The organism is Flagellimonas okinawensis, from assembly GCF_029194005.1.
Lineage (GTDB): Bacteria > Bacteroidota > Bacteroidia > Flavobacteriales > Flavobacteriaceae > Flagellimonas > Flagellimonas okinawensis.
The window spans coordinates 1-57,671 of the sequence record NZ_JARFVA010000010.1 but is presented as its reverse complement, the minus strand read 5'-3'; the positions used below and the strand labels follow the sequence as shown (position 1 = coordinate 57,671).

Genomic DNA, 57,671 nt, shown 5'->3' with positions numbered 1-57,671 from the left:
CATCAATGGATTCGTTATCCAATAGATTGGCATGTGTATCCCAATCCAAAAATCGCAACGATATGGATTCTTCGTTCGCAGCACATAGAACGGTCGAGCAATCCAACTCTGAATCATTACAAGAAAAAACAATCAAAAGTATTGCTAAGGTGAATATCCTTTTCATGGAAGTAGAGCTTTTTTAGGTAGATACGAAATGATGAATTGGTTGCTTGTCAAATCGTTAAGAGATAAGCGATTACCAGCCTCCCGAGGCACCGCCACCACCAAAACCTCCGCCGCCGAAGCCGCCACTAAAGCCACCTCCTCCACCAAAGCTTCCACCGCCAAATCCGCCTGAAGATCCCGAACTACGTCCCATATTGCTCAAAATAATCATGTCCCAAATATCAAGGCCACGTCCTCTACGGCCACCACGACCGCCACCTCCCTTGTTTTTGCGGCTCCACAGAATAATGATGATAACGATAAAAATGATGAGGGGGAAAATGGCATCAATGGGAAACTGTTTGCCATTTCCAAAGGAGCGTTCCTCGGAAAACTCTCCCGTTAATACCCTAAAAATGGCATCGGAGCCTTTATCCAGACCACCATAATAATCCCCTTTTTTAAATTCGGGGATAATAACAGTTTCAATAATGCGCCTGGACATGAGATCAGTGAGACTCCCTTCTACACCATAGCCTGTGTTGATGGCAATCCTGCGGTCATCCCTAGCCAATAATATGAGCACACCATTGTCCTTGTCTGCTTGTCCAATCCCCCACTTTTGGCCCCATTGAGCACCTAGATAGTTGATGTTTTCTCCTTCTGTGGAACTGATTATGGCCACTACAATCTGAGTGGAGGTGCTATCGGAATACCGAATCAATTTTTCCTCCAAAGCATTGCCCTGAGAGGGCGACAACAAGTTCACATAATCGTAAACGCTTGTTTCTTTCTGCGGTTTTTCGGGTATGTTGAATTGTCCCCAAGCTAGGGAGACACATAAAAAAAACAGTAAAAAACTAGCCTTTGGATATTGCATCGTTCAGTTCATTGGTGTCATTTTGATTCCATGGAAAATGTGATTGAAGTTCTTTGCCCGCCATGAGAACACCTTCAATGATACCTTGTTTGAAATTTCCTTTTTTAAAGTGTGAAGCGATTACATCTTTGGTAGTGTCCCAAAATCCCTTGGGAACTGCTCTATCGATGCCTTGGCCACCGTAGATAACAAATTTTCTATCATCGACGGCCACATACAAGAGAACCCCATTGCCTTCTTTGGTATTGTCCATTTTAAGGAAATGAAATAGTTGTTGTGCCCTGCTAAAATGGTCTATTTTAGAAGATGATTCAATATGTACCCTAATCTCGCCAGAAGTATTGCTTTCCGCCTCAACAATGGCTTTAACTATATCATTTTCTTCCTCTGCGGTCAAAAATTCTTCTACCTGCGACATAATTTTAGTTGAATTCGAAGTTCACATCAGGTGCGTTTTCTGAGCCCGGATCTGCTTGATATCTTGGCATATCTTCGAAACCAAACCACCCAGCTAGTATTGTTCCTGGGAATTTAGAGATATGAATATCATAAATATTCACTTTTTCATTATATCTATCCCTAGCTACATTGATGCGATTCTCTGTGCCTTCCAATTGGGATTGAAGTTCCAAGAAGTTTTGATTGGCTTTTAAATCGGGGTAGCGCTCAACGGTAACCAATAATCTGGATAGTGCCGAGGACAATCCTGTCTGTGCCTGTTGAAACTCCGCCAATTGTTCCGGAGTAATATTGTTTGCATCAATATTGGTAGATGTTGCCTTGGCACGGGCTTCGATAACATCCGTCAAAGTTCCTCTTTCAAAATCCGCGGCACCTTGTACGGTCTTTACTAAATTTCCGATGAGGTCGTTTCTACGTTGATAAGAACTCTCAACATTGGCCCAAGCTGTTTTGGCATCAGCTTCGTATTGTACGGCTGTGTTGTTAAAGCCCACTGCCCATCGGTACAAGGCGAAGACAATGACAACGACAATAATCAAGGGGATTAACCATTTTTTCATTTTGATATGGTATTAGTGTTTATAGTTGATCTTTGATCTTGAGCAATTCTGCTTTTACTTTCTGCAGTTTTTGAATCACCTCGAAATTGGAGAGTGCTTTCTGTTTTTCCTCTTTTAAATGGATTTTAGCTCCATCTAAGGTAAATCCACGTTCCTTGACCAAGTGATAGATCAATTGTAGGTTTTGAATATCCTGTGGTGTGAACTTACGGTTGCCCTTGGCATTTTTTTTGGGTTGGAGCACATCAAACTCTTTTTCCCAAAAACGGATCAAAGAAGTGTTTACTCCAAAGGCCTTGGCCACTTCGCCAATGCCATAATATCGTTTTTCGGGCAGATCTACGTGCATTAATCCAGTGATTGGTTCTCTTGGTTTGCCAACCTGAGCATATTCTCAAATTCTTCTGCAGATAAACTTCCGTAGTAGAAGTTGATCGGGTTGATTCGCTCTCCGTCCTTGAACACTTCGTAGTGTACGTGTGGTGCTTGGGAACGCCCAGTACTGCCCACAAAGCCGATAAGGTCGCCTCGTTTGACTTTTTGACCTACGGTTACATTGTATTTGCTCATGTGTCCGTACAGGGAAATATAGCCGTAACCATGATCTATCCGAACGTGTTTTCCGTAGCCAGAAGATCTATTATCAGCTCGAACCACTTTTCCATCACCTGACGCATAGATCGGAGTACCGCGCGGAGCGGTAAAGTCCATGCCCCAGTGCATTTTACGGGCTTTGGTAAATGGATCGGAACGCCATCCATAACCGGAGGCCATTCGGGTAAGGTCTTCATTGCTTACCGGTTGAATAGCTGGAATGGACGCCAATAATTTTTCTTTCTCTTCTGCCAGTTTGGCAATTTCATCCAAGGACTTGGATTGTATCACCATTTCTTTTTGAATGATGTCCAACCGTTTGGTGGCATCTATAATAATTTCGGAATTGTTGAAGCCTTCCAAGTCTTTGTATCGATTTACCCCTCCAAAACCAGCTCTTCGCTGTTCTTCGGGTATCGGGTTCGCTTCAAAATATAATCTGTAGATGTTATTGTCCCTTTCTTCGATATTGCCCAAGACCTGCTCCATTTGGTCCATTTTTCTGTTGAGGATATCAAATTGTAGTTCATAATTACGAACTTCCCTCTCCAAAGAGAGTTCTTTGGGCGTGTTTACCCAGCGGGTGTTCAAAAGGATGATCAGTCCAAGGAAACCGAACAATGCGGAGCCCATCAAGAACAAGAAAATATTCCTGTATCTTTTGGATTTCTTCGGCTCGATCTTTCTATAAGAAAGAGTATCCGGATCGTAATAGTACTTTACTTTAGACATGAATGGATTTTATCCTATTTTTGCTCACTCATTTTAAACAGAACAAACAAATATAAAAATTGTTTTGCTTAAACTGTTAAATTTAAGAAAACCCTAGGAATTCAATGACATCCCAAGAAGTTAGAAACCAGTTTTTAAACTTTTTCAAAGAAAAGAACCACAAGATTGTACCATCAGCACCCATGGTGATGAAGGACGACCCTACCTTGATGTTCACCAATGCAGGTATGAACCAGTTCAAGGAGTACTTTTTGGGGAATTCCGTTCCAAAGAGCAAGCGCTTAACGGATACCCAAAAATGTTTAAGGGTAAGTGGAAAGCACAACGACCTTGAAGAGGTGGGGAAAGATACCTATCACCACACCATGTTTGAAATGTTGGGGAACTGGAGTATCGGGGATTATTTTAAAAAGGAAGCCATTGCGTGGGCTTGGGAACTGCTCACCGAGATTTACAAAATAGACAAGGACAGTTTGTATGTTTCTGTTTTTGAAGGTAGCGAAGATGATAACCTTCCGCTGGACCAAGAAGCATACGATTTATGGAAGGCGATTGTACCCGAGAACAGAATCATCAAAGGGAACAAAAAGGACAACTTTTGGGAAATGGGAGATCAAGGTCCCTGTGGACCCTGTTCCGAAATCCATGTGGATATCCGCTCCAAAGAAGAAAAGGCAAAAGTTGATGGGGCTTCCTTGGTGAACCAGGACCACCCACAAGTGGTGGAGATATGGAACTTGGTTTTTATGCAGTTCAACCGTAAGGCCAATGGTAGTTTGGAACCACTTCCAGAAAAGCATATAGATACCGGAATGGGCTTTGAGCGCCTTTGTATGGTGCTTCAAGGCAAGCAATCCAATTACGATACCGATGTTTTTACGCCACTCATTCGAGAAGTTGAAATCATCACCGGAAAAAAATACGGAACCGATGAACAGACCGATATTGCCATACGCGTTATTTCGGACCACGTTCGGGCTGTGGCTTTTTCCATTGCAGATGGGCAGTTGCCGAGCAACACTGGAGCAGGTTATGTGATACGAAGGATATTACGCCGCGCCATTCGTTATGGGTTTACCTTTTTGGATACCAACAAACCATTTATCTATCGATTGGTAAAAGTGCTGAGCGAGCAAATGGGCAAAGCTTTCCCAGAATTGAAGGAGCAATACCAGTTGATTGAAAACGTGATCAAAGAGGAGGAAAGCTCTTTCTTGAGCACTTTGGAGCAAGGCTTGGTGTTGTTGGACTCTGTAATAAAGTCATCCAAAGATAAAACCATAGCAGGCGATAAGGCTTTTGAACTTTATGACACCTTTGGTTTTCCAATAGATTTGACCGCACTGATTTTAGAAGAGAAAGGCTATCAATTGGATACGGAAGGCTTTGAAAAAGCATTGAAAGCACAGAAAGATCGTTCCAGAGCCGCCTCCGAGGTGTCCAAGGACGATTGGAATATATTGATGACCGATACCGAACAGGAATTTATAGGTTATGATAGTTTGGAAGCCAATGTAAAGTTGGTAAAATACAGAAAGGTCACCAGCAAAAAAGATGGTGATCAGTTCCAATTGGTGTTCAATTTGACCCCGTTCTACGCCGAAGGTGGTGGCCAGGTAGGGGATAAGGGATATTTGGAAGCTCCAAATGGCGATGTTACCTATATCGTGGATACCAAAAGGGAAAACAATGAAATCGTTCATTTTGCAAAGTCGTTGCCGAAAGAAGTTTCCGGAACATTTAAAGCAGTGGTGGACGAAAAACAGCGAAGAAGAACGGAGAGCAACCATACCGCTACACACTTATTGCACCAAGCATTACGGGAGGTTTTGGGAACTCATGTGGAACAGAAAGGTTCTGCTGTACATTCCAAATACCTGCGATTTGATTTCTCACACTTTTCCAAATTGACCACAGAAGAACTACGGGAAGTGGAAAATTTTGTGAATGCACGTATCGATGGACATCTTCCTTTGGAAGAAAGCCGAAATGTTCCCATGAAAGAAGCTATGGACCAAGGGGCCATGGCACTCTTTGGAGAAAAATATGGAGATACGGTGCGAACTATCCGTTTCGGGCAATCTATAGAACTTTGTGGAGGTACCCATGTAAAGAATACAGCTGATATCTGGCATTTTAAAATCGTTTCAGAAGGCGCTGTTGCTGCTGGAATTCGTAGAATCGAAGCCATTACTTCTGATGCCGTTAAAGAATTCTACTTCAACAATAACCGGATGCTTTTTGAGATCAAGGATATGTTGAAGAATGCTCAGGACCCGGTGAAATCCGTGGCCAGCTTGCAAGAGGAAAATGCTGCCCTTAAAAAACAGGTGGAGCAACTGTTGAAAGATAAGGCCAAGGGGCTCAAAAACGAACTGATTGCCGAATTGGAAGATTTGGGCGGTGCTAAATTTTTGGCCAAAAAAGTGGATTTGGATGCAGGTGGGATCAAGAATCTTGCCTTTGAAATGGGAGGTCAGGTAGATAAGCTATTCCTGTTTCTAGCTTCGGAAAAAGATGGGAAAGCCATATTGTCCTGCTATATTTCCAAAGATTTGGTAGCAGAAAAAGACCTAAATGCGGGGACAATTGTCCGCGAACTGGGCAAATACATCCAAGGAGGTGGCGGTGGACAACCGTTCTTCGCAACCGCTGGGGGTAAGAACCCTGATGGAATCCCTGAAGCGCTTGATAAAGTGCAGGAGTATCTAAAATAGTTTACTGAGAATACATTTGTCACATCGAGCGCAGTCGAGATGTGGTGCCATGTTGTTCTCGACTGCGCTCGAACTGACATTTTAATAAATCAAATGGAGCTACAAACCAAGTTGCCTTTAACACCTAGCGATAATCCCATCGATTATCAAAGTAAGTTGGTGCTATTTGGGTCTTGTTTTGTGGAAAATATAGGAGCGAAGCTAGATTATTTTCAGTTCCAACAATTACAAAACCCCTTTGGGATATTGTTTCATCCGTTGGCCATTGAAAATTTGGTGCAAAGAGCGATTCAAGGAAAACCCTATCAACAAGAAGAAATCTTTGAGCAGGAGGGTATTTGGCGTTGTTTTGATGCGCATTCCGATTTGCGTTCCGATAATCCTGAAAACTTATTGAATTTACTCAACCAAAGGTTGGAGGAAACCAAGGAAAATCTGGGGATCGCATCCCACATCATCATTACCTTGGGGACGTCGTGGGTGTACGAGCATCATTCTTTAGATAAAATAGTGGCCAATTGCCACAAGGTTCCCCAAAAGCAATTCACTAAAAAGTTATTGAGCGTAGAGGAAATTAAGTTGAGTCTTCGGAATATAATTGACTTGATTCAAAGAGTGAACTCCAAGGCTCAAATTATATGTACGATTTCACCTGTTCGTCATATCAAAGATGGTTTTGTGGAGAACCAGCGAAGCAAGGCACACTTAATTACAGCCATTCACTCCCTTTTGTCATCTCGAGCGCAGTCGAGAGAGCTTGCTTACTTTCCATCTTATGAAATTATGATGGACGAGCTGCGCGATTATCGATTTTATGGGACGGATATGGTTCATCCCAATCAGTTAGCAGTAGATTACATTTGGGAAAAATTTAAATCTGTCTGGATTTCTTCAAAATCATATGCTGTGATGGATGAGGTGGATGCCGTTCAAAAAGGGTTGTTGCACCGTCCATTCAATCCCGACTCCGAAGCACATCAAAAGTTCAAAACATCGCTCCGTGCAAAAATTACGTATCTTCAAGAAAGGTATCCTTTCATGAAATTTTAATAAATGAAGAAAGTACTAGTAGGGGCGGTAATAGCATTGGCCTCGGTTTTGGTCTATAAATCGTGTTCTGATGACCATGAACAGAAATCCATTTTAGAGGAAAACTCCATGCTAATTCAGCAAGAATTACGCAATGTTTCCAAATTGGTGGTCACCGAAGGGCATTTTGCGGAAGTGTATAATTACAAGGACTCCAAAGAGTTGTTCGGTCCGTTGGTCACAGCCCATAAAAAAGCATTGGTAGTGGTCAATGCAGATGTATCCATTGCATACGATATGTCCAAAATTGATTATAAAGTGGACGAAGAACAAAAAGTACTTACCATTGCCCAGATTCCAGAACCGGAAATAAAAATCAGTCCCGATTTTGAGTACTACGATGTTACCGCAGATTATCTGAACCCATTTAATGCAGGGGATTACAATGCCATTAAACGAAACGTAAATGCTTCTTTAATGAAGAAGGTTGAGCAATCTGCCTTGCGTTCCAATGCAGAAAATCGTTTGGTGAGCGAACTTTCACGAATATTGGTGCTGACCAACACCATGGGCTGGACCCTAGTGTTCGAGAATGCTCCCGTGGAAAATTCTGAGCAATTAAAAACTTTTTTGGAATAAGCTGTCACATTTCCGTATTTGATGCGTCTATTAGGTACATCAATCAATTAATACCATGTTTAAAAGAGTACTACTAACCGCCCTTTTAGCCACTTTTTTATTTTCCTGTCAACAAGAGCCCGAAACCGATATCAGCTATGTGATTGCCCCGGTAATGGTTGACAGTATTCCGCAACTTAAAATTAAAATGACCTTGGAAGCCAACGCTGATGGCACAACGGCCTTATCTTTTCCTGATAATGCGTGGGGTGAAGAGGGGTTGTACAATTCCTTGGGAAAAATGGAGCTGTTGAATGTTGAAGGTGCCGTTGAAAAGGATGCAGATAGTGGACGAATTGTGTTGATGCATCCCAAAGGAGTGGATAAACTGGAATTCCAGTATTTTCTGAAACAGGACTTCGAGGGAAATGTCACCACTCGTGAAACGTATCGCCCCATCATCAACCAAGATTATTTTCATTTGTTTTCGCACAATATGTTTATGGTGCCCGAAAACGCTGAAAGCAGTCAGGATATACTCCTAGACTGGTCTGCTTTTCCCGAGCAATATGTTGTTCACAATAGTTTTGGCAGTAAGGAAAAGGTTCAATTTTTGAACGACCAGGATATGGATTTGTTTGGAAGCGCCATTTTTGTTGGTGGTGATTTTAGGGTGTTCAATGGTGAGATACAGGGCAACCAAATCAGTTTGGCAACCCGAGGTGAATGGATTCCATTTAAAGATGAAGAAGTTTTTAAGGTGCTAAAGGAAACGTTGACCCATCAGCGTAATTTTTGGAACGATCATTCCCAAGATTATTTTACGGTGACCCTACAACCATTTCCACAGGAGAACGGCAGTAGTTTTCAAGGTACCGGACTTACCAATTCCTTTGCAACATCGGTTTCCAACAACGATCAAACCGATATTGGGCAGATGGTGTATCTCTTTAATCATGAGCTAATGCACAATTGGATCGGGCACACCATTAATACCGATAACGAGGAGGAGCAATATTGGTTCAGCGAAGGATTTACGGAGTATTATACCTTCAAAAATATCGCTAAGAACAAGATCAATGGTTTGGACGGCACTTTTTTTATTGATGAGTTTAATAGGACCATTCGTGACCTTTATGCTTCATCGGTAGCGGAAGCTCCAAATTCAGAGATCAACTATGAAAATTTTTGGACCAACTATGAATATTCCAAACTGCCATATTGGAGAGGGGCGATTTTTGCCTTTTATCTTGATCTTAAAATTCAACAAACCAGTAACGGAAAACAAAGTCTGGATGATGTAATGCATCAAATTTATGCTGATGCCACTTCCAAAGACCAAAAACTTGCCCATGATTATTTTATTGAGGTGATGGGTGAATTTTGGGATGGAGATTTTCAAACGGTCTTTCAAAAGCATATTGAAGAAGGTCAAAAAGTGGATTTGCCCAAACTGTTTGATGAATTGGAGTTGGAATACAGTCCTGAAAGTGATATTTACGAACTCGGATTCGAATTTTCGGAGGACAGGAAGGAAATAGCCAGTGTTGTTGAAGGCAGCAAGGCTTGGGAGGCTGGAGTTAGAGCAGGTGATGAGGTGTTCTCCCGAAGTATTTGGCAGGGCAGCATTGACCATGAGGTTGAATTGGGTCTCCGAAGAAATGGTAAAGAATATAACCTATCCTATTACCCGGTGACCAAGGCAGCGGTGCCCCAATTGAAACGCACTAGCGATAATATTGAAAAACTTGGGTTTTAGCTTACCAATGAAGTGTCTACCAATTGCAGGCCATCATCAATTAAATGCCCCACTTTTGGGTTGTCCCGTTTAATATGTTCCAAGTGATCTAAAATCTCTTGCTGAAATTCTTTGTTGTTATCCTGTTTGGCCAGCTCATACAATTCCACAGGAAGTAGCCAGTCTTTTGGGTGGTCATTTTTCAGGGCCTGGAAGACTTTGTTACGGGAAACCGTGGTGTTCGTACCTTCTCTAAAGTGCCTTATTTGTTCGTAGAATCGTTCCAATTCCAATCTTTTGGCATCTTTTTTAGATTTGATCGTACTTTCCGTGATTTGATGCGTGATCAAGTCGAAACTGTTCAAATCTGCAGGACCATTATAGGCCGACACAATGTTTTGGCCAACTGCCATATGGTATAAACCCCATTCGGGTTGGAAAAGTACGTTGTCTTTGTGGGTAACTGTACAATTTTCGAACGTGATCAATATAATTTTGCCCATCAGGTTGCGTGTTCCTGTAATAATGGTTCCTTCCACTTTAATACCACCTTCAAACTCGAGCGCGATTTGCTCGCCCTCGTAAATTTTGTAAGCTTTAAGGTCACGAGGTCCCATGTCCTCAATGGCAATATTGATGCCTTTTAGTTTTCCGATAGGGGAACCAAAGCCTTCGGCATGGTGTGCTGTACTGTGTCCTACCAACTCTTTTTCACGATAGGCCAATGCTGTTCCGCCTGTGGTTTGGATGTAAATAGGCTTGCCATCATCTTCAATAACATTGCTGAACTCACCCGAAATTTGCAATCCTGTGCTCAATTCTATGGTGCCAAGTGCTTTGGAGCCGATAAGTTTTTTTACCCCGGACAGGCCTCCGGTACGCACGGCCATGGTATTGGCAAAATCTTCCAATACCTGACTCAGAAAAGCAAAATCAGGGGTTACGAATAGTTGTGGTTGAGGTTTGGTAATGTCAAACTCCGTGCGGGCCGCTTCAATCGAATACGGGATTTTTTTGACTTTATCCGTCATGCACCAGGCACTTTCCCCGATGGAGGAAAGCAATCCCGCTCCATAAATTTTTGGTTGGTCCACCGTACCGATCAATCCATATTCGACCGTCCACCAATGCAAATTTCGAATAAGTGCCATTTCACTGGGAACTCCCATATTTTCTTGGAGGTACTCAATGTGTTTTTCTGCTTCTTCAATTTCACTTTGGGGTGTGCCGTTGGCTTCCTTGATAATGGATAGGTGTCGCACCGCATTGTACAATTCATAATCCTTGGCGCTGGATATGGCCTTGCAGCCAATTTCACCGAACCTGCGCAAGTATTCCGCATATTCCGGATTGGCGATTATAGGGGCATGTCCTGCTCCTTCATGTATGATGTCGGGAGCCGGCGTATATTCAATATTTTCAAGCTGACGAATGTCCGAAGCGATTACTAGTACGTTATATGCCTGGAATTCCATAAAAGCGGAAGGGGGGATAAAGCCGTCCACAGCCACCGCTGCCCATCCAATTTCCTTTAAAATACGGTTCATGCCGTACATATTGGGAATATGGTCAATGGAAATCCCTGTCTTTTGTAAACCGTCCACATACGATTTATGGGCCACTTTACTGAGATAGTCCACATTCTTGCGCATCACATAGCGCCAAACCGCTTGGTCGATAGCGGTGTACTCGTCATAATTCTGTGGTTTTATGAATTGTTTAAGGTGCTTCGGTAATTTATCAAGAATGGGATTCGATTCGTAGCTCATAAGTGTTTTTTAAGCGACTTAAAGATACAAAATAGGAAATGGAAATTGTCTTAAGGAAAGTTAAGGGAGGTAAAAATGAAAGTTGTCTAAACAAGTTTTTACTGTCAATTCGAGCGCAGTCGAGAATTTAAGCATTGTGCCTTAAAAAGGTTTCAACTGCGCTCAACCTGACATTTTTCATTTAGACAACTTCCCAATATATTTAGTTGGAGGCCACGGCCATTTGCGGTGGGTACTCCTCAAGGATCTGCGAAACAAATTCTTTGATGCGCTGTTCCTTTTTCTCTATGTTTTTGGTATTGTTCAATGTTCCTACACCACGACCTTGCCATACCAATTCTTTTTTATTGGCATCGATTACATCAATGTATAGTGAACCTTCTGTGCGGGTGCTCACATTGTTGCCGCCCCAGCCCCAGCCCCAACCGGGACCCCAGGCCCAAGGACTGTAGAAGCCGCCCCAGCCCCAACCGTAGTTGTTGTAAACATCAACACGCTCGCGCTCTTTGGTAAAAATGCTGATCAATACATCGGGATTGTCGGATTTAACGAAACCGCGAGAACCCAATTCGGCCTCAATGGCCCTTAAAATTCTTTTTTTGTCCAAATCTGAGATTTGTGCCTTGTCGATACCAGTTTTATAAAATGCATAGCTTTTATAGGTATTGAAATCGGCTTTTTGATCGTAATCCGAAACTACACGAACGGAAGTACAAGAAGCCAATAATCCAAAGGAAAAAACGATGAGTGCAAGATGTTTTAAACTTTTCATAGTACTTTTTTTAAATTCTTGAGATGTAATTAAATAAGTCACAAATATTATGCCGAAACCTTAATTTTGAGTATTGGTTTTTGCATTATATCCGTAAGGGCAATGGCGACAGCCACTCTCACAACAGTACCCACGTTTTAGAAGGTATTTTTCTGTAAACACCCTGTATCCTTGTTCCGATAGGTAGTAATCTCCCTCTTCCAAGGGTATCCGCTCTTTCATTTATGGCTACTGATTTACTATATAAAATTATGGCTTTTGTGGGAAAATAAGTAAGTATTTAAGATTTTGAAAACATGGTTGTTCACCGAAAATGTTGATCAATTTATGGTAAGTGCCCAATTTTGAGGCCTTTTTGCTGTTATATTTGTTATACCAACTAATGATAGCGAACAGGTGATACTTGTCTTTAAACATTTCTTTTATAAAAATTATGTGGGGCTTTCGCTATGGCCTTTCATTATTTTAAAGGAAGGGTCTTTAAAATCGGACGAGGTCCTCATCAACCACGAACGCATTCACCTAAAGCAGCAGCGCGAGTTGTTGATTCTTCCGTTTTACCTTCTTTACATATCCGAATGGTTGTTCCGTACCATACTTTATTTGGATAGTTACCGGGCCTATCAGAATATCAGTTTTGAGCGTGAGGCCTATGCCAATGAAAACGATATGCAGTATCTTTCCAAACGTAAGACCTTTGGATTTTTAAAGTATCTGACCCGTTAATAATTAGGATTGAACATTCCCAATGAGCATATAGATATGCCTCTTCTCACTGAAAAGGGCATTCAACTCTACATAAAAAGAGAGGATACGATACATCCTTTTATTTCTGGAAACAAATACCGTAAACTAAAATACAACCTGCTCGAAGCCAAAAAACAAGGCAAAAATACCTTGCTCACCTTTGGTGGTGCCTTTTCCAACCACATAGCCGCCACAGCTTATGCAGGTAAAGAGCAGGGATTAAAAACCATTGGCGTAATTCGCGGTGAAGAATTGGCGTTCAAATGGCAGGACAATCCCACTTTACAACTGGCGCATCGGCATGGGATGGAATTTTATTTTGTATCGCGAAGCGATTACCGACTTAAAAGTGAGCCGGCCTTTTTGCAACAAATAAGGGAAAGGTTTGGCGATGTTTATCTCTTGCCCGAAGGCGGAACCAATGCATTGGCCGTAAAAGGGTGTACCGAAATTTTGACCGATGCAGATGCCAAGTTCGATTACATCTGCAGTGCTGCCGGTACAGGTGGTACGGTGGCCGGACTCATCAATGCTTCCTTGCCTCATCAGACCGTTTTGGGGTTCCCTGCCCTTAAAGGTGATTTTTTAATCGAGGAGATTCGTACATTTGTTCAGAATAAGCGTTGGCAACTTGTAACCGACTATCATTTTGGAGGTTACGCAAAAGTAGATCAACAGCTGGTAGCTTTCATCAACCTCTTTAAAAGCAAAACGGGGATACCCTTAGATCCCATTTATACAGGAAAAATGCTTTTTGGTATTTTTGATCTCATTAAAAGGGATGTTTTTCAACCTGGAACCCAAATTTTGGCCATCCATACAGGAGGGTTGCAGGGCATAGAGGGGATGAACCATATACTGAAAAAGAAAAATTTACCGTTATTGGACGTATGATCAGGCGAATAGGATATGTATTGATTGCGGCACTTCTGCTCTCTAGTTGTGGGGCCAAAAAAAGAAGGACAACACAAAAAAAAGGAGCTCCCGTAGTGGTAAATACGGAACGCCCCACCGCTAAAACCACCAAAGACCTCGACACCGAGGAAGCTCGGGATTTGTATCCCATGCCCGAGGATACTGGACGTTTTGAACGTTTTCCGATTTCTGATACCGAAGATTATATTGAAAATTTTGCCGAAATAGCGCAATATGAAATGCGTGCTTTTGGTATTCCTGCCAGCATTACCCTGGCGCAGGGTATTTTGGAAAGTGGCTCTGGTCGTGGAGAACTTACGCTGAAGACCAACAACCATTTCGGGATTAAATGCCATACCGGTTGGGAAGGCGAATTCGATTTTCATGATGATGATGCCAAAGGGGAGTGTTTTAGAAAGTACAACCACCCTATGTATTCTTTCCGAGATCATAGTATTTTCTTGTCTACCCGTTCCCGTTATGCCTTTTTGTTCAATTACAAGCGGGACGATTACAAAAAATGGGCGCATGGCTTACGACAGGCCGGCTATGCGACAGACCGCAAGTATCCACAAAAATTGATAGCCCTGATCGAGCGCTATGATCTTCATAAATTTGATGAGGCCGTAGTGGCGAATGGATTGCCCACTGTTCGTGAAACGCGACAATATGAGGTGTTTACCCATACCGTTAAAAAGGGGGATACGCTCTATGCCATTTCCAAACGCTACGATATTTCGGTGGACGAACTTCGACGTCTTAACAATCTCAACGATAACATTATTTCCATTGGGCAAGTGCTCAATATTCGGGTGGCGCAGTAGTCATTGAATTTTTTTGGATGGTTCGATTTCTGGATGGTTCGATCATTGGATTGTTCGATGATTCGATGATACGATGTTTGGATAGTTCGACGGTTGAATCATAGGATTTTTGGCTAGTAGCTCAACTTACTTTTTACTTTAAGTTATAAAAGGAGCGCTTAATTGTCATCCCGAGCCAAGCTGAGAGGTGCTTAAGTCGGTTTTTGTATTGTCGTTCTCGACTGCGCTCGAACTGACAAACGTCAACCTGAACTTGTTTCAGGTTCTCATTTGGAGCAAGCTGATTGGATATGATTCGGGTTTGTATGTCATTCTGAGCAGTGCGAAGAATCTCATTTCCGACCATTTTCCATTTCCCAAAAAGTTTTATCCTCATTACCTTTGCTGAAAGCAGGACGAATTCTATAGGGCTTGTCACATCGAGCGCAGTCGAGATGTGGTGCCGTTTAGTTCTCGACTGCGCTCGAACTGACAAAAGTCAACCTGAACTTGTTTCAGGTTCTCATGGGAGAAAGTCCAATGATGATGGGATGCTGAAATAAATTCAGCATGACGATTTTAATAAAAACATAGCATGATCTACCAACGAAGCAGCGCCTTGTTCGCAGAGGCCAAAAAATATATCCCTGGAGGCGTAAACTCACCTGTAAGAGCATTTAAAGCGGTAGGGGGCGACCCTATTTTTATCAAGGAGGCCAAAGGTGCCTACCTGTACGATGAAGACGGCAACCAACTTATCGACTACATTGCTTCGTGGGGTCCGCTTATTTTGGGTCATGCTTACGATCCGGTGATCAATGCAGTAATCGAGAAGGCCAAAAAAGGAACTTCCTTTGGAACACCCACCGAAATTGAGACGGAACTTGCTAAGTTGGCGGTATCCATGGTGCCGAACATTGATAAAATCCGTTTTGTGAACAGTGGTACCGAAGCCTGTATGAGTGCGGTGCGCCTCGCGCGCGGGTACACGGGCAAGGACAAGATCATAAAATTTGCGGGTTGTTACCACGGCCATTCCGACTCTTTTTTGATACAAGCGGGGAGCGGTGCCGTTACTTTTGGTAGTCCCAACAGTCCTGGGGTAACGCAGGGCACGGCCAAGGATACGCTGTTGGCAGATTACAACGATTTGGAAGGGGTAAAAGCCTTGGTGGAAGCCAATAAAGGCGAGATTGCTGCCATTATTTTGGAACCCGTTGCGGGGAATATGGGCTGTATTATCCCAAAAGAGGAATTTATAAAAGGCCTACGTGAACTCTGCACCCAAGAAGGCATTTTGTTGCTGTTTGATGAGGTAATGACTGGCTTTCGTCTGGGAAGAGGAGGTGCACAGGAAGCCTTGGGCATTGATGCCGATATTGTGATGTTCGGAAAAGTAATCGGGGGTGGATTGCCTGTTGGGGCGTTTGCGGCCCGAGCTGAAATTATGTCCCATTTGGCACCCGAAGGCCCCGTGTACCAAGCAGGAACTTTGAGCGGAAACCCTTTGGCGATGAGTGCTGGACTGGCCATGTTGACCGCCTTGAACAACCAACCTGAAATTTTTACCAGCTTGGCCGAAAAAACGGAATATCTGCACAAGGGCATTGCCCAAACTTTGACCGAAAAAGGGGTGACCCACCAGATTAACCGATTTGGTAGTATGATCTCCGTGCATTTTACGGACGAGCCTGTGGTGGATTTTGCCAGCTCGGCGAAAGGGAACAACGATACCTTTAAAACATACTTCCACGGAATGTTGGAGAACGGGGTGTACTTACCGCCCTCTGCGTTTGAGAGCTACTTTTTAAACGATGCCCTTAGTTATGCCGATTTGGATAAGACCATTGAAGCGGTGGGGGAGGTGTTTTAATTGGTTTTTAGCCACTGGTCAAATTCATTGAGTTGACTTTCATTTTCTGCAATCCACCTTTTTGAATTTTCATCACCAATTTGGGAAATGTATTTGCAATAGGTTTCTAAGTGCTTGCTATTTGCTATGTCATAGAAAAAAGGAGTGTAAAAAGTCCACCAAATTTCTTTGTCTTTCTTCTTTTTCAGTTCACCAAGAATTTTGAAAAATTTCTCCGTATTCTGGACAAACATTTCATCATCCGTTTTTCCTTCATTTTCTTCCAATGATTTAGAAGCCTCCAGCATTGAAACCATTAACTCTGCCGCTCCAAATTGACTGTCATTGTTTGATGAAAGTAAAATATTTATGGTATTGGCTTTGTTCTCATCTTTAGTTACATTTCCTCCAAAGTTTTTCTGAAGCATAGCATATGCTTCTAAAGCTCTATTGCTGTTAGGTTCTAGAAACAAGAAATAATGCGTAGCGAGTAAAGTTTGAACAGAGTTACCTTTTTGGTTATGGATATGTGCTAACATCAAATGGCTGCTGGAATGATTGGGATTTAGTTCAATAGCTTTTATTACATTTTCTTCCGCAGCATCAAAATCATTTGTTTTAAAATAATTCAAGCCCAAATTATAATGGAGCAGGTAATGTCCATCCACCTTTTTAATGGCTTTTTTAAATAGTTTAATCGATTCTTTGGTTTTACCGAGCATATCCAAAGACGAACCTTTGGTTATATATGCTTGAAGCAGGTAATCCTCATTATGTTTGAGTACTACATCGGAATACTTTACAGCTTCCTTATAATCGCCTTTTGTAAAATAGCTTAACGCAATTTCATAATTAACGAGCGTAGATTTAGGGTCTAGTTTTAATGCTTTTTGATAGGTTTCAATTGCTTTTTCATAATTTCCGCTATCGTGATACTGAATTCCTTCTTGGACAAAGGCTTCGATTTCAGATTGAGCAAAAATAGTTGTAGAGAAAAGGACTATTGCTATTAAAAATCCAGTTTGTATTATTTTCATTGTCTCTTGATAATAGATGTTTAACGGTCTCGGCTATGAACAGTTGCGTGGGTTAGCACTGACTTTTGCAAGTACACGACAAGCTGAAAATTCCTGCGGAATTTTCAGGATAAGCCAGTAATAGCAATTGTTTATAGCCATTGTTGTATGCCGTTTTTATTTTATCCATAAGGTAAAATTCTGTGTAGCCATCTTTTGGCTCCATCAACATCATAATTATCTAAACATTCTTTTACCTTTCCAATATTGTATTTTAAACTGGTTACTTTATCTTTTTTTGTTTGCGAATCGTTCCATTCAGTCGATAGTTGTCCAACTGCGTAGAAAAATCCACGTTCCACATTATCTCCATAAAAGTTCAAGCCTGTGACAAAGAGTTCTAATTTATATGAGTCATATGGATAGCCATTTGTACAATTCCAAGCTTTCATAAGCCTAATAATTGGTCTTACAACTTGATTGTATTTTGTATTTGCTTCTGTAAGTTTAGTTTTTACATCACTCGGGTCGGTTGGTTGCCAACCATAAGCTCCAGGAATGTATAAAGTTGAAGTCCATAAATATGTACTTTCTTCTTTAGCTGGCACAAGGTCATAATGAATATTTCCAAGTCTAATAGTTACCGTTGGAAATGACCTAACCACTTCAGAACCATAGCGGTCTTTATAATATTTATCCCCGAAATTTTTTAGCCATCTACGATAAGTTTCTGGTGTTCTTTCATATTGAGTATGATTGAATACAACCATAATGTCTATGTCAGATTTACTGTCAACTGAACGTGGAAGAATTGTGTCTCTGTCATAAGACCCAAAAACAAATCGCCTCTTAATCAAAACACCTAATTCTTTATCCAGATTTGCTAAAAGATTGTCTTTTGAGGCATTTATTCTAGCGATTTCGGATGAATCTTTTTTTAAATAAAAAGAGTAAGATAAGTTTCTTAAATAAGTGTCTATTGAACTTGCCATATTATAATTCTAATTCGCTTTCAGTATATGATTCTTCTCCTGATTCAATGCCTTTTTTAGCAAGTTCATAATCAGATTTATTCGAAGGGAACGATTCAGCTTCTTTATTTATATCTTCTATTTCGCTTGCAATTTCCTCAACACTTTCGATTAGATGTTTATCCTTTATTGCGTCATCTTCAATATATGCTTGAAGTCTGTCACATCTTTTCATAATGGCTAAATATTTGTTTCCAACTCTTCTATGACCCTCAACCTTTTTTTGAAGATTTAAAAATGTCTGAAATCCACTTAAAAGAGCTGCAACTAAAGCTAAAACTAATGGAATGTATTTAACCCAATTGGTAACGCCATCTGTTAAAACATAAAACAAAATAGAGCCTGTCAGGACATTAATTACAATCAATGGAATTCCTATCCAAAAGTGTTTTTTTCTTTTCGGTCAGCCGCATTAAAATGCTTTTTCTTGCCGTAAAGAGAATCCACTTTTATTCTTTTTATTTTGTCTTTTGTGTTTTTCATCGGTTTTTCGTTCAAATGGCATACAACTTCAATATATACCCATAAAACCTAAGCATATACATCCATAGTGGTAGACTATGGATTAATTTGATCATTCTTATGCAAATCATAGCTACTTGCTGTATAGTTCTAGGGGAAAGGGCTGCATGGCAAACTACTGATTTTTAAACCAATAGTATTACGGAAAAGCATAAAAAAACTGTGGATTTTCTGCAATTTGCAATAAACACTAAACAATGAGCAGTTGGCAATTAGCAATAGGTAGTGGGCGAAGGCAAGGGGATGGTTATCCCAATTTATAGCACTATTAAATATGCTACTTTTCTTTGGGATGAGAGTTTTTTATAATCAATTGGAATTTTAATTATTTATTCGACCACAATAAGGGTTTTGCAATTTTTAATATGGTATGATTTGATTTCGATGGAGTCCCTAATAATTCGAACGGGGGTGACATTGCTCCAACCAATGCTTTTTACAAAATCAACATACGAATAAACACTATCCTTATAGTGAACCTTTGTTCGAGATTTTTCTTTTGAATTTTCCAATTCCCTTAAAACCATAGATTGTTCAGTATTTGGATTCTTGTTGGAAAAATCATCAGTATTACCAATGGTAATGTCACTATAACTTTTTTGGTTTTTGCATGCCTGCAAACTCAACAGGGAAATTAAAACGATACTAAAAAATTTCATATTTCTGGGTTTATGGCATATCCTTCGTTCCAACCTGGACAAACATCATCAAATCCGATGCAATTAATTCCGCAAGCAACAAATAATGAACTACAATCGGTTCCAGTTATTAATGCTCCATAAACAAAACAGGAACCATTATATGCATATCCAACACTAACCGATGCAGAACATTTTGATATTAAACTTGCTTGCCCTTTTATATGTACTTGTTCACTTTTTAATACATAGGCATAAGTTACTTGCCCGTTAAAATCCACGGCTTCAACCTCTGTTAACTCTTTTGAAACCAATTTAGGTAAATTGTTTTCAAAATTGATGCCTGTGGTTACGGAATGTATTGTTGATTTATTTGTCGTCGTGTTGTTCAATTCAAATTTTAAAATAATCTGTTCTTGTGGAATATCAACTTCATTTTCTCTACTACAACCATAACAGAGAATAATTAGCATTAGAATGGAACTCAGTTTCAATAAATTTTTCATTTTAAATTGGTATTTATTTGATTTACTCTTTCGATTTTCGAATACTCGTCCAATTATTTTTGGTGTCTTTTTTTGGCTTTCAAATGTTTTGACGTTGGAGGCCAATCTGCTTGTAACCTCTTAGCAATTTGACTAAAAGGTATAGGGGGTAATCCTATGACATCCGGTCACAGATACAATACGATTTGCATTAAATTAATGGGGGCTGAGCCTGCAAGCTACTAATATTCAAATGAATAGGGCTGTATAAAAACCTTAAAAAAACTAGGGATTTTCTACAGTTTGCAATTAACAATGAACAATTGACAATGTTTAAGGGTTAAGGTAGCATTTTGCCTTTAGCGCTAAAGCTTGGGTTAGAAATTCATTTGGATGTATTCCACAACACCTGTTGTCATGAAAATTAAGAGTTCATCAATGGTCTAAGATAATCAGCCAACATGCTAAAAACACCAGCTAATGCAAATTGAAATATCATAAAAATTAGAAACCCTATCCAAGTCGCTTTAAAAACCCTGCGGTATGCAATCAAGTCATACAGGAACAGTAACAGGAACGGTATAAAATAGATAATGACCAACGAATTGAACATTTCAACGTTCAGAAAACCAAAAAATCGAAGAATACCTGCACCACTTAAAATAATAATGCTCATTAGGTAATACCGTTTATGGTAATGTGTGGAATATCTGTACTTATACCCAAGAACTACATAGATGACCCCCATGAGCATCAGAGCCAACTCACTTCCCATAAAGGCGAATGGAGCAGGCTCAAAAGCAAGAGGTTCACGTAGCAATACCACATATATCCCTGTTATAAAAATGAGTAAAATTATAGGTACCGATATGTTGCCAAGCTTCATGTGCAACTGTCTCTTTTTAAAGACGATGAATACAACCTGTAGAAAGAAAAGCGTATACCAGATAGCGCCTAATGCTCCATGGATGATTGCCCTTACAGGAATCTCCCCTCCATTGGAAACGATTTGTGTTGAAGAGTATCCAAAACCGACGAAGGCCGTAACTAAATAATAAATAGCCATTATCGAGAAAAAGTAATGGTCCGCTTTTTTGGTTGGAATGGTTTTGTTCATCTGAAGAGGTTTATGGTTATAGTGTTTTATTGCCTACATGTTTCGATGTGAACAAGGCATAATCTTTCTCTATAAAATCTTGGGGGAAGCAGTTGTTGATTACAAAATACTAAATATCAGTAAATTGAGGTCTCATGCATCTTGAAAAAATAAAAAGTTTTGTGCAGTTTGCATTATTGTGCCTAAAAGCAGTAAGCTTTTGGTTAAAATGGTAGGTGAGAAAAGGTTAAAAGGTAAAGGGTTAAAGGTAGCAGGTTAAGGGGGCTTTTACTTGTCGTCTTTTTGTTCGTTTGCTTTTTCCTGAACGTTTTTAAACTCGATATCATCATCTACTATGCCTTGAAACGCTTTGATCCAAGCATTTTTAAAAATATTGGTCACGGTAGGCCAAATTTTGGTGTTCACATCGGTTAAGTCACCTTCCAAGGGTACTTTGGTGGCAAGGGTATTTTCTTTGTGGTTCTTGAGGATAAACTTAAAAAAACCGACAAAACCTTCCCAAAGGGTTTCCAAAAAGGCATCGTCCTTACCTATGAGTTTGGCATCCTTGATAATGGGTTTCATATAACCCTGCATATAACCATCGGCAATGGCCATTTCGCTGTAAAGACTGAAATTTCCCTGGTCAAAATCAAGGCCTGCGTAGTGGTCGGTAAAATCATTGAGGGCAACGGCGTTCGCATTTTCCAAGGTCAGCGCCAAATCCATATCGGGAATTTGCTTCACCAAATCCATCTGGCCTTCTAAATGAAGACTGCCTCCACCAAAACTAATGGCATCGGCGGATAGGTTACTGGGCAATTGGGCTTCTTGCCGTACTACATTGCGAAGGTTGGTGGCGTAAAGTTCCAGGCTATCCAAATGCAGGTCTATATTGGGGTCGGCCGTGAGCTGTACAAAAGCCACCTTGCCGTCGTGAATTTCCAGTTTGTTTATATCTATGGGCACAACGTCGGTGAGTGCCTTGGTCCAATCTTCCACATCGGCACTTTCTGGTGATTCCTTTTGCTGATCTTCGAATACATAGATCATTTCGGGACCTGTCATATTGATTTCACTCACTATTCTCCCATTAAAAAGGGAACTCCATTCAATGGCAATATTGGTTTTTTCAAAATGTAAGAACGGAATTTGTGATCCTGCATTCACCTTGTTCAAATAGAGTCGATGTATGGTATAGGCACCCGTAAGCAGGGACAGGTCTATTTCTTCCACTTGGCCATGATAGCCGGGGATATCTGCCAATACCTTGTTCACATAGTTTTTAATGATATAGGGGAGTGCCAATCGTAGCCCGATCAATAGCGCTAAAATTATCAGAGGGATTACATATCGCTTGCGCTTATATATTTTTTTCTTAGCCATAGTTTATTCAATCTCGTTTTTTGCCCCGGCCCGTCATGGTGTGAACCAGCCCTTCTTTTAAATTGATCCACAAATAATTAAAAAAGGACTTGTCCTGTCTGCGTTCCACTTTAAAATCACCGTGCCTAAAACCGTCATCATCGGTTTTGTTGCCATCCTTGGTAAACAGGTTCACCACAGCCGTAAGTAGTTTGTTTACCCCCAAGCGGTCTTTTTTTAACACAGTGAACTCAAAATTGTCGTACTTCATTTTCATATCCCCTTGGGATTCCAGTTCGTTGCCACTTATGGTAAAATACATTTGCTGTATGGTGCCGCTTACCTCGGCATTTAAATTGGTTTTTAAAAAAGGAGTAATGCTTTCGGATTCAAAATTGGTGAGCGAACCTTTGGCCAAAAAGTCGTTTGATTTGCTTTGGGGGTCGAACTCCCACTCGAACTCCAATTGTCCGTTGTCCATGAGTTTGGCATCTGCAGCAATGGTAATATTGCCATTGCCAAGGGTATGTAGATTGTTTATTGTGGCATCAATCTGGGTAAAGCTCAAATTTTCCGGTGCTACATCGGCTTCCAAACGTTCTTCGTAGGTGATCAATCCTTTGGAGATGGTAATGGAATCCACTTGTAGGTCCATTTTTAGGTCACGGAGCGCCTGATTGTATATCTTTTTGTGACTCACATCATCGGGCAATAATTTATCTCGGTATACATGAAAGGACGGTGATTGTAACTGCAATTTCTCCAAATGGAAGAAGGGCAAATTACCTTCAATGCCATAATTCCATTGGTTAAGGGATATTTTTTGAACCGAGAGGTCGTAATGATCATGTTCAAAGGCCAACCTTTTGGAAAGTTCGTCTTTGGAATACTTGGTTTGTAATGTGAATCCTGATATTTCACCATCGTCGGGGGATAGCTGTAACTGTTCAAATTTGATGTGTTCCAATGGTCCCAGGTCGTAGTATCCGTTTTTGGTCTGGAATGAATAATCACCATAGGTGAAGGGTATTTTTTCCGCAGCGGTTTCTTGGTCAAAATGAATATCGCTCAGGGTAAATTCTATTTGTTGAAGTGTGATTATACTATCTGAAGGTGCTTCCAACAGTTTAAAACTACCATTGTGTATTTGAAAGTTGTTGATCGAAATAGATTTGGATGGTCCATTTTTGTCTTTTTTAGAAGTAGTGTCTTTTTCTTTTTTGTGAACGGTGATGCTGGGTGAAGTCATTTCCGCGTTGGACACTATAATGTCACCATGCTGCAAGAGGGGAATATATTGTAAACCGGAAATGGATACCGATGCTGCTTGTACCGCTATATTTTCTTTTGAGTTCTTCCAAGACACTTCGGTAAGTGTAATTTTACCCAAGAGCACATTGGTGCTGAGTTGATCGTAAGAAAGATGAAGCTCTTGAGGTATTTCCTTACCGAGCATCTCTTTTACTTGATGGGTGAAATATAATTGTGCCACAACACCGGCTACCATCAATAATGTAAGGATGGCAATGGTAATTTTAATGTAGCGTGTTCTTGTGCGTTGTGGCATATGTGTTAATGGTGTGTTTAGTATGGAGTTAGGCTAAAGATCAGCTCTCCATAGTTTCTTCCAAAAAGGTCATAATTTCGGAAGGTGTGTCGATTTGCATGGCTTGTTCACCATTGACCAATATCGGCTGGGTCAGTACCTTGGGATTGATTTCCAAGATTTTTAACCAGTCATCATCATTTTTAATGTCCGGATTTTTGCCGTATTCCTCAATAAAGGTCGGATGCTCGGAATTGACCAGTTCTTTGATCGGTTTATCCAGAAGTTGAGCCAGCTTGGCCCATTGTGTGGCTGTTACCTTTGTTTTGGATAGGTCAATATTTAAAACATCCTTTTTACTGGACTTAAGGTAGGCAAAGGTTTGTTGTCCTTTGTTGGTGTCGCCATTGTAAAAAAGTTTTATTTCTCTATCGTCTGTTGATATAACTCCCATGTCTTCCATCATTTAATTTTCGTTTTAGACAAGCTAACCCTTTTTTGAAGCTGTATTTAACGCTATCCATTTTTTTAGTGTCGTAAAAGCAGATAAAAAAAGCGGGAACACTGTCCCGCTTTCACTTAAACTAACTCAATTAAATGCTAAGGGATAAAAGGTTGCCTTGACACTTTACCTTAATGCATCTGATGGCAAAATTAAACAATTTAAAACGATTCTAAATAAATAATTTTAGTTATCTTTGGAAAAGGCATAGTGCAATGCCAAGGGCTTAAGGTCCAAAGTGTTTAAACCAAATAGATTCTTTATTCGGAAGGAAGCCGTCCCTTTGGGACGGTTTCTTTTTTATAGGTTTTGAGCTAAATGTAGGTACAGCATACCCGAGAGAATGGCCAGTCCAAAACTTAAAAGGGTGCCAATAAGCACGTATTCGGTAAGTTTTCTGTTTTTGCCCTTGTTGAGGTCGCCAAACCTGAACACGGATTTGGCCGCGATCAATAACCCTATGGCCGCCCATTGCTGCATTAAAATAAATCCGAATACGAACAAGCGTTCCAACATGCCGATGTAGGTGCCTGCATTCTTTAAGGAACCGCCTTCGCCAGGTTCGTCGTTTTTGGCGATTTCATCAATATAGGGAGCGAGCAACATACGCATAATGATACCCGATACGTAGGTGACAAAAGCCAGAAATGTTATAATGAGCAAGGTGCTTTCGGAATAAATACTGGACAAATCCAGTGTGAAGGGAGACATCCAATACAAGGCAATGGCCAATGCCACCAAATGAAGTACTTGGTCCACAACAAAGAGCCATCTGTAGTTTTTGGGGTTGGTCAAGGACAATTTGCCCAAATCGATTAAAAAGTGCGTTACGACAATGAAGAGAATAGGCCCCAAGTAGTCAAATTGCATGAGCAACAACAGCGCTAAGGCATGAACCCCGATATGTAAATAGAGATATTTGGACCTACCCTTTTTTTCCAGTTTATCGGAAACCCAATGTGCTGGTTGAAGTACAAAATCCCCTAGAAAATGGGCCAGAATCAGTTTTAGGGCTAAGAGCATCATAATTGGGCGAGTTGTGTTCTGTAAAATTGGATCATTTTTTGGACTTCATCAAATCCTGCTCTGATCAATGCCTCGCTTATGGTGCTTTGTGATTTTCCCAACATGGAAGCTAGGTCCTTTTGGGTGGCCTCCGGATGTTCCATGGTGGTTTTTACGACCGTGGCTGTGGCCGGCAACCAATTGTCCATGGTAAGTGCGGCCAACTGTAGCATGGTGTTCACTGCCTCGTTAAAATCTGTGGAAGCGGATTGCAAAGCCAAGGTCTGTTTCTTTAATTGGTCAAAACATTCTCCGGAATGTACAAAGGCCTCTCCGTTCGATTCCGTTATTTTTTTTGCCAAATGGTTCTGATGTCCAATACCGATTGCCACCCTCACATCCATTTGCCGGATTTGTTTAATACTGGCCTTAATGTAAATGGCGGCCTCCAAAGCTATTTCTGGAGCTGTTCGCAATTGAAAGCTGTCTCCTCGGTAAATTTCCCAGTCGATAGGTTCGTTGCCATAGTGCCCAAGAGCCTGTTTTAAAATAGGCAGCCATGTGCTGGCTTCGTGGTCTTTGGAGTTTTTGATGTCTCCGGTGAGTACGGCTATCATTTATCGATTAATTAAGCGATTAATACAAATATCGATAAAAAAACCGATATATAAAAATATCGTTTAAAATAGCGATAAAAAAAGAAACCGCGACCATGGCAGGCGCGGCTTCTTAAAATCAACAAAAAACACTATCGTCTTCGCCCTCTCTCCTCCATTTTCTTTTTGCCGTGCATGGCTTTTCTACTTTTTTGCAGTTCCAACCATGTCTCGTACTGTTCAGGATTCAGTACTTTTTTCATTTTTCCTTGAACTGCGATTTGTCTGTTCAAACGTGCGTTTTCCATTTCAAATCGTTGCTCAGTAGTTGGCCTTTTCCATTCGCCACTTTCTTTTTGGGCCTTTAGTGCATCCCATTTTGCCTGTCTTAACTGGGCATTTTCCAAATTGATCTCATACACCTTATCCTGTTGTGCCTCGGTCAGGTCTAAGGCCAAGGTCATGTGTTTTGTTCTCAAGGTGGCCGTTTGTTCCGCTGTCATGTCCATGTTTGGACCTTTTCTCGCTCTGTGGCCATCGTTTCTTTGTGCGGCCATACCAATACTCATCAGCATAACCAATACTACTGCAAATCGTTTCATAATTCTAACTTTAATGATTTGTTCTTTGGACAAATGGCTGCGCCAAAGGTTTAACCATTAGAGCGATGTTTATGACGCTTTTAACAGTACCAATGTGTTTTTGGGAAATTACTTGAGTTCTTCTTCCAAATCTTCGGTAGTATCATCATCAAACTCGTCGGCATCCTGAAAATTGGTCTCGACGTAGGTTTCTGAATTGAGATGATCTTGAAATTCATCGTGTTTGTCCACTACATAGTAGAGAGTAGCGGCGGCCACGAAACAGAAAAAGTAGATTAAGCTTTTTGTCTTGTAGGTCATGATGTTGAGATTTGGGATTACTAAAGTAATCAAACCGTACGGGAATTTCAGCGCTATGTTGTGAAACAGGCCTAATCAGATGTGTAGGGTAAAAAAAACAAGGTGTAACCGAAAATAATCTCGGTTACACCTTGTCTAATGTATGCTTGATTTTAAATCTGCTTACTTGGCAGGCTCCAAAATAAGGTCTATACGCTCCAATGCATCTTGCAAATGGTAGCGGCTCATTGTATCTGAAATTCTGGACAATCCACCTCTAATATCCCTTTTTAGGTTATTGAGCTCTGCACGGGCCACCGAACGTATGTCCGATTGACTTGTGTTGATCGGAGTGGATTTTCTGTATCCTCCAAAATCTGGTAGTTTTCTTTGACTATCGGCGGTCATTAAGTACTCCAAACGGTCGATATGTGCCTTTTGAAGATTTCTGCGATAGGTATCGATGGTTTTTCCGTTTCGTGTCTCGGACCAGATTCCTCTTCTTAAATCACGCATCATTTCCACCAAACTATAAGCTTCATCACCGTTCAATGTCTCGTTTTCGATAATACGGGCCAATTTGCCCAATTGAAGCATCGTATTCAAGTAACGCTCTTGGGTAGATCGAATTCGTTCCACGGAACCGGAATACTCAATTTTATTGAATATGTTCGGCTCAATCAACCATTCTGGTGTTTCAAAAAGCTGCTCTTGCATAAATTCCATGGCATTTTTTTGGTGTTCTTTGCTCACATGAGTGTAAACGGCTCCTTCTTGGTCCGCTGTTTTGTGATATTCGTAAACACCTCCGATATTGTTGGAAACATGGCCCATATATCTACGGAATTGTGCTACCACATGTCCGTACATAGTTTCTAGGTCATCATAGTTTTCACCTTTTTCGGTGGTCCACTCAATTAAATTTGGAACAATACGCTTTAGGTTTTCGATACCGTACAAGCTCGCTTTGATCGCATCATCTCCCAAATCTTCGGTTTGTGAACTTGGGTCGTGAATATCACCTACTTGCTGATGTCCAAATCGGTACATAGGGTCGCCAGCGTGTTCCAAAATCCAACCGTTCAAGATTGGTTTCTCCTCTTTGGCCGTTTTGTCCAAAATTGGCTTGTATCCCCATTTAATGGCATACTTGTCATAAATCCCGATGTTTGGCATAAGGGCAACACCTTCGTCGCCAGGTTGTGCCACATAGTTGAAACGTGCATAGTCCATAATGGATGGTGCCGTTCCATATTTTTGAGTAAAGGCTTTAGAACGCAATGAATCCACTGGATAGGCAACACTACTTCCCATGTTGTGTGGCAATCCTAAAGTGTGACCTACCTCGTGAGAGGACACAAAACGAATCAAACGTCCCATGATTTCTTCTTCGAACTGCGTTTTTTGTGCAGCTGGATTAATCGCTGCTGTCTGTACAAAATACCAACCACGTAGCAAACTCATTACGTTATGGTACCAGTTAATGTCCGATTCCAAGATTTCTCCACTTCGCGGATCGCTTACGTGGGGACCGTTTGCATTTGGAATGGGTGATGCCAAATAACGTACCACGGAATACCTAACATCCTCTGGGGACCATTCCGGGTCTTCTTCAGGGGATGGAGGGTCTTTTGCGATAATGGCATTTTTGAAACCTGCAGCTTCAAAAGCTACTTGCCAATCCTCGATACCTTGTTTAATATAAGGGACCCACTCCTTAGGGGTGGCACGGTCCACATAATATACAATAGGTTTTTTGGGCTCAACTAGTTCTCCAGCCTTGTATTTTTCTATGTCTTCATCTTTTACTTCTAATCTCCAGCGATCTAGGTAGGTAACCGTTTTACTTTCTTGGGCGTCCAGACCATAATCTACTTGTCCTCTGGCGAACCATCCTACGCGTTCGTCAAAATAACGACGCTTCATGGGTTCTTTGGGTAATAGGATCATGGAATTATTGATCTCCAAAGAAATAGATCCCAAGCTGGAATTGCTCGGTGGATCGTTAGATAGGTATGTTTTAACGTGGCGAGCTTCAATATTTAAAGGATAACTCTTAATGGATTCGATGTAGCTTCGGTCACCATCCAATCGGGTAACTTTAAATCGTTTTCTGTAGCCATCAGGGAAACCAAGCGCTTTTACGTCCTTGGTGAACATCGGGTCGATTTCTATAACGGTGGCTGGGTTCAACGAGTCTTTTTTGTTGATGGCCTCAATATCGAAAGAGAACAGTACCGGTTCAAAATTTGAGTTTACCACCGCTTCGTGAACGGGCAGGGAGTCGGCAGCCACATTTTCGTAAGAGGCTACGCGTACCAATACTTTTTTGTCCTTTTTTTCCCAGCGCAATACCTGGGTGTTGATTTTTCCACCACCAAATCCAATTCCCGTGGCCGTTTTGGAAATTCGGCTGACCATGAGCATCTCACGGTTGAAAAGTGAATCTGGGATTTCGTAAAAACGTTTGTCGCCCACCGTGTGGACATCGAATAGACCTTTGTCGGTCTTTGCTTCTTTGGTGATGACCTTATTATAAGGTTTTATATCACCTGGTTTGCTCTTGTCTTCCTTTTTTTGTTCGGTCTGTTTCTTTTTCTTTTTGAAAAGTTGTGCCTCCGCAGTTTGGAAGGAACCCAACAAAATTAGGACCACAAGTAGTCGAGGTAGTAAATTTTTGATCATTTTTTAAGTCCGTTTGAATAAATAAGAAGCATCAAAGAACCAAAAATTAGACAAAATTATCTGTTAAATAAATATTAACGGTTACTTTTTTAACGTAACCACCTAACCTTTGGGAGTCCTGCGTTTTACTGATAGTTTGGAGTGAATCGCCCTGTATATCTGGGCTCAGCGCCTATTTAATTTTCGTAAAAAAATCCTAAATACTGTAACGTTTTGGGTTTAGAGTAGTCTTATAGGCATATCATCAATCATAAAATTCAATCAAAAAATGAACAAGTTATTATTAATTTATGGAAGTGTATTATTAAGTAGTACCGCCATAGCAAATGACCAACAAAATGCCAAGGTCGTCGAGGTACAAACCGAGAGGCCGGGTAGTTTAGAGAACAGTTTAACTTCATTGCATATTGGTGCAGAGTTGAACAATTCAACTTCAGATATGGCAGATTATGCCTCCTATGAGTTGAATTTAAATGAAATAGTGTATTTAGAGGAAGAGCCAGAGGTCGATTTAGGTTTTAATACGGCCGATTACCTTCCTGAGGGATTTGATCCCTATGAAAGCTATTTTGATTTGAATTCCATCATATATCTCGAAAACAAAGTTGAACCAGCATTGGGCTTTGATACCCAAAAGTATTTGCCGGAAAATTTTGATCCCTATACAGATGTAGTGGATGTACATTCCATAAACTATATGGAGGAAGAGGACATGGATCTTGGTTTTGATACCAAAGATTACCTTCCCAAGGATTTCTCTCCATACGAGGCTTATGTAGATTTAAAGGCTATTCCTTATGTTGAAGAAGAAACAGAATTGGTATTGGGCATTAACAGCAAGTATTTGTTGCCAGCAGATTTTGATCCATATACTGATGTAATCGCAATTACTTCCGTAAACTATATGGAAGACGAAGAAATTGATTTAGGTTTTGATACGAACAAGTATCTACCAGAAAATTTTGATCCCTACAAAAGGGTCAACTAGTAAAATGTTTTAGTTTTTCATTTTACAAATTTTTGAGTTAGTTAGTTAATAAAAGCCCTCTTCGGAGGGCTTTTTGATTGTTAAGAAAAACCTATAAATATCTGGTTAACAAAAATATAACATTGGAAATACGGCGAAGGAATTATTAGCTAAACCGTTTTAAAGGTGCAGATTGTTCAACATTTTAAACGATTGACTGACATTACTGTATTGTTTGTCTGTCAAAGCTGAATCAAGCACGGGTGTCCATTTTACCACACGACGTTAACAAAAAACTAATTACAATAATTTTCACAAAAAAGGGTTATAACTTTGTACCTAACAAAGAGTTACGAACCACTTGCGCAAAAGCGAGTAGCGTTAGTTAAGTTAGTTTCTTACATTTTTTTGAGTTAGTTAGTTTGTGAAAATGCCTTTCCGCCCGGAGAGGCATTTTTAGTTTAAAACAATAGTGGAATGGCAAACTGGAACACCAAGATCAGTAATAATACCGCTATAAGGTTTAAAATAACTCCTACGCGTGCCATTTGGGGAATCTTTACATAGCCGCTTGCGAACACAATAGCGTTCGGAGGAGTGGCCATGGGCAACATAAACGCACAGCTACTGGCTATAGTTACCGGAATCAATAAATGTAGAATTGGAATGTCCAGTCCAATGGCAATACCCGCTACTACTGGGGCCAAAACAGCCACAAGGGCCACATTGCTCATAAGTTCGGTCATAAAAAGCATAAGGAAAATCAATAAGGCAGCTGTAAACAATATGCTGATCTCGCTTTGGGCAATGGCTCCCGCTACCATATCCACTATACCACTGGTAGACATGCCTTGTGCCAAGGCCAAGCCGCCACCGAACAGTACTAAAATTCCCCAAGCAAGTTTCGAAGTATCTTTCCAAGTGATGATAAAATCACCCTTCTTAATATTATAGGGAATGGCGAATAGTGCAATGGCCGCGAAAATACTGATCATGGTGTCCGTAAGGCCTAAATTGGGGAATATACTGTTGATCAAGGTTCTGAAAATCCAAAGGAATACGGTTATTGCAAAAATCACCAATACCATTTTTTCCTTTCCAGACGTTGGTCCAAGTTTTTCCAGTTCCGCATATATTACCTCTTTGGATGCACTAAACTTTAAATCTTTATTGGGGAACATCCATTTCACAAGTACCAGATAACAGATGCCTATCATAATTATTGAAAATGGTAAGCCGATCGTCATCCATTTTAAGAAGGATATTTCGGTGTTGTACTCGTTTTCCAACAAACCGATGAGTACTGAGTTCGGAGGAGTCCCGATAACGGTCGCTATGCCTCCAGCATTTGCTGAAAACGCAATGCCCAGCATCACACAGAGTGCAAAGTTTTGATCACTTTTTGTAAAACCGTCCTCATCGTTGATCAATAAATTGATCACGGAAACGGCGATGGGAAGCATTACCACGGTGCTTGCCGTATTACTGATCCACATGCTCAATGTGGCCGTGGCAATCATAAACCCTAAAATTACTTTGTTGGGCGTAGTCCCGGTAAGCCTTATAATATTTAAGGCAATTCTTCTATGTAAGTTGACTTTTTCCAAGGCCAGGGCCATCACAAATCCACCGAAGAAAAGAAAAACGATAGGACTGCCATAATTGGCACCCACCTCTGCAATGGGAAGTATTTTTAAAATGGGTAATAAAAGAAGTGGTAGCAGTGCAGTGACCGAGATGGATACCGCTTCGGTAATCCACCAGATCAACATCCAAGCTGCAACTGAAATTACAGGGTCTCCTTTTTCCGATACCAGTTCAAAAGGTAGAAGGTTCAATACCAGAAATGCCACCGGTCCAAGGACCAGTCCAATTTTTTTGCTTAGTTCCATTGGGGTCCTAAGCTAGGATTTTTTGTTAAAACATGAAAATAAAGAAGCCCCATCCAGGGGCTTCCGTATTAATTATTTAAAAGTTGATAGTTTTATTTGATTTTGAATGTCAACCTGCCAAACACATAACGTCCATTTTGTCCAAATTGAACGGACCTTCTTGAGTAGATAAATCTTCCACTGGATCGGAAAGCCGGATCATTCTTGTCTGGGTAAACATCCAATAGATTGTTTGCTCCAATCGTTAATGTTGCGCTTTTGGAGAAGCTGTAACCCACGGTTAGGTCGGTAATAACCTTTGCACCAAAAGTATAGTCAATGGTTGGGTCAATTTCGTTGGTTGCTTCCCGAACTTCACCAAAATATCCGTTCCTTAAAAAGAAGTTCCAATTGTCGCCAACTTTTACATTGTGCGAGAGGTTTCCTTTGGTAGTTGGAACAGCGGATTCCAAATAGATTCTACTGGTAGGGTCAAAATACGTGTCACTGAGACCTGCATTGGCAATGGCTTCGGGCACTTTCACTTTCTCCACACTTGTTTCTGAAAAAGTAAAGGCAAGTGTATTGGTCAAGGAAACATTGTCGGATATATGCGCTTTATGATCTACTACAAAATCCAATCCCATGGTTTGGGTATCCACAGAGTTTGCGAAAAAAGCGGCTTGGGTGGCATTGGCCTGCTGAAAAAGATTTGCCAATTCTGCATTGCCATTGTCATCAAACTGCCCAGTTAAAATTACACGGTCATCTATATTGATAAGGTATCCGTCCAAAGTAAATTTTAGGTTTGCACTAGGAACCCTAGCCGTAAAACCTGCAGTTGCCCCGATTGATGTTTCTTCTTTCAATGGTTCAATACCCAAAAGTCTGGCAACTCTGGATGTGTTCGGAAATATACCCACTTCGTTGGGAATTCCGTCCACAAATAGGGTAGAAGTGGAGCTGTAATGGATTTGATGAAGGGATGGCGCTCTAAACCCTGTTTGTCCTCCTCCTCTAAAATTAAAGTTCTCTGAAATTTTGAGACGCGTAGCTAACTTAAAGTTCAATGTTCCTCCAAAGTCGGAGAAGTTTTCGTAACGAACCGCTCCGCTCAATAAAATTGATTCGGTAAAGTCTGCTTCTACATCAAAATAGCCTGCAATGGTATTCCTGAATGCATTGATTTCGTTATCAGGTTTAAAACCGGGAAATACTTGAATGCCTCCTGGTCTGGTACTTCCAAAAAAGTCGGTGGGTACTTCCGAGTTTGGGTCTGTTGGGTCGTGTGGATTTCCCAAATTGTTGTACTGGGTGTATGAAGCTTCTTCACCGGCTACGATGGCATAGTTTTCCACTCGATACTCTGCACCAAAAGCAATATTGAGTCCCGCCATGGTGTCCTCAAAGAAACGACTCATGTCAAAATTGGTGGTGTTTTCACTATAGTTGAATCCACCGGAATTTGCCTCGAAAGGGGTGGAATTCACCAAGGACGCATTGTTGGAATTGGTAACCCGATATAGAAATTCATTTTTTCCATAGGAATTACTGAAGTCTACATTCCAATCTCCCAACATTCCTTTAATTCCCATAGTGGCAGATTTATCCACGATGTTGGAATTGATTTCTGGTAAAAAACCATTAGGGTAGGCGGGAGTGTAGCTTCTGGATTGATTGGGTAAACGATAAAAACCTGCTGCATTACCATTTTTGAAGCTCAACCCTCCAAAACCATAGATTTCCAAGTTTTCATCGAGAGGTATAGAAAGATTAGCGAAGAACTGTGCTCCTCTTAGTTTGGATTGCCCAACTCGCATGTTAAAGTCGCTACGTTCCAATCCTCTGGCCAACAACTCCGATTCGGTTACGTCAGCATTCAAGATTCCTTGGAGCTCTTCTTTACTTTCATCGCCATTCAAGGCAATTCCCGCAGTGGCAGCGTATTCAAAAATATCAGTTAAATCATCGTCCAGTAGTAACGATGTGTCGTAGTTGTCTTCAGCTGCTACCCTTTCTATAGAATTGTAGGCATTAAAAATGGAGCCCTCCCATTCTTGCATGCGATTGGTGTATCCACGATGGCTAAAATTTCCTGTAAAATTGATGAATCCGCCATCTTTTCCAATGGGTAGGCCATAGTTAAGGCCTAAACTTATTTTCTCACCATCGATGGTTTTTTGTGGACTATGCTCACTGGTAAAATTAGCTCCAGTATTGATGTCTACCTGTAGCTCGTTCACACTCTTTTTCAATACAATGTTGATTACCCCTGCAATGGCATCGGAACCATATTGGGCGGCAGCACCATCCCTAAGGATTTCTATGCGAGCAATGGAATTGGAAGGAATGGTGGTCATATCTGTTCCCACACTACCTCTACCAAATGTTCCGTTTACGTTTACCAATCCTGTTTTGTGCCTTCTTTTTCCATTGATGAGCACCAAAACTTGATCGGGGCCCAATCCTCTCAAGGAGGCTGGTGCAATGTGATCGGTACCATCGGAAATGGTCTGTGGATTGGAAGTGAAGGAAGGCGCCGCATAGTTAAGGATTTCTGTGACCGTTACCTGTGGGGCGGATTGTGTCAAGGTAGTTACATCCAGTACATCCACCGGGACAGGGGTGTCCGTAGCTGTTCTGTTGGCATTACGAGATCCTACAACAACCACATTCTCCAACTCCAGACCAGCTTGGAGGGTGACATCTAATGTACTGCCTGTTACGGTTGCTTCTTGGGTGTTGAATCCGACATAGGAAAATACCAAAATGTCTCCTGTGTTGGCTTCGATGGTGTAGTTGCCATCAAAGTCGGTGATGACGCCCGTAGTAGTTCCTTTTACTTGGACCGAGGCACCCGGAAGGGGTACGTTTTGGTCATCATAAACGGTTCCTGTTACCTCTTGTGCTTTGGAAATAAAAGATACCAACAGCACGAAAAGGAATGCTAGTTTCATTCTTTTCATATAAGTAGATTTTAGTAAGATTATTGGGGTAAGCTGCTGGAAATTTCCTTCCGTTTAGGAAGAAAACCGTCGAAAGATAGAACTTTTTTTAAAAAAGAAAACCCCTGAACTTTAATTAAGGTTCAGGGGCTTAGGTTTTATGTAATCAAAAATTCTAGTACTATCCTGTATATTTTACAAGTAGTGCATCTTCCGTTTTTTCTACCTTGATAAGTCCATGTTTCGTAAGACTTTTGGTGCTCTTGTCCCATTTTTTACCACTCAACCCAGCTTTTCCTTTGAGGTCAGCCAAAGGCATTTCGCCTTGTGGTTTAAGAATGTCCACAATCGCTTTTTCTTCTTCAGTAAGCTCTACCTGCTTTTTCTCTGGTCGCATTTGCGGGAAGAACAACACCTCTTGGATAGAGGAATTGTTGGTCATCAACATCACCAAACGATCTATACCGATACCGATTCCCGAGGTTGGTGGCATTCCGTATTCCAGAGCGCGCAAGAAATCCTGATCGATGAACATCGCTTCGTCATCTCCTTTTTCGGAAAGTTTCAACTGATCTTCAAAACGCTCGCGCTGATCAATGGGATCGTTTAGCTCCGAGTAAGCATTAGCCAGCTCCTTGCCGTTCACCATCAACTCAAAACGTTCGGTCAACCTTGGATTGGTTCGGTGCTCTTTGGTCAACGGACTCATTTCCTTGGGGTAATCGATGATAAAGGTTGGTTGTATGTAGTGGTGTTCACATTTTTCACCGAAAATCTCATCGATCAACTTCCCTACGCCCATAGTGTCGTCCACTTCAATACCCAATTTTTTGGCCACTTCGCGAAGTTCATCTTCCTCCATTCCGGCAACATCGTAACCGGTATGTATTTTAATCGCCTCCAAAATCGGAACCCTTGGATAAGGAGCTTTGAACTCTATTTCGTGATCGCCCACTGTTACTTTGGAACTGCCTGTGGCATCAATGGCCACTTTTTCCAATAGTTTTTCGGTGGTATCCATCATCCAGTTGTAGTCCTTATAGGCCACATAGAGTTCCATAACGGTAAACTCTGGATTGTGGGTACGGTCCATTCCCTCGTTACGGAAATCCTTGGCAAATTCGTATACTCCATCAAACCCGCCAACAATCAATCTTTTTAGGTACAACTCGTTGGCGATTCGCAAATACAACGGAATGTTCAATGCATTGTGGTGAGTTAAAAATGGACGTGCCGCAGCTCCACCGGGAATAGGTTGTAGGATAGGGGTCTCTACTTCCAAATATCCTTTTTGGTTATAAAATTCCCGTATACTGTTAGTGATTTTTGTTCTTTTGATGAAAGTGTCCTTTACATGCGGGTTCACTACCAAATCCACATAACGCTGACGGTAACGTAGTTCTGGGTCGTTGAATGCATCGTACACTTTACCTTCGTCATCTACTTTGGGCAATGGCAATGGTCTTAAACTTTTGCTCAACAGTGAAAAGTTTTTCACCATTACTGTTTTTTCACCTACTTGAGTGGTGAAAAGTTCCCCTTCAATACCGATGATATCACCGATGTCCAACAGCTTTTTGTATACATCGTTGTACAAGGTCTTGTCGTCACCTGGACAAATTTCATCCCGGTTAAAATAGACTTGGATGCGACCTTCGCTATCCTGAAGTTCGGCAAACGAGGCTTTTCCTTGAATTCTACGCGACATCAATCTACCTGAAATCACCACCTTTTTCCCTTCTTCAAAATCATTCTTGATGCTCTTTGAAGTGGCATCAACAGGATATAATGCTGCTGGGTATGGGTTGATTCCCATTTCCCTGAGTTTGGTCAATTTTTCCCTTCGAACGATCTCTTGTTCCGATAGTTGCATAGTCTGTAAAAAATTTAAAGCGCAAAATTACACTTTTGCGCTTTAAATCCTTGCCTTGGCCAAACTTAATATGCATAATTGGGCACATAGTCTTTTTCGAATACGATTTGGGTGATGTCTTCTTCCAATGTTTCCAACGGACTTTCAACAATTCTATTGACTTCTTTCCCATCTTTAAAAAAGATGATGGTAGGCACTTTAATTATGTTCATTCCTTTTTCTTCGCCGGTGGGACTGGTCTTGTAATGTCCTTTGCGATAATCCAGAGCAACGATTTCCAGTTGCTCCATGGGATAATCCGCAGCTTCCAATATTTTGATGAATTTGGGGCTTTCCCGCTTACTGTCGCCACACCAAGTGCCCAAAAATAGTTTGATGTTGTATTCCCCTAATTTTTCCTTGAAAAGATTGACCATGGTCTCGTCCGGATGGTAGCTCTCGTATCTGTTTTGGAACCAGTTTCCGTAGGGTTGGGATTGTAAGCCTTCTAAATTGATTTGACCTACCAACAACTGCAAGCCATTTTCGGTAGTGATTTCCTTGTTGAATTGTTGTGCCGATGCACCGATGATGCAAAGCAAAACTAATGATGTGAATACTCGTTTCATGATTTTCCGTGATTTATGGTTTGATGGCCAAATTCACTAAAATCAATGGTCGAAACGATTTTGAAGCGTTGGAAATCGGTACTAGACCGGGGGTTGAAATTTATTTTTTAAAGAGAACGGACATTTCATCCCTAGAGGTGATATCCAGTTTTTTGTACAAATTGTTGATGTGTGTTTTTATGGTGCTGACACTTACAAAAAGCTCGTTGGCAATCTCTTTATTGGTCTTGTTTTCCAGTATCAGGCCAACGATTTTTTGCTCTTGAGGGGTAAGTTTTTCAAGTAAGTGAGAAACGCTGTTCTTTTTTCTTTTGCCGAAGAAAAACAGAACATTCCCTAATAGTGAAACTGCCAAAAGTGCAATGATGGTTCGGTTCCATTTGCTGGATTTCGGGCTGTTGAAGCTGGCCAACTCCTTGTCCGTGGTTATTTCCGCTACATATTGTTGGGTAAATTCAGTCTCTGGGTATGTGGTAATGAGCCGTTCCGATAAGTTCTCGTAGTATTCGTTGTTAGTGAGGTCTTGCAGATAAAACTTAAAGGTTTCATTCCTTTTGTCTGATAAAAAATCGTAGATATAAAGTTCCGCCAAAGGTTCGTTGGTCTCTTCTCCAAAATTGTGAAGGGTTTTGAACCACTTATCCAAATTCAATTTTTTGTTGGCCTCGCTGGGGTAATCTGCAAAGTCGTAGGCCATGTGCTCTTTTAATCCTTCAATTTCCAATAGAAGACCCGATTTAGGATTGGTTGAATTAATGGTACAAAGCGATTGATCTTCGAAAGAAGTCGGGAATTCCAGAGTGTCTTTGTTGTTGGCGATGAAGAGTACGTTTTTGCTGTTGTTGCATTGTCCCAAAAAGTGATTGCCTCCTGTATTGTCCGAACAGCCGTCTAAATGGATGCGATAGATGCGATTTTGATTACTCAGGTTGTTGCCTTCAAAAGAGAAGCGACCCATGGAATCCACCACGGATTTCTGAACAATTTGGTCCAAATATACCCGAGAGGATTTTCGATAGTCTTCCACCAATGATAAGTAAATGGCATTGCCTGCATTTTCTTGGGAAACCTTCCCCGAAAAATGATGCTGCCCAAAAAGAGCATACGAGTTGATGAAAAGTAGGATAAGGACTAAAAACCGCATGTTGTATCCGATTCTGGATAAAAATAGTGGTTTTCTGTAACAAAACTGCCATTTTAACTACCTATAAGTATCATCAATCAAATCATATAATCAATGAGTTTCTGGAGAGTGTTATTGGCCATTTTGTTTCCCCCATTGTCAGTAATCGGCAAGGGATGTGGCTCTATTCTTATCGTTTTTTTATTGACCCTTTGTGGTTGGGTGCCTGGCGTCATTGCTGCTTTGGTCATCTTGAACAACCCCAATTAAATGGGGTTAATCTTCGCGTTCCCAGATTAAGGTGGTTTGGGAAGCATCAAATGTTCGTAAAATCAATTCCGTGCTGGTAAGCTTTAAAATTTCGTAATCGGGATTCATGTAAAAACCGGTATCCCCGGAAATAGAAATGCCTGTTGGATTGGATTGAAACGTATAGGTTACTGTTTTAAGGCCACTAGAGCTGCAGTTCGATTCATACCATTCCGTTAAAATATCTTCTTCATTTAAAAACTCTATAAACGAAAACAGTTGACAGTCTTCCAAATTGACCTCGGACCCATAGGAGGTGGCATTGGTTAAATACCACTTGCCAACAAGCAATTCTTCAGGGGAAAGCTCAGGCTCGGGATTGTTGTCATCGGAGCTACAGGAAGCTAAAAATAGGATGGATAAAACTAAAAGTAGTTTTGAGGTTTTCATGAGGTTGGTGTTTGATTTATAGTGTGTTAGTGAATCAATATAACGTAAAAAAGCCGTTTTTATGATGATGCTCGCACCATTCGTCCAAAATAAGCTTGTCGCGTTGTGGATAAGTACAGATTATGGTACTTTTAACGCCGTTATCTACTATATTAAAATATAGCACACTAACCATAAGCACTACATCATGAAAAAATTACAATTTGCATTCATTGCTGTAATTATATTTTTGGTCGCATCATGTAATTTCACTGAAGAAATCCATTTAAATGAAGATGGGTCTGGAAAGTTGTCCATCAATTTTGATGGTTCCGAGATGATGGACATGGCGGGGGACGAAATGGCCAAAACGAATGAAGAGCCCATAGATTCCATTATATCGTTCAAAGATTTTTTGGAAGAGAAAAAGGACAGTATTTCACAATTACCCCTTGAGGAGCAAGAGAAACTAAAAAAGCTCGAGCCCTTTAATATGAGAATGGTGATGAATCCTGAAGAGAAAACCATGATGTTCAATCTTTTTAGTGAGTTTAAAAACGTCAACGAGGTGAATGATGCTTTTACTGCATTCCAAGATGCCAGTTCCATGGGAGGGAAGGCCAGTCAGCAACAGGGCCCTATGAAGACAGCAGATCAAGCCACCGAGGTGAATTATACCTTTAAAAAAAATAAATTTACCCGTACTGCCAGAATTCTAGATCAAGCTTTGTTTCAACAGCAGTTGGATAGCTTGCAAGGTGCGGAAATGTTTCTTTCTGGGTCAACCTACACGCTGAAATACCACTTTCCAAAAAAGATAAAGTCCACAACAGCAAGTGAAGCAACATTTAGTCAAGATGGTAAATCTTTGATCTATGATGTCGATTTTTTGGAAATGATGAAAAACCCATCAGTACTCGATTTAGAAGTGGAACTGGAGAAATAGTTTCTCATCATTGCGCTTTGTATCTTTGTGGCATGAACAAGAAAGTTGCCCTGCAAGATTTAGGTTTTAAGGATTACAAGGAGACTTGGGACTACCAAGAGGCCTTGTTCAAGGATATTGTGGATACCAAAGTTAAAAACCGACGGGAAGATGCCGGCCTTGAAACTCCCAATCATTTTTTGTTTGTGGAACATCCACATGTGTACACTTTGGGTAAAAGTGGCGATATCAATAATTTATTGGTAGACGAAAAAAAGCTGGCCGAAAAGGGAGCGACTTTTTACAAAATCAATCGTGGCGGTGATATTACCTATCATGGTCCCGGCCAAATTGTGGGTTATCCCATTCTTGATTTGGATAACTTCTTTACCGATATTCACAAATACCTCCGTTTTTTGGAGGAAATGGTCATACTTACATTAGCTGAGTATGGTCTAAAGGCTGAGCGGTCTAAAGGCGAGACCGGGGTTTGGTTGGATGTTGGGACCCCCTTCGCCCGAAAAATATGCGCCATGGGTGTGCGGGCTAGCCGTTGGGTTACCATGCACGGTTTTGCACTTAACGTAAATGCCAACCTAGGTTATTTTGATATGATGATTCCCTGTGGTATCAAGGATAAGGCCGTAACTTCCTTAAATATTGAACTGGGCCAAAAAGAAGTGGATATGTCAGCAGTAAAGGAAAAGCTTCTCAAACATTTTACCGCACTTTTTGAGGCAGAGTTGGTTAAAGAAGGCGCTGGGGTTTAGATTTTCTTCTATTTGGCCAATTCAAATATCCAATGTTCTGTATATATGAAATGTTGAATATATTATTCCTTGGGATATGATGTTGGTGAGAGTAATAATGAATACGATTTTTAAAATACTCCAGAACGATTTGGTCTGATAAAATTGCAGGATTGCGATGGTATACCAAATGCTTATCAACAACCCGATTATTGTGCCAAGTGGACCTAGTAATGAGGGGAAGATTGTAAAGAGCGCTAAGGCCAAAATATAATAAAGCATGGTTTGCCCACTCAAATAAGCGGTCAAAGCCAGATTTTCAACATAATTGGTTTGACGCCTCCGAAAAAACAACCAGATTAGGGAGCCATGGATTGGCCACATTAGCAGTATAAAAATATTAAAGTACTTGAAAGCAAATTGTAAAAGCTCTTTATTATCCGGCTCTATTTTAGAATAATCAAGTGCGACAGTCTCAAACTGCAAAATAAAATATAGTGCTATCGCTACTGTAAGCAGTAAATAGTTGAACGGATTAAAATAGCTCTTTCGCCTACCTGAAACATACTCCCGAGCCACTTTGCCCGGTCTGTACGTCAGATGTTTAATCAAGCGAAGTATTCCTTGATCGGTATTGGTGAGAGAAACCCATAGGTCCTTTAGCAGTTGCTTGAAATTTAATCTACCCAGGCCCATTTTCTGACCACAGTGCGGACAATATGAATGCGTTTCTCCAACAACTTTATTGCAATTTTTACATTTCATCTTGCCATGTAATACTATTTTTTCAGTCTAACGATTAAGTATTACTTCTCTAAGATATGAAATGTCTTCCTTGTTGGCACTTTTGTAATTGGCTTATATTCTTTTCAGAATCTCAAAAAATGAAGGAATTGTTGGGAACAAACAATTTGTTTTCCTTCAGTTGAATTAGTTTGGAGAAATATGCGGGGGCATCCTGCAGCCTCAAATGGGATTGTCCTAAAAATTCTTAACTTACTTCGTACACATATTGGTTGTATTTTGGATCAAATTGGAAATATCATTTTCTTTTGAGTTGATTCCCATCATATGGCCGGTAACTAAATTCAATATACCATGAAACAACTTCTCTTAATTATTGTCTTTGCAGGGGTTTTGATTTCCTGCAAGAATTCGGGTGAAAGCAAAAAAGAACAAGATGGTTCCACTGTTTCTGAAGCCGTAGAGAGCAATACAGCTAATCAAACCGAAACCAATTATGTTACCATTGACTCCGATGAAGCCTTGGTCGCAGCATCTTTAATGGCCGCGCCGGCAGAAAGTAGAGATGGCTGCAAGGTGATCGGCTATAATATGGCAGGTGAGTTTGTTACATTAAGGGAAGGGGATAATGAATTCATTGTCCTTGCCGATAATCCACAACAATCAGGGTTTAATGCAGCTTGCTACCATAAAAGTTTAGAACCTTTTATGGCCAGGGGGAGAGAATTGAGAGCCGAAGGTAAAACTGGTCCGGAGATTTTTGATATTCGTGAAGAAGAGGCGAAATCGGGAAAACTTGATATGGGGAAACCAGGGGCAACCTTGCATATCTATTATGGAGAAAGTGATCAATACAACCCCGAGACCCATGAAGTCGAGGGAGCACATTACCGATATGTGGTTTATCTACCCTTTGCCACAGCAGCTTCTACCGGGCTACCCGAAAAGCCTTTGGGCTCTAATCATCCGTGGATCATGAATCCTGGGACACATAAGGCCCATATTATGATCTCGCCCTTGTTTAAGGACAAGAATGAATAAAAAAACCGAGGTTAGACCTCGGTTTTTATTTAAGTTTTGAAGGGTGAATCATTTACTGAACTGAGTCAACACCATACTTCCCATCAATTTACCTTTTTTGTTGTAGGATTCCTGTTTTACCATTCCAATACCTTCTGCCAACCATGTGCGTGAGGGGAATGTTTGGTTAGCCATCATCATTTTGGTCTTAGTTTCACTATAAATCACATAGCAGTCAAAAGTGCCGGCCGGTGTGGTGACGCTTTCTTGTTTTTCCACCTTACGGTTAATTGTCTCCACGTTGGTGTTCATATTAATGGCTCCTCCCATTTTCATTTTTAATGAGATGTTGGCATCCGGAAGTTCCTGTCCTACGGAAAGGTTGTTGGGCAATTCCACATCGGTCCCAGAGATATCCACTTCCACATCGCCCATTTGGCTGAGCATTTGTTCATTCATTAGGGACTTAAAATCAATTTTCACCACATTGCCGTCGCAGGCGATATCGTAATCGGAAGTGTAGGTGTTGCCTTTTTGGTCCACCATTTCCATCAGCATGGTAGCAGAGGTGCCACTTCCATTATTTTGTACATTGGCGACCTTGTAGTTTATCTGTCCATCTTCCTTCCCTTTTTTATCGTAGTTGGTATATTGTAGACTGGCACCATCGACCAAAGGATAATAGTCGCTACAGTTTGTTTGGGCTTTGGAAACTTGAATTGCCAGCACGGACAAAACAAGTAAAAGGAAATACTTTTTCATGTTTGTGTGTTCTTTTGTTATAGTTTAATGAATTCAACCCTACGGTTTTGTGCTTTGCCTTGCGCAGTATTATTATCGGCCACAGGCTCTGCTTCGCCCTTGCCCGCTGAACTTAGACGTTCTGCGGAAATACCATAAACGGATACCAGTGCTTTTTTAACCGCCTCCGCTCGGTTTTTGGAAAGTGTTATGTTACTTTCATCCGAACCATCGGAATCTGTATGGCCGATGATATTCAGTTTTATGGAACTATCTTGGTTCAGTACTTGGGAAATTTGACGAATAATACCCATGGATTGAGGTAATATATCGGCCGAACCTGAGTTGAAGAGAATACCGTTGGTGGAAATCTTTCCTTCAGACATTAATTTTCTTCTGAGGTCGACACCACCTTCTGCTATTTTTAGGTTGCTAATGAGTACCTGCTCTTGCTTCTTCTGCCTGTCAATACCGTTCACATAGAATTTGATATGGTTGATTAATTCCGGTTTTACGATAAATTGAGGTAGGTCCACAACTTTAACTTCATTCAGCCAGAGACGGTATCTATTTTGGTTAACGGCGATGGATACATGCACCACATCTTTATAAATTTCCCTGAAATCTTGTTGTAAAGTGTTGGCTATAGGGGCAGGGTCACCTCGGAATTCATTTTCCACACGTACGCCAATAGGAATGTATTGGCAAAAATTTAAATTGGCCTTCACATGGTTTTCATTTGTGGTCAACCCACTGGTTTCTGAGAGGTATATGCCCAAGATGGCTCCTGACCCTGTATTTCGTGTCAAGTTTGTGACCTTTAGGTCGAATTCCAGAGTGAAATCATCAGGGAGTGTGTTTCCCAAATTGGGTATGGTAAGGCTTCTATTGGCTACCGAGTACCATTTTCCTGGTATGTCTCCTAGTGTTACAATTTCGCCTGATCCATTGGTATTCCATTTGGAAGGGAAATCACCCATGAAATCATCGTTGAAATCATCGAAAAAGATGGGTTTGTCCCCAGGGACATAGTCGAATTTGCTGTAGACTTCAATGGTCTTGGGACCTGTAGAAACCGGCGTACCAGTTGATGTGTTGCCCTCAGCACCTGGAATGTTTTCGTTTCCTGGAGTATTGCCGGGAACTTGTTTGCCACCCGACCCTGGTTCCAAAATACTATCGAGTGCTTGATCAGTTTTTTTTGTGGTTTCCTTTTCTACACGTCTTTCTACTGTACGTTCAGCTGCCTTTTCGGCTTTTTTGGCCAATTTTTTGAAAAATTGTGCCTCACCGCTATGGCCCAATAATAGGGCAAAGGACAAACAATAGAATAGTTTGCTTGAGGTTTTCATTGTAGAGTGTTTTAGTTTGTTGAAATAGAAATTCTGTTCAAACTACTAAAACATGGCCCTCTTGCCCTTTAAAAATGTATGTATCGTAGCAACTATTGTATATGTAGCGTTGCTGTGCGTTGTTAATTTATCTTATAAACAATCAGTGAGTTGTCTTGGTCTTTGGCAACCAATTCCAGTTTTCTGTCATTGTCCATATCCGTTAGATCGATCAAAGAGCTGCCAAAAACAGGGAAGTTTGGAATTGGCTCTGCTTGACTATCGTACAAATAGATTTTATGGTTTTGGATGTCGGTAACAGCCACATATATTTTATCGTAGATGTAAAATATTTTGGGTTTTGAATACACGCCAAGTTCCAATTCTACCTTTTTGCCTTTAATGCTCAAAATATTGTCATCCATAAAAACCAAGGTATTGCTTGTGGCATAGAATCCATGGTCTGGATTCAGGTTAAAATTGGTTGCTACCAGTTTGCCATTGGTATCAATTTGATGGAGCACCCCGGTTTTATTGGTGACCGAAAATTTATCCTTGTACAAAAAGACTTCGTTGTTCGAAAAGTCAATTTTTTCGGAAACTTTGATTCGGTCGCTGCCCACCCTGTGTAAAATCCGCAAAGTGCTATTGTCCTGTTTAAAGACAAGATAATCCTTATTGCCAACCCTAAAATGTTTGGGTGCTCCCAAAATATTGCCAGGTGCTTTTTTAAACGTAAAGCCATTTACAATTTTAGCTTGGTTGTTGTACATGTATACATTTTGACCCTGGGTTACAACAAAGCGATAGTTCCTACTTCCATCATAATCAAAAACTGCCAATGGGTTAAGGTTGCCGCCCTCATAGTCTATTTTAAATGGAGGTACGTCTTCACCATTGCGATCAAGCACTATAAATTGGTTGTTGGTGGTAAAAGCTAGCTGTAGTTTTCCATTTTTATAAATGTCTACCTGTATAATATCCCCTTGTATCCTGCCTTCCAGTTCTTTTGTCCAAAGTACTTTTCCATCAGTGGAAATTAAATAGAGTACATTGTTTTGGTCCTGAACCACAATTTCATGTTGTTTGGTCCTGTGGTTTTTGACAAACTGGGGGTCGGTGGCAAGATCGGTGTTCAATTCCAATGTAAATAGGGGGGACACCGTATTACGTTCCTGGTTCTTTTCAATTTTTGAGGCCAATAAATTAAAGTGTCCAAAACCGTTGTCCATTACAATCTGTGACGCAAATACTTGGTCTGAGAGGTCTTTTTCTTCGATGTCTTTGGAAACTTCGGCAACCAGTTCTTGTTCCGCTAAAAAATCTATTCCTGATGCCTTGGAGACAAACAGCATGCTGGATTCGTTGGCAAGTGAAGACTCTGCAGTAATAAATCCTTGGTCGGACTCAAAGGAGGATGAACTTTTATGATTACTGATTATGGTCTGTAATGCCTCTTTCTCTTGCGAAAAAATAAAACTGTTTTCCAATAGGGCGCAGTAGTTGGACTCAAAGTTTTTGATCAAAGGAGTAAAGCCTTCCTCTACAAGGTTTTTTTTGTCCAATGTTAGAATTTCACTTCCTTGATATTGTTCTGAAGCAGTTTGGTGGCTATCCAGATAATCATAAATCCCCTCCGTTCCATATGATTTTAGTAAAACCACTTTTTGATTGTTCATGTATATCAGCCCCACTTCTTCAATCGTGTTAAAGAGTGAATCGGTTTTCTTGACACGGTCCAGATAGGTGTTTTGGTTGGCCGCGAATTTTTGGTAATCATCAAAAGTATACGAAAGAATGGCCTGGGCATTCAATGGCGCATAAGATGGCGTTTTGTTGATCAAAGGATTGGTGTCCTTGAATAAATTGATAAAAGATTTGGTGGAATCAGGCGCCATGGCCACACCGTTAAGATTTACCTCGTCCGAATTGGCTGTAAAATCCAATGAAACCCAAGACGAGAAAGGTTCTTGTTCCGTGTTTTCTTCTTTTAGAGCAAGAATGGAAATATTATTGGATGGATTTATAAAAAAAGTAGCGGATTTATCGGATGAACTTGCGTCGTATAGTTTTTTTAAGGTGGGGTCTATCACCGAGTTTTTGCTGGTCCGTATAAGGTTTTCCATGAGCATTATGGATGAACTTAGCAGTACCTCCTTGTTCTTTTGTAAACTATGCACCTCAAGACCATCAAGATTATATTTGGTAATGGTTGCTCCTTCATAGGTTAGTGTTTCCACGGTTTTGTTCGTTACACTGTCCACTGAAAAAAGGCCTGGGCTGTTTTTGGCGACCAAAACATAGTCGTAATTGTCCTTGCCAACTTCATAAAACGCAAGAATACAGGTTTGATCTGTAGACAGGTGATCCAATCCTGCTGTAGTGCTTGAAATGTTGTCAAGATGGGAAAAACCTTCAATACTTTTTAATAGTGAATTGTTCTTTAGTTCACTTTTAAAATTGGTCAGGTTGTTAATTTTAAGAACGAGTGCAGGGTCGGGGGGCAAATGTTCCAAAAGGGAGTCGGTGGTCTTTACCTCTTTTGTACAGGATAGGATAAAAATGGGGAGCAAACAAAAAAGTGCCTTAATTCTCATTCTTGAAGTTTGACACAAAGTTAGGATTTTTAAATATCCAGTGTCAACTGATCGGGCAGTTGTCGAAAGCTTTTTCTATGATATTTGGTAATCCCATATTTTTTTATCGCCTCCCGGTGTTCTTTAGTGGGGTATCCTTTGTTCTTTTTCCAATTGTACATAGGAAACTCCTCATGGATTTTTGCCATATATTCATCTCGATAGGTTTTTGCCAGAACAGATGCTGCGGCGATGCTCATGTATTTACCGTCCCCTTTAATAATGCACTCGTGCTCAATTTCCGGGTAGGGTTTAAATCTGTTCCCGTCCACAATTATAAATTCTGGAGCTGGCTGCAATTGTTCTATTGCCCGGTGCATTGCTAAAAAGGAAGCGTTCAATATGTTTATTTCATCGATTTCGTCCTGAAAAACATGGCAAACAGAAAAAGAAACAGCCTCAATTTCCAATATTGGCCTAAGTAAAGTGCGCTTGGTTTCGGACAATTGTTTTGAGTCGTTCAATATATCGTTGCTGAAACTTTTTGGTAATGTAATCGCCGCTGCCGTAACAGGACCGGCCAAACAACCTCTTCCCGCTTCATCCGTTCCTGCCTCCAAATGTGTTCGATAACATGATTTTAACATACAACCGAAAATTTAACAGATAGGGCATATAAAAAAAACGTAATCATCAATAAAAAGTTAAAAAAATTCCTACATGCCCAATAAATAAGGGTTTGGCGTAAGAATAATGTGTTAAAATTATGAAAAAATCTGACTGTGTTCCGCTTGTTTAGCGACCTGCAAGGTTGTTAATTTTTTTGAATATTAACTTTTTATATTGATTTTTGAGCGGACTAATTCAAAAAATGAAATAAATGAAAGCTAAGTTAGCATGGATGCTGACACCTTTCTTGGTGTTGTGCATGTCTTTCTCTTTTGGACAAGAGAAAACAGTTTCAGGTAACGTGACGGACCAAACGGGTCTGCCTCTTCCTGGTGTTTCCATTGTCGTTGTAGGAACGTCTAATGGTACACAAACAGATTTCGATGGAAACTTCTCCATCTCAGCTTCCGAAGGTCAAACTTTACGTTTCAGCTACCTCGGACAAAAAACAGTAGAAAGATTGGTGGGCTCCTCTTCCACTATTAATGTGCAAATGGAAGATGATGCACAAGCACTAGAAGAGGTAGTGGTTGTTGGTTATGGTACCACAACTAAACAAGCATTTGCCGGTACGGCATCTGTTGTAGAAGCGGAAGCTTTGGAGGTTAAGTCCTTTTCAAACGTTTCTCAGGCATTGGCCGGTGAGGTTGCGGGTGTTACCGTAATCAACACTTCTGGTCAGCCAGGTACTTCTTCAACCATTCGTGTAAGGGGTTACGGTTCCGTTAACGGTAACAGAGATCCTTTATATGTAGTGGATGGTGTTCCTTTTACAGGAAGTATCAACTCTATTAACCCTGCGGACATTAAAACCACAACTGTACTTAAGGATGCTACTGCAACCGCTATTTACGGTTCTCGTGGTGCGAATGGTGTAATCTTGATTACTACCAAGACCGGTTCTGCAACTGAATCTTATGTTGAGGTAGATGTGAAGTCTGGTTTCAACATGCAGTTGATCCCAAGATACGATGTGATCAGGTCTCCTGAAGAGTACATTGGTTATGTATGGGAAGGTATCCGCAACGGTGCGGCATTGGATGGTGCTGAAGACCCTGTTGCTTTTGCCAACGCCAACTTGTTTTCTTTGAATTATGTGCACCCAGGTTACAACATGTGGAACGTTGCTGATGGTGGTGAGTTGATCGACCCAGCTACAAGTACTGTAAGACCAGGGGTAACAAGAAGATATACTCCTCAAAGATATTCTGATTTGGCTTTCGATGCTGCGATCAGAACTGAGACCAACCTTAGAATGGGTGGTGGAGATGAGAAGAGCAAGTATTTTACTTCTATCGGTTACTTGGATGATAACGGATACGCCCTGAACACAGGTTACCAGAGATATACTGCTAGGTTGAACGCTGACTCACAAGTTAAAAAGTGGTTGAAAGTTGGTGTTAACGCTGGTTACGCTTTCTCTAAAAGTAAAAACAACGGTCAGACCAATGGTTCTGAAAACTTGTTTGAATTTGCCGATAAAATGGCTCCTATCTTCCCAGTATTCCTAAGGGATGAAAACTACCAATTGGTTGAAGATCCAATTTTTGGTGGATATCAATACGATTATGGTACAGCTTCTGGATACAGATCTAGACCAAATGCTGACCAGTTGAACCCGATTGCTTCTGCTTTGTACGATTTTGTTGGTACAGACAGACATGAGGTTAACGGAAACTTCTCTTTGGATTTCAATATCGCTAAAGGATTGACTTTTGAAACTCGTTTTGGTGCGCAGTTTGCAACAGAGCGTTACAAGTCGTTTACCAACCCATTCTATGGTGGTGGTATTTCTACTGGTGGTGACCTTTTCCAGAGAGATAGAAACTTCTTGACCACTAACTTCTTGAAGTTGTTGCGTTACCAAACTGAGTTCGGTAACCACTCTTTCGAAGCTCTTGTGGCTCATGAGAACAACCAGTTCGAAAGAGAAGAAAGTGTTGCTTCCAAGAGATTGGCAGTACACCCTAACATTTATGAGTTGAACAACTTTGTTGTGTCTCAAGGACCTCCTTCTGGATTCTCAAGAGGATACAGTATTGAATCATACTTCGGTCAGGTAAACTACGATTACGATAAGAAATATTTCTTGACTGGATCTATCCGTAGAGACGGTTCTTCAAGATTTATCAATGAGAAATGGGGTACCTTCGGATCTATTGGTGCTGCATGGGTTATCACTAACGAAGACTTCATGGCAGGTAACGGTGTTTTTGATTTCTTGAAATTGAAAGCTTCTTACGGTATCACAGGTGACCAAGCTGTGGATGATGATTATTACGTAGCTTATGATACTTACGATATCAACAACTTGAACGATCAGATTTCCCTATCTATTAGAGATAACGGAAACCCAGATTTGACTTGGGAGACTTCTAAAATGTTCCAGACTGGTGTTGAATTTGGATTGGGAAGATATTTGGATGGTGTTGTTGATTTCTACAGCAAAAAGACAGATAACTTGATTTTCTCAAGAAGGGTAGGACCTTCTCAAGGTATTGCGATCGTAACAGTAAACGATGGTGAATTGTTGAACCAAGGTGTTGAATTTAACCTTACAGGTCACATCTTTGACAAAGAAGATTTCAAATTGGACTTGTCTATCAACGGATCACACATCAACAACGAAATTTTGACAATGCCTATCGAGCCTTCAACAGGCGAGCCTAGAATCTTGGATACTTCTTCTTCTCCTTACGGATACTCAGAAGGAAGCTCTATCTACGATTTCTACGTAAGAGAGTGGGCTGGTGTTAACCCAGAAAATGGTGTTGGACAATACTACCAGTACTTCAACGATGCTAACGGAAACGGAACATTGGACGATGGTGAAGATGGTATTGCTGATATGGTGGCTTACTTGGATGAAAATCCAGATGCTAACGTAGCTAGACAAACAACAGAGACTTACGCAGATGCCACTCAGAAATATGTTGGTAAATCTGGTATTCCTGATTTGTTTGGTGCTTTCAGATTGGCAGCTCAAGTTAAAAACTTCGACTTTTCTGCACAGTTCACCTACAGTGTAGGTGGTTGGGCTATGGATAACCAATACTCAGAATTGATGAGTGATAACTTTGGTGCAGCTTCTACTAACTTCCACAAGGATATTGCCCAAAGATGGCAAAACCCTGGTGATGTTACAGATGTACCTCGTTTGGACGATGCTACAGGACAGGACCAAAGGGTTAACTCTACAAGATGGTTGACAAGCACTGATTACATCGCATTCAACAATGCTAAAATCGGATACACCCTTCCACGTAAGGATATCGAGAAAATGGGCTTGAAAAATGTGAACATTTGGTTGGCTGGTGACAACTTGGCCATCAAGACAGCTAGACAAGGTTTCAATCCTTCTGTAAGGGAAAATGGTGCTTCTGCAAGAAGAATCTATGCTCCTTTGACAACGGTAACCTTGGGTGTAAGAGTTAAATTTTAGAAAAAAACGTTATGAAAAACAGTAATATAAAAATTTCGGTTATAGCCTCGCTATTGTTATTGGCGGGCTGTGGTAAGGACTTTTTGGACGAGCAACCGTCCGAGTTCTTGACGCAAGAGCAAGTTGGGGAAGCGGCTGCCGTTAACCCAGCAGTAATTGAAGGAACTATTTCCGGTATCTATTCTACAATGTTCGCCACTCAGAGTGGTGGTACTACAAACCACGATGATTTTGGTCATAAAGGATACGATATCTATGGTGATATGCTTTCTGGTGATATGGCACTTTCTGTAAGTACATATGGTTGGTATAGAGCTGATATTACCGAGTTCCAAGCAACACAGGATTTTACCAGAACTAGAAACTACATGCCTTGGAGGTTTTACTACCGAATTGTGCGTTCAGCTAACTTGGTGATCGATGCATTGGGTGGAAATGATTTTGTTCCTGAATTGGAAGAAAACAGATATTTGATGGGCCAGGCGAAGACACTTCGTGCTCATGCTTATTTCTACTTGACCCAATACTATGCGAACTCTTACGATCCTTCAGCTGAGATATTGCCTATTTACGATAGCCCAGATGATTTGAACGGACCTAAAGTAACTACAGCGGAGATCTATGCTTTAATGGAGAAAGACCTTAATGAGTCTATTTCTTTGTTGGATGGCTTTTCAAGAAGTTCTAAAAGCCAAGTGGATAAAACTGTAGCTCAAGGAGTACTTGCATATGTATTGGCCTCTAAAGGTGACAGCCACCAAGAAGTTATGGATTTAACTGAGGAAGTGATCAATAACGGTGGTTATACACTAATGAACTCTGAAGAAATTCTTGGAGGATTCAACGATTTGAATACTTCTGGATGGATGTGGGGTGTTGACCTTACAGTAGATACAGGACTTGGTCTTGTTTCTTGGTGGGGACAAATGGACCTATTTACATATAGCTATGCATGGGCAGGTGATGCCAAGGCAATGGATTCCGATCTATATGCTGCCATTCCTGCAGATGATGCTCGTAAAGGTCAGTTCGCAGAACCAACTGGTGGGTACACAGATTTGATGCCAATCAACAAGTTCTACGCTCCGGACAGAGTAATCGGTGGGCAGGCAAACATTACAACTGATTATGTGTATTTAAGAGTTGCTGAAATGTACCTATTGCACGCTGAAGCTGCTGCTAAAGCTGGTAACGATGCTGCTGCAAGAACTATTCTTAAGGCATTGTTGGACGAGAGATTGCCTAGCTCTGCTTATGTAGATGGACTTTCTGGACAAGCACTTTTGGATGAGATCTACCTACAGACTCGTATCGAGCTTTGGGGTGAAGGTAAGAGCTACCTTTCTCTAAAGAGAAATCAGGGTACCGTTGTTAGAGGTGCAAACCACCTTTCTAACGTAGGAACACCTATCAGCTACGATGATGAAAGGTTGACTTTTGAGATTCCTCAATCAGAAATTCAGAACAACCCTTCTATTTCAACTCAGAACTAGTCAAGGTTTGTTACTATAATATTTCAATGAAAGCCCCGCCAATTGGCGGGGCTTTTTTGTGTAATAAAGTTTTCACATTTCTTTAGAAACAAAACTTTTACCTTTGCCCAACCAATTTCGTGGAATGAGAATTATACTATTCACCCTTTTCATTTTCTTTGGCCATTCGGTCATGGCACAACAAGATTCCTTGCCGCCTACAAAACAAGTCGATTCTTTGCAGTTGAATAAGAAAGATTCGTTACAGGTAAAATCCAAAGATGCAATCAAAAAGGATTCCGTCAAGACTAAAATAAAGGGGGAAAAACCCGGAAAGTTGAGTGTCAAAGCAAAAGATTCCGTTAGTATCAAGGACTATAAGATAATATCTTACGAAAGGGATACTACTTATTTGGATACTACGCTCACTATAAAAAAGGAGTATAAGTACAATTACCTTAGACGGGATGACTTTGAGTTAATGCCTTTTGCCAATATGGGGCAACCGTACAATGAACTTGGCAAGAGCTTTTCCAGTGGCTCTTATTATCCTAAAATTGGGGCTGCCGCCAAACATCCAGGATATTTTGAAAAGGAAGATATAGACTATTACAACGTTCCCACTCCAGTGACGGAACTAATGTTTAAGACCTCCTTTGAACAAGGTCAATATTTAGATGCGTTGCTAACATTCAATGTTTCCAAACGGTTAAATGCTTCGGTGGCCTATAATGGATTCAGGTCTCTAGGAAAATATAGGTACGAAGAAGCGCAGGATGGAAAGTTTCGGGTCACCTTTAATTATCAGAGCGAGAACGAACGATATTTACTGAGAGGGCATATAGCTGCACAGGAAATGCAAAGTGAAGAAAATGGAGGGTTGCAGGACCGTAGCCAGTTTGAAGATGACCTGCCGGATTTTCAAGATAGGGCAAAGATAGATTTGCTCTATACCAATGCCAATAATAGGATTCTGGGTAAAAGGTATTATTTGGACCATCAGTATAGGTTGGTGCGTCATAAAAAAGATTCAACAGATAACGATCCCACAACTTTGGCATTGGGACACGAGTTCAGTTACGAGAGCAAATTGTACGATTTTGAGCAATCCAATGGTAACGCTTCATTGGGCAGTGACCCGTTTTTAACACCCATCGAGGACCGTGCAAGGCTCAAAACAATGTTGAACCGGGGTTTTGTCGAGTTTTCAAATAGAACGCTGGGCAAGCTGTCGGGAAATGTAAGTTTATATAACTACAACTACTATTTCAATAGTATACTCATTACAGAAGCGGGGACTATCCAAAATAAATTACAAGGAGATGAAATTTCTGTGGGAGGTGCATATGTGAATAATTTTGGACCCTTATATCTCAAGGGTAATGTGAATTATACCATTGTGGGAGACCTCACGGGCAATAATTTTGATGCTATGGCCAGGTATAAGTTGAATGACAACAACAGTGTAACCGGGGCCATACATATTTCATCACGTATGCCGGATTTTAATTATCTGTTGTATCAAAGTGATTATAGAAATTTCAACTGGCAAAATAACGCTGCGTTCGAAAAAGTGAACACTCAGAGTATAAAGTTCGCATTCGACTCCAAAAACTTTGGTCTCTTAGAGGCTGAGTACAGTGCTCTAGATAATTACACCTACTTCGCTTCTACTGCAACCGAGGACCAAATAGTATCAGGTCTGGAAAACGCATTTGTAAGGCCTTTTCAAGAATCGGGAACCATAAATCATTTAAAGGTTAAGTATCAAAAAGAGCTCAAGTGGAGAAAATGGGCGCTCATGAATACCGTAATGTATCAAAATGTCACCCAGGATAATCAAGTGCTCAATTTGCCAGAAGTGGTTACTCGGAATAGTTTGTATTTTTCCAGCGATGTGTTTAAAAAGGCCATGTTTCTGCAAACAGGTGTTACCTTCAAATATTTCACTTCATATAATATGAATGCCTACAACCCTTTATTGGGCGAATTCTATATTCAGAATAATGAAGAACTCGGAGGATATCCATTATTGGATTTTTTTATAAATGCCAAGGTGAAACAAACAAGGATTTATCTTAAAGCGGAACACCTAAATTCTCTTTTTTCCGAGCCCAATTATTATGCTGCGCCCAATTACCCATATCGAGATTTCGTGATCAGATTTGGGCTGGTGTGGAATTTCTTCTCATAAAATATGTTAAGAAGGAAAAAAGGAAAACCTGAAAAACAAGCACTTATAAATTAATTGATTTTTTTTCGAAAAAAAATAGCAAAAACATTTTGTGGTAAGAAAATAACGTGCGTATATTTGCACCCGCTTAGCTGATAAGGCAGGGCGCTTCCGAGAGACCGAAAGGATGATTTTGGAAGTAAAAAAAGACAAAAAGTTCATATACATATTGTAACGACAGCGTAGAATTAAGAACAAACCATTTTGATGCGAGGGCTCGGATATTTCGGGTGTCGGACAGACATTCAAGGAAATACAATGAAGAGTTTGATCCTGGCTCAGGATGAACGCTAGCGGCAGGCCTAACACATGCAAGTCGAGGGGTAACAGGGAAAAGCTTGCTTTTTTGCTGACGACCGGCGCACGGGTGCGGAACGCGTATGGAACCTGCCCCTGTCAGGGGAATAGCCCAGGGAAACTTGGATTAATGCCCCATAGTATCGGGATATCGCATGATATTCCGATTAAAGATTTATCGGACAGGGATGGCCATGCGTACCATTAGTTAGATGGTGAGGTAACGGCTCACCATGGCAGCGATGGTTAGGGGCCCTGAGAGGGGGATCCCCCACACTGGTACTGAGACACGGACCAGACTCCTACGGGAGGCAGCAGTGAGGAATATTGGACAATGGGCGGGAGCCTGATCCAGCCATGCCGCGTGCAGGATGACGGCCCTATGGGTTGTAAACTGCTTTTATACGGGAAGAAACGCACCTACGTGTAGGTGTCTGACGGTACCGTAAGAATAAGGACCGGCTAACTCCGTGCCAGCAGCCGCGGTAATACGGAGGGTCCGAGCGTTATCCGGAATCATTGGGTTTAAAGGGTCCGTAGGCGGGCCTGTAAGTCAGGGGTGAAAGTTTGTGGCTCAACCATAAAATTGCCTTTGATACTGCAGGTCTTGAGTCATGGTGGGGTTGCCGGAACATGTGGTGTAGCGGTGAAATGCATAGATATCACATAGAACACCGATCGCGAAGGCAGGTGACCAACCATGTACTGACGCTGATGGACGAAAGCGTGGGTAGCGAACGGGATTAGATACCCCGGTAGTCCACGCCGTAAACGATGGATACTAGCTGTGGGGACTTCGGTCTCCGTGGCCAAGCGAAAGTGATAAGTATCCCACCTGGGGAGTACGTTCGCAAGAATGAAACTCAAAGGAATTGACGGGGGCCCGCACAAGCGGTGGAGCATGTGGTTTAATTCGATGATACGCGAGGAACCTTACCAGGGCTTAAATGCAGGCTGCATGGGGTAGAGATACCCCTTTCTTCGGACTGCCTGCAAGGTGCTGCATGGTTGTCGTCAGCTCGTGCCGTGAGGTGTCAGGTTAAGTCCTATAACGAGCGCAACCCCTACCGTTAGTTGCCAGCATGTCAAGATGGGGACTCTAACGGGACTGCCGGTGCAAACCGTGAGGAAGGTGGGGACGACGTCAAATCATCACGGCCCTTACGTCCTGGGCTACACACGTGCTACAATGGCCGGTACAGAGGGAAGCCACCCCGCAAGGGGGCGCGGATCTACAAAACCGGTCACAGTTCGGATCGGGGTCTGCAACTCGACCCCGTGAAGCTGGAATCGCTAGTAATCGGATATCAGCCATGATCCGGTGAATACGTTCCCGGGCCTTGTACACACCGCCCGTCAAGCCATGGAAGCCGGGAGTGCCTGAAGTCCGTCACCGAGAGGAGCGGCCTAGGGCAAAATCGGTAACTAGGGCTAAGTCGTAACAAGGTAGCCGTACCGGAAGGTGCGGCTGGAACACCTCCTTTCTAGAGAAAGAGACGCCCGGATGTCCGGGTCCTGCACGAGGTGGTTGTTACGTTTTGCGCTGTCGTTTATAATATGTTACAAATACTGGCGATAAAAGGCCAAGACAGTCTCATAGCTCAGCTGGTTAGAGCGCTACACTGATAATGTAGAGGTCGGCAGTTCGAGTCTGCCTGAGACTACGATGAAAAAGTTCATTGAGTACTGAAATTAGGAAATTCT

General features: G+C 41.1%; 49 protein-coding genes, 1 tRNA gene, 1 rRNA gene and 1 pseudogene (1 of these 52 running past the window's edge). 18 read left to right on the top strand and 34 right to left on the bottom strand.

What is annotated here, in order from left to right:
• The 6 genes from PY091_RS18120 to PY091_RS18095 all read right to left on the bottom strand — a co-directional run.
• Positions 1-166, bottom strand: partial view of a hypothetical protein gene (locus PY091_RS18120; RefSeq protein ID WP_275650902.1) — the 5' end (the start) only. 296 nt of this gene lie to the left of the window's left edge; 166 of the gene's 462 nt are visible here — the first part of the coding sequence; it begins with the start codon at positions 164-166; its stop codon lies beyond the left edge, outside the window.
• A 72-nt stretch (positions 167-238) separates the two neighbouring features.
• The gene (locus PY091_RS18115; protein WP_275650901.1) at positions 239-1,027 is read right to left on the bottom strand and encodes a TPM domain-containing protein; all 789 of its coding nucleotides are present in this window, start codon (positions 1,025-1,027) and stop codon (positions 239-241) included.
• Positions 1,008-1,445, bottom strand: a complete 438-nt coding sequence (locus PY091_RS18110) for a TPM domain-containing protein (protein ID WP_275650900.1) — start codon at positions 1,443-1,445, stop codon at positions 1,008-1,010. Before PY091_RS18110 ends, PY091_RS18115 begins: the two co-directional genes overlap by 20 nt.
• 4 nt (positions 1,446-1,449) lie before the next feature.
• On the bottom strand, positions 1,450-2,049 hold the full coding sequence (locus PY091_RS18105) for a LemA family protein (protein ID WP_275650899.1): 600 nt from the start codon (positions 2,047-2,049) through the stop codon (positions 1,450-1,452).
• Positions 2,050-2,068: 19 nt separating this feature from the next.
• Positions 2,069-2,398, bottom strand: coding sequence for a MerR family transcriptional regulator (locus PY091_RS18100; RefSeq protein WP_275650898.1), 330 nt, complete (start codon positions 2,396-2,398; stop codon positions 2,069-2,071).
• A complete protein-coding gene (locus PY091_RS18095) occupies positions 2,398-3,375 on the bottom strand; it encodes a M23 family metallopeptidase (protein WP_275650897.1) in 978 nt (325 codons plus the stop codon). The genes PY091_RS18100 and PY091_RS18095 overlap by 1 nt, the downstream gene beginning before the upstream one ends.
• A gap of 104 nt (positions 3,376-3,479) precedes the next feature.
• Here PY091_RS18095 and alaS point away from each other — a divergent pair, with 104 nt between their 5' ends.
• From alaS to PY091_RS18075, 4 genes are all read left to right on the top strand, one after another.
• On the top strand, positions 3,480-6,092 hold the full coding sequence (gene alaS, locus PY091_RS18090; protein ID WP_275650896.1) for an alanine--tRNA ligase: 2,613 nt from the start codon (positions 3,480-3,482) through the stop codon (positions 6,090-6,092).
• Positions 6,093-6,185: 93 nt separating this feature from the next.
• Positions 6,186-7,142 (top strand): GSCFA domain-containing protein, encoded by a 957-nt coding sequence (locus tag PY091_RS18085; RefSeq protein WP_275650895.1) that lies wholly within the window; start codon positions 6,186-6,188, stop codon positions 7,140-7,142.
• Between the two features lie 3 nt (positions 7,143-7,145).
• Entirely contained in the window at positions 7,146-7,760 is a 615-nt protein-coding gene (locus tag PY091_RS18080; RefSeq protein ID WP_275650894.1) for a DUF4230 domain-containing protein, read from the top strand.
• 55 nt (positions 7,761-7,815) lie between these two features.
• Positions 7,816-9,498: a M1 family aminopeptidase gene (locus PY091_RS18075; protein WP_275650893.1), complete on the top strand. Its 1,683-nt coding sequence runs from the start codon at positions 7,816-7,818 to the stop codon at positions 9,496-9,498.
• On the opposite strand, the gene PY091_RS18070 is transcribed toward PY091_RS18075, so the two are convergent.
• From PY091_RS18070 to PY091_RS18060, 3 genes are all read right to left on the bottom strand, one after another.
• On the bottom strand, positions 9,495-11,246 hold the full coding sequence (locus PY091_RS18070; RefSeq protein ID WP_275650892.1) for an aromatic amino acid hydroxylase: 1,752 nt from the start codon (positions 11,244-11,246) through the stop codon (positions 9,495-9,497). The two genes, PY091_RS18075 and PY091_RS18070, sit on opposite strands and share 4 nt — an antisense overlap.
• Before the next feature lie 202 nt (positions 11,247-11,448).
• Positions 11,449-12,018, bottom strand: a complete 570-nt coding sequence (locus PY091_RS18065) for a DUF4136 domain-containing protein (RefSeq protein ID WP_275650891.1) — start codon at positions 12,016-12,018, stop codon at positions 11,449-11,451.
• Positions 12,019-12,078: 60 nt separating this feature from the next.
• Positions 12,079-12,240 carry a DUF5522 domain-containing protein gene (locus PY091_RS18060; RefSeq protein WP_275650890.1) on the bottom strand — a complete coding sequence of 54 codons (162 nt, stop codon included), beginning with the start codon at positions 12,238-12,240 and terminating at the stop codon, positions 12,079-12,081.
• 174 nt (positions 12,241-12,414) lie between these two features.
• Between PY091_RS18060 and PY091_RS18055 the strand changes: the two genes are divergently transcribed.
• The 4 genes from PY091_RS18055 (at position 12,415) to hemL (ending at position 16,356) form a co-directional block, all read left to right on the top strand.
• Positions 12,415-12,744: a hypothetical protein gene (locus PY091_RS18055; protein ID WP_275650889.1), complete on the top strand. Its 330-nt coding sequence runs from the start codon at positions 12,415-12,417 to the stop codon at positions 12,742-12,744.
• A 36-nt stretch (positions 12,745-12,780) separates the two neighbouring features.
• Complete coding sequence (locus PY091_RS18050; RefSeq protein WP_417957524.1) at positions 12,781-13,659, top strand: 1-aminocyclopropane-1-carboxylate deaminase/D-cysteine desulfhydrase; 879 nt, start codon at positions 12,781-12,783, stop codon at positions 13,657-13,659.
• Positions 13,656-14,504: a glucosaminidase domain-containing protein gene (locus PY091_RS18045; protein WP_275650887.1), complete on the top strand. Its 849-nt coding sequence runs from the start codon at positions 13,656-13,658 to the stop codon at positions 14,502-14,504. The genes PY091_RS18050 and PY091_RS18045 overlap by 4 nt, the downstream gene beginning before the upstream one ends.
• Positions 14,505-15,078: 574 nt before the next feature.
• Positions 15,079-16,356: a glutamate-1-semialdehyde 2,1-aminomutase gene (hemL, locus tag PY091_RS18040; RefSeq protein ID WP_275650886.1), complete on the top strand. Its 1,278-nt coding sequence runs from the start codon at positions 15,079-15,081 to the stop codon at positions 16,354-16,356.
• Here hemL and PY091_RS18035 read toward each other — a convergent pair.
• The 14 genes and pseudogenes from PY091_RS18035 to PY091_RS17970 form a co-directional block, all read right to left on the bottom strand.
• Positions 16,353-17,372 (bottom strand): tetratricopeptide repeat protein, encoded by a 1,020-nt coding sequence (locus tag PY091_RS18035; RefSeq protein WP_275650885.1) that lies wholly within the window; start codon positions 17,370-17,372, stop codon positions 16,353-16,355. The two genes, hemL and PY091_RS18035, sit on opposite strands and share 4 nt — an antisense overlap.
• A gap of 161 nt (positions 17,373-17,533) precedes the next feature.
• A complete protein-coding gene (locus tag PY091_RS18030) occupies positions 17,534-18,343 on the bottom strand; it encodes an SMODS domain-containing nucleotidyltransferase (RefSeq protein ID WP_275650884.1) in 810 nt (269 codons plus the stop codon).
• Between the two features lies 1 nt (position 18,344).
• Positions 18,345-18,767, bottom strand: a pseudogene (locus tag PY091_RS18025) (SLATT domain-containing protein); the annotation flags it as partial.
• Between the two features lie 466 nt (positions 18,768-19,233).
• On the bottom strand, positions 19,234-19,563 hold the full coding sequence (locus PY091_RS18020; protein WP_275650883.1) for a hypothetical protein: 330 nt from the start codon (positions 19,561-19,563) through the stop codon (positions 19,234-19,236).
• On the bottom strand, positions 19,560-20,048 hold the full coding sequence (locus PY091_RS18015; RefSeq protein WP_275650882.1) for a hypothetical protein: 489 nt from the start codon (positions 20,046-20,048) through the stop codon (positions 19,560-19,562). Before PY091_RS18015 ends, PY091_RS18020 begins: the two co-directional genes overlap by 4 nt.
• Positions 20,049-20,451: 403 nt before the next feature.
• Entirely contained in the window at positions 20,452-21,144 is a 693-nt protein-coding gene (locus tag PY091_RS18010) for a hypothetical protein (RefSeq protein WP_275650881.1), read from the bottom strand.
• Positions 21,145-21,411: 267 nt separating this feature from the next.
• Entirely contained in the window at positions 21,412-22,509 is a 1,098-nt protein-coding gene (locus PY091_RS18005) for a DUF748 domain-containing protein (protein WP_275650880.1), read from the bottom strand.
• Between the two features lie 7 nt (positions 22,510-22,516).
• Positions 22,517-24,055, bottom strand: coding sequence for an AsmA family protein (locus tag PY091_RS18000; protein WP_275650879.1), 1,539 nt, complete (start codon positions 24,053-24,055; stop codon positions 22,517-22,519).
• 40 nt (positions 24,056-24,095) lie between these two features.
• Positions 24,096-24,500, bottom strand: a complete 405-nt coding sequence (locus PY091_RS17995) for an arsenate reductase family protein (protein WP_275650878.1) — start codon at positions 24,498-24,500, stop codon at positions 24,096-24,098.
• Positions 24,501-24,836: 336 nt separating this feature from the next.
• Positions 24,837-25,562 carry a DUF3307 domain-containing protein gene (locus PY091_RS17990; RefSeq protein ID WP_275650877.1) on the bottom strand — a complete coding sequence of 242 codons (726 nt, stop codon included), beginning with the start codon at positions 25,560-25,562 and terminating at the stop codon, positions 24,837-24,839.
• Positions 25,559-26,158 carry a transcriptional regulator gene (locus tag PY091_RS17985; protein WP_275650876.1) on the bottom strand — a complete coding sequence of 200 codons (600 nt, stop codon included), beginning with the start codon at positions 26,156-26,158 and terminating at the stop codon, positions 25,559-25,561. The genes PY091_RS17990 and PY091_RS17985 overlap by 4 nt, the downstream gene beginning before the upstream one ends.
• A gap of 131 nt (positions 26,159-26,289) precedes the next feature.
• Positions 26,290-26,739 carry a hypothetical protein gene (locus tag PY091_RS17980; RefSeq protein WP_275650875.1) on the bottom strand — a complete coding sequence of 150 codons (450 nt, stop codon included), beginning with the start codon at positions 26,737-26,739 and terminating at the stop codon, positions 26,290-26,292.
• A gap of 108 nt (positions 26,740-26,847) precedes the next feature.
• The gene (locus tag PY091_RS17975; RefSeq protein WP_275650874.1) at positions 26,848-27,039 is read right to left on the bottom strand and encodes a hypothetical protein; all 192 of its coding nucleotides are present in this window, start codon (positions 27,037-27,039) and stop codon (positions 26,848-26,850) included.
• Positions 27,040-27,201: 162 nt separating this feature from the next.
• Positions 27,202-29,703, bottom strand: coding sequence for a zinc-dependent metalloprotease (locus tag PY091_RS17970; RefSeq protein WP_275650873.1), 2,502 nt, complete (start codon positions 29,701-29,703; stop codon positions 27,202-27,204).
• A gap of 268 nt (positions 29,704-29,971) precedes the next feature.
• Here PY091_RS17970 and PY091_RS17965 point away from each other — a divergent pair, with 268 nt between their 5' ends.
• The gene (locus PY091_RS17965; RefSeq protein ID WP_275650872.1) at positions 29,972-30,691 is read left to right on the top strand and encodes a hypothetical protein; all 720 of its coding nucleotides are present in this window, start codon (positions 29,972-29,974) and stop codon (positions 30,689-30,691) included.
• 440 nt (positions 30,692-31,131) lie between these two features.
• Here the strand turns inward: PY091_RS17965 and PY091_RS17960 are convergent, their stop codons facing one another.
• From PY091_RS17960 to PY091_RS17940, 5 genes are all read right to left on the bottom strand, one after another.
• On the bottom strand, positions 31,132-32,562 hold the full coding sequence (locus tag PY091_RS17960) for an SLC13 family permease (RefSeq protein WP_275650871.1): 1,431 nt from the start codon (positions 32,560-32,562) through the stop codon (positions 31,132-31,134).
• Positions 32,563-32,654: 92 nt separating this feature from the next.
• Positions 32,655-35,507: a TonB-dependent receptor gene (locus tag PY091_RS17955; protein WP_275650870.1), complete on the bottom strand. Its 2,853-nt coding sequence runs from the start codon at positions 35,505-35,507 to the stop codon at positions 32,655-32,657.
• A gap of 160 nt (positions 35,508-35,667) precedes the next feature.
• A complete protein-coding gene (gene lysS / locus PY091_RS17950; protein WP_275650869.1) occupies positions 35,668-37,359 on the bottom strand; it encodes a lysine--tRNA ligase in 1,692 nt (563 codons plus the stop codon).
• Between the two features lie 65 nt (positions 37,360-37,424).
• A complete protein-coding gene (locus PY091_RS17945) occupies positions 37,425-37,967 on the bottom strand; it encodes a thioredoxin family protein (RefSeq protein ID WP_275650868.1) in 543 nt (180 codons plus the stop codon).
• A gap of 100 nt (positions 37,968-38,067) precedes the next feature.
• Positions 38,068-39,111, bottom strand: coding sequence for a response regulator transcription factor (locus tag PY091_RS17940; protein ID WP_275650867.1), 1,044 nt, complete (start codon positions 39,109-39,111; stop codon positions 38,068-38,070).
• 93 nt (positions 39,112-39,204) lie between these two features.
• On the opposite strand from PY091_RS17940, the gene PY091_RS17935 reads away from it, so the two are divergent.
• On the top strand, positions 39,205-39,360 hold the full coding sequence (locus tag PY091_RS17935; protein ID WP_090291467.1) for a YqaE/Pmp3 family membrane protein: 156 nt from the start codon (positions 39,205-39,207) through the stop codon (positions 39,358-39,360).
• Between the two features lie 6 nt (positions 39,361-39,366).
• Here PY091_RS17935 and PY091_RS17930 read toward each other — a convergent pair whose 3' ends face one another.
• The gene (locus tag PY091_RS17930; protein ID WP_275650866.1) at positions 39,367-39,789 is read right to left on the bottom strand and encodes a lipocalin-like domain-containing protein; all 423 of its coding nucleotides are present in this window, start codon (positions 39,787-39,789) and stop codon (positions 39,367-39,369) included.
• A 187-nt stretch (positions 39,790-39,976) separates the two neighbouring features.
• Between PY091_RS17930 and PY091_RS17925 the strand changes: the two genes are divergently transcribed.
• Together PY091_RS17925 and lipB are read left to right on the top strand one after the other, a co-directional pair.
• Complete coding sequence (locus PY091_RS17925; protein ID WP_275650865.1) at positions 39,977-40,714, top strand: hypothetical protein; 738 nt, start codon at positions 39,977-39,979, stop codon at positions 40,712-40,714.
• A 32-nt stretch (positions 40,715-40,746) separates the two neighbouring features.
• On the top strand, positions 40,747-41,463 hold the full coding sequence (gene lipB / locus PY091_RS17920; RefSeq protein WP_275650864.1) for a lipoyl(octanoyl) transferase LipB: 717 nt from the start codon (positions 40,747-40,749) through the stop codon (positions 41,461-41,463).
• A gap of 21 nt (positions 41,464-41,484) precedes the next feature.
• Here the strand turns inward: lipB and PY091_RS18730 are convergent, their stop codons facing one another.
• A complete protein-coding gene (locus PY091_RS18730; RefSeq protein ID WP_417957522.1) occupies positions 41,485-42,138 on the bottom strand; it encodes a DUF3667 domain-containing protein in 654 nt (217 codons plus the stop codon).
• A gap of 402 nt (positions 42,139-42,540) precedes the next feature.
• On the opposite strand from PY091_RS18730, the gene PY091_RS17915 reads away from it, so the two are divergent.
• The gene (locus PY091_RS17915) at positions 42,541-43,227 is read left to right on the top strand and encodes a hypothetical protein (RefSeq protein ID WP_275650863.1); all 687 of its coding nucleotides are present in this window, start codon (positions 42,541-42,543) and stop codon (positions 43,225-43,227) included.
• 48 nt (positions 43,228-43,275) lie between these two features.
• Here PY091_RS17915 and PY091_RS17910 read toward each other — a convergent pair whose 3' ends face one another.
• From PY091_RS17910 to PY091_RS17895, 4 genes are all read right to left on the bottom strand, one after another.
• Positions 43,276-43,968: a TapB family protein gene (locus PY091_RS17910; RefSeq protein WP_275650862.1), complete on the bottom strand. Its 693-nt coding sequence runs from the start codon at positions 43,966-43,968 to the stop codon at positions 43,276-43,278.
• Positions 43,969-43,985: 17 nt separating this feature from the next.
• The gene (locus PY091_RS17905) at positions 43,986-45,299 is read right to left on the bottom strand and encodes an OmpA family protein (protein WP_275650861.1); all 1,314 of its coding nucleotides are present in this window, start codon (positions 45,297-45,299) and stop codon (positions 43,986-43,988) included.
• Between the two features lie 122 nt (positions 45,300-45,421).
• A complete protein-coding gene (locus PY091_RS17900) occupies positions 45,422-47,875 on the bottom strand; it encodes a ribonuclease HII (protein WP_275650860.1) in 2,454 nt (817 codons plus the stop codon).
• A 29-nt stretch (positions 47,876-47,904) separates the two neighbouring features.
• Complete coding sequence (locus tag PY091_RS17895; protein WP_275650859.1) at positions 47,905-48,501, bottom strand: ribonuclease HII; 597 nt, start codon at positions 48,499-48,501, stop codon at positions 47,905-47,907.
• Between the two features lie 233 nt (positions 48,502-48,734).
• Here PY091_RS17895 and PY091_RS17890 point away from each other — a divergent pair, with 233 nt between their 5' ends.
• From PY091_RS17890 to PY091_RS17870, 5 genes are all read left to right on the top strand, one after another.
• A complete protein-coding gene (locus PY091_RS17890) occupies positions 48,735-51,965 on the top strand; it encodes a SusC/RagA family TonB-linked outer membrane protein (protein WP_275650858.1) in 3,231 nt (1,076 codons plus the stop codon).
• A gap of 11 nt (positions 51,966-51,976) precedes the next feature.
• On the top strand, positions 51,977-53,458 hold the full coding sequence (locus PY091_RS17885; protein WP_275650857.1) for a RagB/SusD family nutrient uptake outer membrane protein: 1,482 nt from the start codon (positions 51,977-51,979) through the stop codon (positions 53,456-53,458).
• A 124-nt stretch (positions 53,459-53,582) separates the two neighbouring features.
• On the top strand, positions 53,583-55,631 hold the full coding sequence (locus PY091_RS17880) for a putative porin (RefSeq protein WP_275650856.1): 2,049 nt from the start codon (positions 53,583-53,585) through the stop codon (positions 55,629-55,631).
• Between the two features lie 294 nt (positions 55,632-55,925).
• Positions 55,926-57,451: ribosomal RNA gene (locus PY091_RS17875) — 16S ribosomal RNA — on the top strand.
• 106 nt (positions 57,452-57,557) lie between these two features.
• Positions 57,558-57,631: transfer RNA gene (locus PY091_RS17870), tRNA-Ile, on the top strand.
• Positions 57,632-57,671: the final 40 nt, after the last annotated feature.

Excerpts from the sequence above, each read along its gene's own strand:
- PY091_RS18105 (WP_275650899.1), bottom strand. The coding sequence starts at position 2,049 with ATGAAAAAATGGTTAATCCCCTTGATTATTGTCGTTGTCATTGTCTTC.
- PY091_RS18000 (WP_275650879.1), bottom strand. The coding sequence starts at position 24,055 with ATGCCACAACGCACAAGAACACGCTACATTAAAATTACCATTGCCATC.
- PY091_RS18080 (WP_275650894.1), top strand. The coding sequence starts at position 7,146 with ATGAAGAAAGTACTAGTAGGGGCGGTAATAGCATTGGCCTCGGTTTTG.
- PY091_RS17955 (WP_275650870.1), bottom strand. The coding sequence starts at position 35,507 with ATGAAAAGAATGAAACTAGCATTCCTTTTCGTGCTGTTGGTATCTTTT.
- lysS (WP_275650869.1), bottom strand. The coding sequence starts at position 37,359 with ATGCAACTATCGGAACAAGAGATCGTTCGAAGGGAAAAATTGACCAAA.
- PY091_RS17895 (WP_275650859.1), bottom strand. The coding sequence starts at position 48,501 with ATGTTAAAATCATGTTATCGAACACATTTGGAGGCAGGAACGGATGAA.
- PY091_RS18115 (WP_275650901.1), bottom strand. The coding sequence starts at position 1,027 with ATGCAATATCCAAAGGCTAGTTTTTTACTGTTTTTTTTATGTGTCTCC.
- PY091_RS18045 (WP_275650887.1), top strand. The coding sequence starts at position 13,656 with ATGATCAGGCGAATAGGATATGTATTGATTGCGGCACTTCTGCTCTCT.
- PY091_RS18015 (WP_275650882.1), bottom strand. The coding sequence starts at position 20,048 with ATGAAAAATTTATTGAAACTGAGTTCCATTCTAATGCTAATTATTCTC.
- PY091_RS18005 (WP_275650880.1), bottom strand. The coding sequence starts at position 22,509 with ATGGCTAAGAAAAAAATATATAAGCGCAAGCGATATGTAATCCCTCTG.
- PY091_RS17885 (WP_275650857.1), top strand. The coding sequence starts at position 51,977 with ATGAAAAACAGTAATATAAAAATTTCGGTTATAGCCTCGCTATTGTTA.
- PY091_RS17980 (WP_275650875.1), bottom strand. The coding sequence starts at position 26,739 with ATGAAACGATTTGCAGTAGTATTGGTTATGCTGATGAGTATTGGTATG.
- PY091_RS18010 (WP_275650881.1), bottom strand. The coding sequence starts at position 21,144 with ATGAACAAAACCATTCCAACCAAAAAAGCGGACCATTACTTTTTCTCG.
- PY091_RS18035 (WP_275650885.1), bottom strand. The coding sequence starts at position 17,372 with ATGAAAATAATACAAACTGGATTTTTAATAGCAATAGTCCTTTTCTCT.
- PY091_RS17930 (WP_275650866.1), bottom strand. The coding sequence starts at position 39,789 with ATGAAAACCTCAAAACTACTTTTAGTTTTATCCATCCTATTTTTAGCT.
- PY091_RS17990 (WP_275650877.1), bottom strand. The coding sequence starts at position 25,562 with ATGATGCTCTTAGCCCTAAAACTGATTCTGGCCCATTTTCTAGGGGAT.
- PY091_RS18095 (WP_275650897.1), bottom strand. The coding sequence starts at position 3,375 with ATGTCTAAAGTAAAGTACTATTACGATCCGGATACTCTTTCTTATAGA.
- alaS (WP_275650896.1), top strand. The coding sequence starts at position 3,480 with ATGACATCCCAAGAAGTTAGAAACCAGTTTTTAAACTTTTTCAAAGAA.
- PY091_RS18075 (WP_275650893.1), top strand. The coding sequence starts at position 7,816 with ATGTTTAAAAGAGTACTACTAACCGCCCTTTTAGCCACTTTTTTATTT.
- PY091_RS17970 (WP_275650873.1), bottom strand. The coding sequence starts at position 29,703 with ATGATCAAAAATTTACTACCTCGACTACTTGTGGTCCTAATTTTGTTG.
- PY091_RS18050 (WP_417957524.1), top strand. The coding sequence starts at position 12,781 with ATGCCTCTTCTCACTGAAAAGGGCATTCAACTCTACATAAAAAGAGAG.
- PY091_RS18110 (WP_275650900.1), bottom strand. The coding sequence starts at position 1,445 with ATGTCGCAGGTAGAAGAATTTTTGACCGCAGAGGAAGAAAATGATATA.
- PY091_RS17965 (WP_275650872.1), top strand. The coding sequence starts at position 29,972 with ATGAACAAGTTATTATTAATTTATGGAAGTGTATTATTAAGTAGTACC.
- PY091_RS17925 (WP_275650865.1), top strand. The coding sequence starts at position 39,977 with ATGAAAAAATTACAATTTGCATTCATTGCTGTAATTATATTTTTGGTC.
- PY091_RS18030 (WP_275650884.1), bottom strand. The coding sequence starts at position 18,343 with ATGGCAAGTTCAATAGACACTTATTTAAGAAACTTATCTTACTCTTTT.
- PY091_RS17915 (WP_275650863.1), top strand. The coding sequence starts at position 42,541 with ATGAAACAACTTCTCTTAATTATTGTCTTTGCAGGGGTTTTGATTTCC.
- PY091_RS17985 (WP_275650876.1), bottom strand. The coding sequence starts at position 26,158 with ATGATAGCCGTACTCACCGGAGACATCAAAAACTCCAAAGACCACGAA.
- PY091_RS17890 (WP_275650858.1), top strand. The coding sequence starts at position 48,735 with ATGAAAGCTAAGTTAGCATGGATGCTGACACCTTTCTTGGTGTTGTGC.
- PY091_RS18020 (WP_275650883.1), bottom strand. The coding sequence starts at position 19,563 with ATGAAATTTTTTAGTATCGTTTTAATTTCCCTGTTGAGTTTGCAGGCA.
- PY091_RS17945 (WP_275650868.1), bottom strand. The coding sequence starts at position 37,967 with ATGAAACGAGTATTCACATCATTAGTTTTGCTTTGCATCATCGGTGCA.
- PY091_RS17900 (WP_275650860.1), bottom strand. The coding sequence starts at position 47,875 with ATGAGAATTAAGGCACTTTTTTGTTTGCTCCCCATTTTTATCCTATCC.
- PY091_RS18060 (WP_275650890.1), bottom strand. The coding sequence starts at position 12,240 with ATGAAAGAGCGGATACCCTTGGAAGAGGGAGATTACTACCTATCGGAA.
- PY091_RS18070 (WP_275650892.1), bottom strand. The coding sequence starts at position 11,246 with ATGAGCTACGAATCGAATCCCATTCTTGATAAATTACCGAAGCACCTT.
- PY091_RS17935 (WP_090291467.1), top strand. The coding sequence starts at position 39,205 with ATGAGTTTCTGGAGAGTGTTATTGGCCATTTTGTTTCCCCCATTGTCA.
- PY091_RS17880 (WP_275650856.1), top strand. The coding sequence starts at position 53,583 with ATGAGAATTATACTATTCACCCTTTTCATTTTCTTTGGCCATTCGGTC.
- PY091_RS17975 (WP_275650874.1), bottom strand. The coding sequence starts at position 27,039 with ATGACCTACAAGACAAAAAGCTTAATCTACTTTTTCTGTTTCGTGGCC.
- PY091_RS18100 (WP_275650898.1), bottom strand. The coding sequence starts at position 2,398 with ATGCACGTAGATCTGCCCGAAAAACGATATTATGGCATTGGCGAAGTG.
- hemL (WP_275650886.1), top strand. The coding sequence starts at position 15,079 with ATGATCTACCAACGAAGCAGCGCCTTGTTCGCAGAGGCCAAAAAATAT.
- lipB (WP_275650864.1), top strand. The coding sequence starts at position 40,747 with ATGAACAAGAAAGTTGCCCTGCAAGATTTAGGTTTTAAGGATTACAAG.
- PY091_RS18730 (WP_417957522.1), bottom strand. The coding sequence starts at position 42,138 with ATGGGCCTGGGTAGATTAAATTTCAAGCAACTGCTAAAGGACCTATGG.
- PY091_RS18085 (WP_275650895.1), top strand. The coding sequence starts at position 6,186 with ATGGAGCTACAAACCAAGTTGCCTTTAACACCTAGCGATAATCCCATC.
- PY091_RS17995 (WP_275650878.1), bottom strand. The coding sequence starts at position 24,500 with ATGATGGAAGACATGGGAGTTATATCAACAGACGATAGAGAAATAAAA.
- PY091_RS17910 (WP_275650862.1), bottom strand. The coding sequence starts at position 43,968 with ATGAAAAAGTATTTCCTTTTACTTGTTTTGTCCGTGCTGGCAATTCAA.
- PY091_RS17940 (WP_275650867.1), bottom strand. The coding sequence starts at position 39,111 with ATGCGGTTTTTAGTCCTTATCCTACTTTTCATCAACTCGTATGCTCTT.
- PY091_RS18065 (WP_275650891.1), bottom strand. The coding sequence starts at position 12,018 with ATGAAAAGTTTAAAACATCTTGCACTCATCGTTTTTTCCTTTGGATTA.
- PY091_RS17905 (WP_275650861.1), bottom strand. The coding sequence starts at position 45,299 with ATGAAAACCTCAAGCAAACTATTCTATTGTTTGTCCTTTGCCCTATTA.
- PY091_RS17960 (WP_275650871.1), bottom strand. The coding sequence starts at position 32,562 with ATGGAACTAAGCAAAAAAATTGGACTGGTCCTTGGACCGGTGGCATTT.